This window comes from Streptomyces rubrogriseus (assembly GCF_027947575.1).
Lineage (GTDB): Bacteria > Actinomycetota > Actinomycetes > Streptomycetales > Streptomycetaceae > Streptomyces > Streptomyces rubrogriseus.
In genome coordinates, this window is the sequence record NZ_CP116256.1 from 7226542 (window position 1) to 7283355 (window position 56814).

Here is a 56814-nt window from a genome sequence, read left to right on the forward strand (position 1 = left end):
CGGCTCGCCCCACCAGCGGGGATTGCCGGTGAGGACCACCTGGTCGCCCTTGGTGTCGACCTTCTTGACGGCGAAGGGCCCGGCGCTGACCTTGAGGGCCCGCCGCGCGCCGTCGTTGAAGGCGTCCGGGGTGCCCGTGACGTCCTTCGGGTACAGGGGCGTGAACAGGGCCTTCCAGTCGGCGTAGGGCCGGCTGAAGGTGACCTTGACCTCCAGGTCGTTCGCACCGCGCTCGACCTTCTCGATGCGGTCGTACCCGGCGTTGCGGGCGGTCCAGTAGGCGCTGTCCTTGCCGGACAGGGCGCGCCACTGGGCGGCGAAGTCCGGGGCGCCGATCTCCCGGCCGTCGCTCCAGACGGCCTGCTGGTTCAGCTTGTAGACGACGACCTGCTTGGGCTCGGTGTCGACGACCTCGGCCGACTCCAGGTAGTCGGGGTTGCGCACCGGGCTGCCGGTCTCGTCCATCCGGTACATCGAGGGCAGCACGGCCTGCGCGACGCGGGTCGTCGTGGCGTCGGCGTCCGACTGGAAGGCGTTCAGCGTGTCCGGTACGGAGTCCACGGCCCAGCGCAGGGTGCCGCCGTCGGATACGGAGGCGCGGGCCGCGGCGGCGACGTCCTGTCCGGCGAGCGGCTTGCCCGCCGGGTCCTCGGAGGTGCAGCCGGCCAGCGCGGGGACCGCGAGGACGCCCGCGGTGAGGAAGGCGACCGAACGCATGACCGCGCGCGGTCCGACGCCGACGTGGGACATCTCTGCTACCTCCGGAAGGCCGCGTTCGCTACGTTGTGCCGCATTTGCCGTATGTGCGGTATTCAAGTTGATCATTTGTATCCGGACGGGGATGCGGCCACTGAAGGGGAAACGGTTCCGCCACGCTCGGAGACACGGCGACGACGGTGCGTAAGGTCACCCGTGCGGCGCAATGCCGCCCGCGGTGCACCGACGCGCCCCGGCCAATCGCTGCACATCCCTTCCCAGCGACTGGTGTGACGCGCGACACTCTCAGGCGCATGAACGTAGCCCCCCAAGGCCGGCGGCCCACTGCCGTGTCCGACGGAAGCGAGGTCACGTCTTGTCCGTGCACGACGATCTGTCATCGGTGCAGCGCAGCCTGGACGAACTGTCCCGGACGGTGACCCGCCTGGAACAGCAGCTGGGCAGCGGCGACCTGGAAGTCCGCCGGGTCCGCACCGACGCCGACCACCTGCGCGAGAGCGTCGCGCTGCTGCGGGCGGCGGCCGCCGCGCCGGAGGCGCCCAGGCGTCCGGACCTCGTCCCGATCCCCGACACGCCGTACGACGGCTCCCTGTGGACGGACTCGGACGACGAGGGTCTCGGCGCCCGCGACCGGCGCGCCCCCTAGGGCCTGTTCCGGGGACTCGAGAAAGGTCCGCAACCCGACCCGACCGACCGGAGCCGCCCAGTGGCCACTGGTACCGAACCGCCAGCCACCGAAGACCGCCCCCCGGGCGGTGGCGTCCACACCCCGACGCGCGCCGCCATCCGCGCCCCGCACCTGCGCACCGACCGCTGGTGGCTGGCACCGGCCGCCACCGCCGCGGGACTGCTGGCCTTCGTCGTCTACTCGACCTGGCGGGCCTTCGCGAACGCCGACTACTACGCGGCCCCGTACGTCTCGCCCTTCTACTCCCCCTGTCTGGCGGAGAACTGCGAGCCGATGCGCTCGGGGCCCAACTGGGAACTCTTCGGCACCTGGTGGGGCATCTCCCCCGCGATCATCATCCTGATCTTCCCGCTCGGCTTCCGCCTGACCTGCTACTACTACCGCAAGGCCTACTACCGGGGCTTCTGGGCCTCCCCGCCGGCCTGCGCGGTGGCCGAGCCGCACCGGAAGTACACCGGCGAGACCCGCTTCCCGCTGATCCTGCAGAACGTCCACCGGTACTTCTTCTACGCGGCGCTCCTGGTCGCGGGCATCCTGAGCTACGACACCGTGCTCGCCTTCCGCGACGAGCACTACGCCTGGGGCCACATGGGGCTCGGCACCCTGGTCTTCCTCGCCAACATCGCGCTGATCTGGGCGTACACCCTGTCCTGTCACTCCTGCCGGCACATCGTCGGGGGCAAGCTCAAGCACTTCTCGCGGCATCCCGTGCGCTACCGGATGTGGCAGCTGGTCGGCCGGCTCAACGCCCGGCACATGCAGCTGGCCTGGGCGTCGCTGGTGAGCGTGGCGCTCGCCGACTTCTACGTGTACCTGGTCGCGTCCGGTGTCTTCGACGATCCGCGCTTCTTCTGATGAGTGAGGCTTTCTGATGTCCGTGGTCGACCGGCAGGAATGGGACGTCGTCGTGGTGGGCGCGGGCGGTGCCGGGCTGCGCGCCGCCATCGAGGCCCGCGAGCGGGGCGCCCGTACGGCCGTGATCTGCAAGTCGCTGTTCGGCAAGGCGCACACCGTGATGGCCGAGGGCGGCATCGCCGCCTCCATGGGCAACGTCAACTCCGGGGACAACTGGCAGGTCCACTTCCGCGACACCATGCGCGGCGGCAAGTTCCTCAACCAGTGGCGGATGGCCGAGCTGCACGCCCAGGAGGCCCCGCAGCGGGTGTGGGAGCTGGAGACCTGGGGCGCGCTGTTCGACCGGACGAAGGACGGCCGGATCTCGCAGCGCAACTTCGGCGGCCACGAGTACCCGCGCCTCGCCCACGTCGGCGACCGCACGGGCCTGGAGCTGATCCGCACCCTCCAGCAGAAGATCCTCTCGCTCCAGCAGGAGGACTTCCGCGAGACCGGGGACCACGAGTCCCGGCTGAAGGTCTTCCAGGAGTGCACGGTCACCCGCGTGCTCCAGGAGGACCGGAAGGTCTCCGGGGTCTTCGGCTACGAGCGCGAGAGCGGCCGCTTCTTCGTCCTCCAGGCGCCCTCGGTGGTGATCGCGACGGGCGGCATCGGCAAGTCGTTCAAGGTGACGTCGAACTCGTGGGAGTACACCGGCGACGGCCACGCCCTGGCGCTGCTGGCCGGGGCGCCGCTGCTCAACATGGAGTTCGTGCAGTTCCACCCGACGGGCATGGTCTGGCCGCCCTCGGTGAAGGGCATCCTGGTCACCGAGTCGGTGCGCGGCGACGGCGGGGTGCTGCGGAACTCCGAGGGCCGGCGGTTCATGTTCGACTACGTCCCGGACGTCTTCAAGGAGAAGTACGCCGAGTCGGAGGCGGAGGGCGACCGCTGGTACGACGACCCGGACCACAACCGGCGCCCGCCCGAACTCCTCCCCCGCGACGAGGTCGCCCGCGCGATCAACGCCGAGGTGAAGGAGGGCCGGGGCTCACCGCACGGCGGCGTCTTCCTCGACGTGTCGACCCGGATGCCCGCCGAGGTGATCAGGCGCCGGCTGCCCTCGATGTACCACCAGTTCAAGGAGCTGGCGGACGTGGACATCACGGCGGAGGCGATGGAGGTCGGGCCGACCTGCCACTACGTGATGGGCGGCATCGCCGTGGACTCCGACACCGCCGCCGCCCGCGGGGTGCCGGGACTGTTCGCGGCCGGTGAGGTGGCGGGCGGCATGCACGGCTCCAACCGGCTGGGCGGCAACTCGCTGTCCGACCTGCTGGTGTTCGGGCGCCGGGCGGGCCGGTACGCGGCCGAGTACGCGGCGGGGCGGACGGAGGAGGGCACCCGCGCCCGGGTCGACGACGCCCAGGTCGACGCGGCCGCCGCGGAGGCCCTGCGGCCCTTCTCCGCCGAGGCGCAGGAGCCCGGCGCGGGGCCGCCGGAGAACCCGTACACCCTCCATCAGGAACTCCAGCAGACCATGAACGACCTGGTGGGGATCATCCGCCGGGAGGCGGAGATGAAACAGGCCCTGGAGAAGCTGGCGGAGCTGCGGGTGCGCGCCCGCCGGGCCGGGGTGGAGGGGCACCGGCAGTTCAACCCGGGCTGGCACCTCGCCCTGGATCTGCGCAACATGCTGCTGGTCAGCGAGTGCGTGGCGCGGGCCGCGCTGGAGCGCACCGAGTCGCGCGGCGGGCACACCCGCGAGGACCATCCGTCGATGGACCGGCGCTGGCGCCCGGCCAACCTGCTCTGCTCGCTGGCCGACCCGGCGGGCGGGGCGGCGGGCGATCCCGCGGCGACGGACCCGGAGCGCGGCCGGATCGCCCTGGAGCGGCAGACCACCGAGCCCATCCGGCCCGACCTGCTCGCCCTCTTCGACAAGGAGGAACTGGTGAAGTACCTCGCCGACGAGGAACTGGAGGGCCGGTCCGAATGAGCGGTTACGAGGCCCGCTTCAAGGTGTGGCGCGGTGACGTGGAGGGCGGTGGCCTCGAGGACTTCACGGTCGAGGTGAACGACGGCGAGGTGGTCCTCGACATCATCCACCGCCTCCAGGCCACCCAGGCCCCCGACCTCGCGGTGCGCTGGAACTGCAAGGCGGGCAAGTGCGGTTCGTGCTCGGCCGAGATCAACGGGCGGCCGCGGCTGCTGTGCATGACCCGCATGTCCGTGTTCAGCCGCGAGGAGACGATCACCGTCACGCCGCTGCGCGCCTTCCCGGTGATCCGGGACCTGGTGACGGACGTCGGCTTCAACTACACCAAGGCCCGCGAGGTCCCGGCCTTCGTGCCGCCCGCCGACCTCGGTCCCGGCGAGTACCGGATGATGCAGGAGGACGTGGACCGCTCGCAGGAGTTCCGCAAGTGCATCGAGTGCTTCCTGTGCCAGGACACCTGCCACGTCGTGCGGGACCACGAGGAGAACAAGCCCGCCTTCGCGGGCCCGCGCTTCCTCATGCGCGTCGCCGAACTGGACATGCACCCGCTGGACGCCGCCGGTGACACCGGCCTGGACCGCTCCCGCACGGCCCAGGACGAGCACGGCCTCGGCTACTGCAACATCACCAAGTGCTGCACGGAGGTGTGCCCGGAGGGCATCAGGATCACGGACAACGCGCTGATCCCACTGAAGGAACGGGCCGTCGACCGCAAGTACGACCCGCTGGTCTGGCTGGGTTCGAAGATCGGCCGCCGGTCCCGGGACACGACCTAGCGCACCCAGCCGTCCCGGTACGACGCCCAGTCCTGCTCCGTCGCGGCGAAGTCGATGTACGCGGCGACGCCGAACCTCTCCCGGTCGGCGTCCGTGCGGGTCAGGCCGAGGCGGACGCCCCGGACGGCGGCGGCAACGGTCTCCGCGTGGTTCCAGTGCCCGAAGCGGTTCTCGTGGTAGAAGGGCAGGCCCATCAGGAGGTGGGTCGTCGGCGGGGTGACCTCCAGGGCCAGCGAGGTCTGCTGGGCGACGTAGCCGCCGTACAGGCTCTCCAGGGGCTGCATCGTGTCGTACGACATGACGGCGATCTGGTCGACGCGGCGGGCGACCCGGCCGAAGAACTCCTGCGACCACCACTTGGGGTGTCCGGCGACCGTGCCCCAGAAGGAGTGGAAGCCGGGCAGCGGGTCGATCTGGTGCGCGGCGACGGAGAGCTGCGCGTCGCGGGCGCGGGTGACGGCGCGGACGTCGTCCAGGAGCGAGAGGTAGTCGCCGTCGCCCGAGTGCAGCGGTTCCAGGTCGAGGTGGACCCCGTCGTAGCCCACGTCCAGGACCTGGCGGGCCGAGTCGACGACGGCGGCGCGGGTGGCGGGCTCCTCCAGGCGCATGCCGTCGGGGCTCTCGGTGGCGAGGACGTCGCCGAGGAAGGCCTGGACGCGCACGCCGGGCAGCTCGCGGTGCACGGCGTCCACCAGCCAGCGGGCCCTGGGGTAGCGGGACTTCGGCAGCGTGCCGTCGTGTTCCATCGGGCCGGTGTGGACGTACAGGTCGCGGATGCCGGTGGTTTTCAGGTCCCGGGCCAGCGTGGTGAGGTCCGCGTCCTTCTTGCGGCCGTCGACCCACGCGTGGCCGAGCCAGATCGCGTCGCGGTTCCTGGTGTAGGTGCCGTCGGCGGGGTCGCCCGTGTAGTTGATGCGGAGGGCGGTCTCGGCGGTGAGGAGGGGGACGAGCAGGACCAGGAGGACGGCGAGGGTGATGCGGCGGGTACGGCGGAGCCGCTTCCTCTTCTTCCCGGGTGCGGGTGGCCCCGGTGGCCCGGCCTCGCCGTCGGCGTCCTTCGGTTCGGCGTCTTTGGGTTCGGCGTCTTTCGGTTCGGCGTCTTTCGGTTCGGTGTCTTTCGGTTCGGTGTTTCTCGGTTCCGTGGCCGCCACGGTGTCCCCTCCCTGTGGTCCGTCCCCGGTCGCGGTGACCGGTCGCCGCGCTTACGCTCCGAGCGTGGTGCCAGCGGGGACGACTCGAACCGGTGTTCCGGTTGCGGTCAGGGGTGCGTGGCGGTGATCTCCGTCGATCTGGTGCCGCCCCTGGTCACGGCCGGGGCGGCCCTGCTGCTGGCCGGGTACGGGCATGTGCGCCGCACCCGGCGGATCCGGACGCGTACGACGCCGGGCCGGGTCAGAACAGGCTCAGCAAGGCCTCCGCGGGGTCCGTGAGCTGGGTGTCGGCGCCCGGCAGGGGCAGTTCGAACCAGACCGTCTTGCCGCGCGGCGTACGGCGTGAGCCCCAGGCCGCGCTGAGCAGGCCGACCAGTTGCAGGCCGCGGCCGCCCTCGTCGGTGTCCCGGGCGCGACGCCGGCGCGGCTGGACCAGGCCGGAGTCCCACACCTCGCACACCAGGGTGCGGTCGAGCAGGAGGCGGAGCCTGATCTCGCCCTCGCCGTACCTGAGCGCGTTGGTGACCAGCTCGCTGACGAGCAGCTCCGTGGTGTCGACCAGCGGCTCCATGTCCCAGGCGAGGAGCTGGGCGCGGGCGTACTCGCGGGCCCGGCCGACGCTGCGCGGCTCGCGCGGCAGGGTCCAGTCGCCGACGCTGTCGCTGGGCAGGCCCTGGACGCGGGCCATCAGCAGGGCGATGTCGTCCTCGCCGTGGTGGCTGTCGAGGGTGTTGAGGACCTGGTCGCAGACGTCCTCCAGGGGCTGGGTGGGGTCGGTGAGGGCGCCCACGAAGGCCTGGAGGCCCTCGTCGAGGGGGTGGTCGCGGCTCTCGACCAGGCCGTCGGTGTAGAGGGCGAGCAGGGCGCCCTCGGGCAGTTCGACCTCCACCTCCTCGAAGGGCTCCCCGCCGACGCCGAGCGGCAGACCGGGCGGCACGTCCAGCATCAGCGCGGACTCGCCGGGCTCGACCAGGACGGGCGGCAGGTGGCCCGCGTTGGCGAAGGTGCAGCGCCTGGTCACCGAGTCGTAGACGGCGTACACGCAGGTCGCCAGGTAGACCTCGGACAGGTCGGCCTCGCGGGGGCGGCGGGCGGCCCGGGTGGCCTGCTGGACGCCCCCGGGGGCGCCGAGGCCGCGCGCGATCTCGTCCAGCTGGGAGAGCACCTCGGCCGGTTCGATGTCGAGCTGGGCCAGGGTGCGTACGGCGGTGCGCAGTTCGCCCATCGCGACGGCGGCGCGCAGACCGCGGCCCATGACGTCGCCGACGACCAGCGCGGTGCGGTGCCCGGGGAGTTCGATCACGTCGAACCAGTCGCCGCCGACCTCGCTGGCCCGGCCGGTGGCCGCCTCGCCGGGCAGGTAGCGGCAGGCGATGTCGAGTCCGGAGGCCTCCGGGTCGCCGGGCGGGAGCAGGGAGCGTTGCAGTATCAGCGCGCGTTCGTGCTCGCGCCGGTAGAGCCGGGCGTTGTCGATGCAGACGGCGGCGCGCGCGGCCAGTTCCACGGCGAGGTCGCGGTCGCGGTCGCCGAACGGCTCGCTGCCCTTGGTACGGGCGAACTGGACGAGTCCGACGACCGTGTCGTGGGCGACCATCGGCACGGCGAGCGTGGACTGCACGAGGCCCCCGTCCTCGGCGGGGACGCTGCGCGGCCGGGCGGTGCGCAGGGCGTCGGCGCAGGGCGAGTTGAACGGGTAGTGGTGGACGGCGCCGAGCTTGACCCGCTCGCCGGTGCCCAGGAACGGGGCGTCGGAGACGGCGCTGGAGAAGGCGACGCGGCGCAGTTCCGCGCTGCCGTCGGCGAGTCCCGGCGGGGTCTCGTCGCCGACCAGCAGGCCCTGGTAGAGGTCGACGGTGGCCAGGTCGCAGAAGCCGGGGACGACGACGTCGAGGAGTTCGCGGGCGGTGGTCTCCAGGTCGAGGGAGTTGCCGATGCGGGCGCCGGCCTCGTTGAGGAGGGCGAGGTTGCGCCGGGCGTTGGCGGCCTCGCGGGCGGCCTGGCGGCGGGCGGTGATGTCGGTGCCGAGCCAGGCGACGCCGATCGGCCGGCCGGTACCGCTGTGCACGCGGTAGAGGTTGACCGACCAGTGGCGGCGCTCCTCCGAGCCCGGCACGAATCCCGTGACGTGCATGTCCGTGATGGAGTCGCCGGTCTCCAGGACCCGGCGCAGGGTCGCGGAGACCCGGTCGGCCTCGGCGCGCGGCAGGTAGTCGTGGACGGCCTTGCCCCGGTGGTCGTCGGGGGTGCCGCCGAAGATGGAGGCGAACCGCTGGTTGGCGCGGCGCACCGTCAGGTCGGGGTCGATGAGCAGGAACCCGAACGGAGACTGGCCGAATATGGCCTGCGACGCGGCGAGATCCGTCTCGATGCTGCGCAGGACGCGCACGTCGACGACGATGCAGACGGCGGCCTTCTCCCCGTCCTCCGTGCGCGTCGGCATGACGTACACCTCGGCGAGTCCGCGCTGTCCGCGCCGGCCGCCGGTGGACCGGCCGCCCGCGTGCCGTGCCGTCCCCCCGGTCTCGTCCGGTGCCCGGAAGGGGACCACTCCGGTCCATTCCCGGCCGTCGAGGATCTCGGTCATCTTGCGCTGGCCGCGCTCCCGCAGGTCGGGGTCGATGAAGGCCTCGATGGGGTCGGTGCCCACGGCGTCCTCGGCCCGGATGCCGAGCAGTTGCTCCGCACGCAGGCTCCACTGGTCGACGAGTCCGTCGGGGCCGATGGAGAAGGAGGCGACCTTGATGTAGTCGTAGATGGAGCCGGGCGGGCTGCTCTGCCACACCGCGTCACCGAGTGGCGCGTCTGCCGACGGGCCCTCGGACTCCGTGGACTCCGTGGGCTCCTTGGCCCTCGCTGGTATCTCGCTCACGCGAACCGTCCCCTCCAGCTCACCGCATCCGGCACCGGTCACCGGAGGCGGCTGCCCGCAGTATCCAGCACTACGGCGCCGCACGACACGGTGTTCACGATCACAGCACGGTCCCGATGGTTTTCGGTCCGGACCGCGACAACACTTCCAGTCTTCTAACCAGCGGACACGGCATCGAATCACGCAGTTCCACAACTGCCACTGGCCTGAACCGGTTGGCGACCCGGACCAGGGACGATACAGGGACATTTCGATCGTCGACCGACGGGCCGGCGACAGTGCGTCACGGGGCCGTCGCGCTAGCGCGGCAGGGCGAGTTCGAACCACACGGTCTTGCCCGCCTCCCCGGGACGGGTGCCCCAGCGCCGCGCGGCGGAGGCCACCAACTGCAGACCCCGGCCGTCCTCGTCGTCGGGGCGGGCGACGCGCTCGCGGGGCGGGTCCGGCAGCGGGTCGGAGACCTCCACCAGCAGGACCCCGTCGGCCCCGGGGGCTCCGGCGGCTCCGGCGGCTCCCGTGGCTCCGGCGGCTCCGGCGACCCCGGGGGCTCCGGCGGTCGGAGCGGGGCCGCGCACCAGGCGGACGCCGATGGGGCCGGTGGCGTGCCGCAGGGCGTTGGTGACCAGCTCGCTGACCAGCAGGGCGGCGATGTCCCCGACGCTGTCGAGCCGCCACTCGTCCAGGGTGCGGCGGACCAGGGAGCGGGCGGTGCGCACGGCGTCCGGCGCCGCGGGAAAGACCCACTCGGCACAGTCGCCCTCGCCGTCACTCACGCCGATCACTTCCCCGGCCGACGACCCCATCGATGCCCGTTTTCATGGGGTTAATGGGCACATACCCTTTATCCGGGCCCGGTACCGCTCCTCCCGGTGCCCGCCTCGAGTCCCAGGTGTGCGAGCACCCGCTCGACGGCCGGTACGTCCTGGTCGAGCCAGGGCACGTCCCAGATCTGGCCTGGGGTCAGCCAGCGCAGCTCGTCGTGGTCCTCCAGGGGCGCGGGGGCGGCGGAGCCGGGGCGCAGACGGGCGGTCCACACCTGGAGGACGAAGGGGGCCCGCAGGGGCCACTGCCCCGGGACCCGCCCACCGGCCTCGGCCGCCACCCCGAGTTCCTCGCGCAGTTCGCGTACGAGCGCCGCCTCGGGCGTCTCGCCCGGCTCGACCTTGCCGCCGGGCAGCTCCCACCGTCCGGCCAGTTCGGCGGGTGCGCTGCGGCGCGCGGCGAGCAGGCGCCCGCCGTCGAGCAGGGCGGCGCCCACCACGATCCGTTCCGTCATGCGCCGGAGCCTACGGCCTGCCCGGCCGGGCCGGTCCGCGGTGGGTCAGTCCGCCGCGCCCGCGCCGGGAGCGGCGAGTTTCTCGACCCAGTAGAGCTGCTTGTGGCCGCGACCGTCGAGGGTGTCCGCGATGTCCTGGGCCTCCGCCCGGGTGGCGTACCTGCCCACGCGATAGCGATTGCCGTTGTCGTCCTGCCGGAAGACCAGCCAGGGAAGAGTGACCGTGCTGTCCGTCATTGCGCCCCTCCACTTCCCGTTCCCGCCGCTCGCGGCACCCGCCGCGCCCCGCCCGCCAAGGAAACCGCAATCCGCATATGCCCGAGCCTACGCCCAACCTTCACGGAGCGAACACGGCTTTGCACAAAGAGGTACGCAACCAGCCAGAACGCAGGGGGCGCACGGTGCGGAACGCGCCGTCTCCGCACACCGATGCCTCCGGTCACAGGCGTGCCGGGCACGGGGAGACGACCTGGGGGAACGACCGGATTCCGGCGCCGGGCGGACGGCGCCGCGGGCCCCGGAGGATGCGTGAGCGGGGGAACGGGGCACGGGAGGCGCACGACTGGCGTGCGCCATCTCACACCGTCGTCCCACCCCGTCCTCTCACACCGCCGTCCCGCACCGCCGCCCCGCCCCGCGCCGGGTCCCCCGAACACTCCCTGCCGCGGCCCTGCTTGAGGGGGTGCCCGACGGGCTACCTGACGGGCAGGTGGTACGCCACCCGGTAGCGGTCGGCCGGGACGACCACGTCGGCGGTCTCCACGGCACGCCCCGAGGCGTAGAACGTGCGCTGGACGACCAGCACCACGTGTCCCGGGACGCCGCCCAGGGCGAGCAACTCCTCGGCGAGGCCGGGGCGGGCGCCGACCTCCTCGGTGACGTTGTCGACGACGACGTCGATGGCGGCCATCCGCTCCACGACACCCATGCCGCCGAGCGGCCCCTCCTCGGGCAGCATCACCGGGGTGCGGCCGGTCAGGTCCAGCGGCTCCCAGGAGGTGGAGAGCATCACGGCCTCACCGGCCTCCCGGAAGACGTACCGCGTGCACATCACCCGGTCACCGGGCTTGATCCCGAGCCGCTCGGCCACGGCACCGCTCGCCTCGGCCTGCTCGCTGCGCGACTCCCAGGTGCCGCGCGCGTCCCCGTCGGCCTGCTCCTGGCGGAAGGGCGTGGCCCCGCCGGCCGGCCGGTATCCGGAGCGGGCGACGCGCCGCGGGACGGGCCGCTCGCGCACGTAGGTGCCGGAGCCGGAGCGGCCCTCGACCAGGCCCTCGGCCATCAGCACCTTGCGGGCCTCCAGCGCGACGGTGTCCGAGACGCCGTACTCCTCGCGGATCCGCGCCTGGGACGGGAGGCGGGTATGGGGCGGCAGCAGGCCGTCGGCGATCTTCTTGCGGAGATCACCCGCGACACGCAGATACGCCGGCTGCTCACCGAATGTCACTGGCCGCTCCCATCAGGTTGTACAGACAGCAACAGCGTGGCAACCGTAGGTTGGCCCAGGCAAGCAAAGGCCAAAGAATCACTCGATGTGATGACTTGTGCCGCGCGAGGGCTTTACGCAGGCACTTTCTCCCCGCTATGGCCGTCCTCACACCTCCACGCCGGGGTCGTCTCCCCCGCCGTCGCCGCCCTCGTAGTCCGGCGGCGTGGTGGCCAGGCCCAGAGCCTTGCGGGCGGTGACCGTGCTGTCGGCGACGACGAGGTCGTAGCCCTTGCCGTAGTGCTCGTAGTACGCGTCGAGGTCGGCGGCCTTCGCCGCCAGGGCCCACTCCTCCTGCGCCGACCGCAGGTCGTCGGTCAGCGCGGCGACCGGGCGCTCGGCGCCGGCGGGCCACGCGTGCCCCTCCAGCATCGCGACCTCGCCCCTGAGCGCCTCCGAGACCTGCCCGGCCCAGATCCGGTAGCCCGCGAGGTCGTCCTCGACCGCCTCCGCCGCGGGCACCTCGTCCATGGCCCGGTTCAGGTAGCCCTCCGCGAGCAGGTAGGTGTGCTGGTCCGCGTCGAGCCGCGCGCCGTCGTTGCGCAGCGAACCGGTCAGCGTGCCCCGCTCGTCCGTGTTGCCGAACAGGCAGGTGATCTCGCGGTCGCCGGTCCGCCAGCTCGCGGCGGTCGGGGTCAGGTAGTACACGTCGACGTCGGTCGGCAGCGCCCAGCGGTCCATCGCGTAGGCGTCCTGGAGGGCGTAGCACCGGTCGTCGGCGGCCCGCGTGATCTCCCCGTCGCCCGGGTAGGAACCGTCCGGCAGGTCGAAGGAGGCGAAGACCTCGCCGTCGTGCTCCCGCGCGCAGGGCACCTCGTCGACGTCGTACGTCACCCCTTGGAGGGAGCCGCTGGGGGTGGTGAAGCACTGGCCCTTCTCCAGGGAGTAGGCGGTGCCCTCGCCGCGCGCGGCGTCCCGGAGGCTGTCCCAGAAGTCGCCCGCGGCGCCCGTCGACAGCGTCAGCGTCCACAGGGCCAGCCCCACGGAGGACAGCACGCAGCCGGCCACCGCGAACCCCTTGCCGCGTTCGCCCCGCTTCCGGATCCGGGCCAGCGCGATCAGGCCGAGCACCAGCCCGACCGCGGGCACGAAGCACAGCACACCGAGCACGAACGCGGCGATGGCGAGCCCGTTCACGGGAGCCTGCCGGGGGTACGGCGCGAGCGGGTGACCCCACTGCGGAGCGTACGGGCCCTGGGGGTACTGCCCTTGGGGCCCCGGCGGTGGCGGTATCGACACGAGTACCGTGCTCCTGTTCGAGAGGGTGGTGCGGCGACGGGTGCGGCCTCGCGCATCGTAAGCGCGGTCCGCGCGGGGGGCGGTGCGCGGGTCGCGGGCGCGCCGGGCGTCACTGCTTCCACAGCCGTCTGAGCGCCGCGTTGACCAGGCAGACCCCGGCGAAGGCGGCCGCCCACCACGGTCGCCCGGAGGCGGCCAGGGCGGCCGCACCGGCACCGAACCACAGCACCTCCAGGACGAACTGCCCGGCCCCGCGCGCCGGACGGCGGGCGCGCGGCGATCCGAACAGCGCCCACGCCGCCGTCATCACGACCGGCGCGCCCACCCCCAGGGCCACCTCGACCGGCCACGTGTCGCCGACGGCGACCCCCCAGAGCACGACCGCCGTGTACACCGCGAGTTCCAGCAGGAACATCACCAGCAGGTTGACGGCCTTCAGGGACGAGAGCATGGCGGACTCCTGGTTCGGGCCGGGCACGGGCACGGTCGGGTGCGGTCGGGCGCGGGAACCAAGGTGCCAGCAACGAACCCTCCGGCGCCCCTCAGTCGTCGAACGCCGTGGCCCTGGTCTGCTTCTCCCAGGTCTCGACCTCCTCGCGGACCCGGTCGAGGTGGCCGAGGACCGCGGTGACGCCGTCGTCGCCCAGCGGCAGGCGCAGCGGGGTGTGCTCGGCCGCGAGGGCCGCGCGGATGACCGCGGCCGCCCTGGCGGGGTCGCCGGGCTGGCTGCCGTCGCCCGCGGCGATCATCCCGCGGGTCTCGCCGACCTTGGCGTACACGCCGCTGTCCGCGCTGATCCCGGCGTTCCCGGCCTCGAACAGGCCGGTGCGGAAGGAGCCCGGCTCGACGATCAGCACCTTGATGCCGAAGTCCCGGACCTCGTCCGCGAGCCCCTCGGACATGCCCTCCAGGGCGAACTTCGTGCCGCTGTACGCGGAGAAGCCCGCGAAGGACATCTGCCCGCCCATGCTGCTCATCTGCACGATCGCGCCCGAACGCCGCTCCCGCATGGACGGCAGCACCGCGCGCGTCAGCGCGGCCGGGCCGAAGACGTGCACGTCGAACAGCGCGCGCAGTTCGTCCTCACCGGTCTCCTCGAGGGCACCGACGTGGGTGCGGCCCGCGTTGTTGACCAGTACGTCCACCCTGCCGTGCCGCGCCACCACGTCCCGTACGGCGTCCCCGGCGGCGGCCGTGTCAGCGACGTCCAGGCGCAGCGCCTCCATCTGGTCCGGGTGCGCGGCCACGAGGTCGTCCAGCGCCTCGGGGCGCCGAGCCGCGCCGACCACGACGTCGCCGTCGGCCAGGGCCGCCTCGGCGATCGCCCGCCCGAAGCCGCTGCTCGCCCCGGTGATCAGCCACACCTTGTTCATCCCGACTCCCTCGGTTTCCTCTGTCGCCTTGTTCCGACGTCAACCACCCTCGCCCACAAGCCGGTTGCCGGTCCAAGACCCGCGGTGATAACCAATGGGCATGACGACGGACGTACATGTGCGGGAGCTGCGCTACTTCGCGACGGTGGCCGAGGAGCTGCACTTCACGCGGGCGGCCGAACTCCTGTACGTGTCACAGCCCGCGCTGAGCAAGCAGATCCGGGCCCTGGAACGGCAGCTGGGCGCCGAGCTGTTCCACCGCGGCCCCCGGGGCGTGACGCTCACCGAGGCGGGCACGGCCCTGCTGCCGCACGCCCGGCGGGTGCTGGCCGACTGGACCGAGGGCGCGGCGGCGGTGGAGGCGTCCCGTGCGGCCCGGCGCGGCACCCTGGTCGTCGGCATGAGCACCAGCCCCGGCCGCGGCGGTCTGCTCCCGGCCATCCGCTCCCGCTTCACCGCGGCCCACCCGGAGGCGGTGCTGCGGCTGCGGCAGATGAGCTGGCAGGACCCGACCGCGGGCCTGGCCGACGGCACGGCCGACGTCGCGTACGTCTGGCTGCCGCTGCCCGACGCCGACCGCTACGCCTGGACGGTGGTCGCCGAGGAGCCCCGCCTGGTCGCCCTCCCCGACAGCCACCCCCTCGCCGCCCGCGAGGAGATCGACTTCGCCGACCTGGCCGGCGAGCCGTTCCTCGCCCTGCCCCCGGAGGCGGGCGTCCTGCGCGACTTCTGGCTGGCGCTGGACGAACGGCGCGCACTCGACGGCCCCGCCGCCCGCCCGCCGCGCGTCGGCGCCGAGATCTCCGGCACGGAGGAGACGTACGAGGCCCTGGTCGCCGGGCTCGGCATCTGCCTGGTGGCCACGGGCAACGCCCCGCTGATCACCCTGGGCGGGGTCGTCACCCGCCCGGTCCGCGGCCTGTCCCCCAGCCGCTACGCCCTGGCCCGGCGGCGCGAGGACGAGGGGCGGGCACTGGTGCGCGGGTACGTGGAGGCCTGCCGCCGGGTGACGGACCGGGCGTGACGCACCCTCAGGGCTGTCGCGGACCGTCCGCCGTCCGGGCCGGGCTTCCTGTCCGGCATCCGCGCCCCTGCGGGCCACGTCGAACGGCCCTCAGCCGCTGTGCACATGGGCCCGCACGCCCTGCAGCCCGAACAGGACGAGGAGTTCGACCGCGCCGCCGTCGGCGCTGCCCAGCCAGTGCGGCAGGGCCGTGTCGAACTCGGCCGCCTCACCGGGCGACAGCGTCAGGGCGCGCTCGCCGACCAGCAACCGCAGACGGCCGCTGAGCACGTACAGCCACTCCGACCCCTCGTGGGTCTGCGGGGTCGGTTCGAGCGGCGCCGGGCGGCTCGGGATGATCATCTTGAAGGCCTGGGTGCCGCCCGGTCGCCGGGACAGCGGCACGAAGACCATCCCGAAGCGCCTGACCGGCTTCAGGTGGATGCGGGGGTCGCCCGTGCGCGGGGCGCCGACGAGGTCGTCCAGGGGGACGTCGTAGATCCGGGCGAGCGGGAGCAGCAGCTCCAGGGTCGCGCGGCGCTGTCCGCTCTCCAGCCGGGACAGGGTGCTCTCCGACACTCCGGTCGCCGCCGAGAGGTGGGCGAGGGTGATGCCGCGCTCGCGGCGCAGCGTGCGCAGGCGTGGGCCCACGGCGTCGAGCACGTCGTCCGTTCCGGCGTCCATCGGGCCACCTTGCCACAACCGCAAGTTTTCGTGCCGGTTCGGGCGGAGGGTGTCGAGACTGGCCGCATCGACGGCTCGCGGCGCGTCGACCGCGACTCGCGTTGTCCGCCGCCGTCGGCCGAACCGACTGAAGGAGTTCCGATGAGCGCCACCGACGCGGTCACGTTCTGGGACGGCGTGTACGCCGCCCGCCCGGCGCCCGACGCGCCCCGCCCGAACGTCCGCCTGGTCGAGACGGTCACCGGCCTGCCGCCCGGCGACGCCCTGGACCTGGGATGCGGCAGCGGCGGCGACGCGCTGTGGCTCGCCCGGCGGGGCTGGCGGGTCACGGCCCTGGACATCTCCGGGGTCGCGGCCGAGCGGCTCGCGGGGCACGCCCGGGCCCACGGCCTCGGCGACCTGGTCGACGCCGTGCGGCACGACCTGCGCGCGTCCTTCCCCGGGGGCCGGTTCGACCTGGTCAGCGCGCACTACCTCCACACGCCCTTCGACCTGGACCGCGCGTCGGTCCTGCGCGCGGCCGCGCACGCGCTGCGTCCGGGCGGGCGGCTGCTGGTCGTCGACCACGGCTCGACGGCGCCGTGGTCGTGGGACCAGGACCCCGAGGCGCGCCACCCGGCCCCGGAGGAGATCGCGGCGGACCTCGCCCTGGACCCGGCGACGTGGCGGGTAGAACGGGCCGAGGCCCCGCGCCGCACCGCGACCGGCCCGGGCGGGCGCACCGCCGAGGTCGTCGACCACGTCCTGCTCGTCCGCCGCGCGGACTGACGGGCCCCGTGCCCGCGGCCCGCCCGCCCCACACCCTCCGGAGGCCGGTCACCATGCCCACCACCCCCCGCACCCACCGCCGGGACACCCCGCCGCCCCGAACCGGTGGCGGTGAGGCCGAGACCCTGCGCGGGTTCCTCGACTACCTGCGGACCTCGATCGCCGGCAAGGTCGAGGACGCCCCCGAACCGCAGGTCCGTACGGCGGCGGTACCGTCCGGCACCAACCTGCTCGGGCTGCTCAACCACCTGACCCACGTCGAGCGCGCGGTCTTCCTCGGGGAGGAGGTGCGCAGCTGGCCGGCGACGTTCCGGGCCGCGCCCCGGGACGGCGTCGCCGACGTCGTCGCCCGCTACCGGGAGGCCGTCGAACGGGCCAACCGCGTGCTCGACACCTGCACCGACCTCGGCGCACCGGTCCCCCGGCCGCGTCCGGGCCGCCCCGCGCCCAGTGTCCGCTGGGCCCTCACCCACATGGTGGAGGAGACCGGCCGCCACGCCGGCCACGCGGACATCCTCCGCGAGCTGATCGACGGTGCCACGGGCCGCTGACGACGCTCCCGGCCGGCCTCAGCCGGCATGCGCGGGCACGCCCCGGACCGGACCTCGCCGAACAGGATGCGCATCACTTGGTCTCCTCCTGGGGCTGCTCGGTCCGCTCCAGGGCGGCCGGTACGGCAAGGTGCCGGTGGTCGCGGTACCCGGACCGGTTCGGCGTAGGGCCGGTGCCCGTAGGCGGCTTCGGTCTGCGCGACCAGGGCCTCGACAGCCTGCGGGGTGAGGGCGGGCCGTCCGAGCCCACGCCGGCCCTGTTCGAGGCCGCTGCCGAGGTGCTCGAGCCTCTTGCCGCAGGCGTCCGGCGGCTCGATCACGGCGACCGGCTACTGCCTGGTGCTCACCGTCCGCGCCGACGTCAAGGCGCCCGGGTTCGGGCCGAGTTGCCTGGTGCACGACGTTCTGGTCCGGGGTGCGGACGGCGAGTTGCTGCTGCGCTCCCGCCACGTCACCCACGACCACGTCTTCCCGGCCTGACGCGCACCCTCGCCTTCGTGCCGGCCTCGCCGCCCCCGACCGCGCGGGCGGCACCGGCCGTTGACAGCGGTGATCCGGTGAGCGGACGCTGACAGCAGCACGACGCGCCTCGCACACCACAGGCACGACAGGCACGAGGGGCACGACAGGCCAGCCACATGCACGGCAGGCAGCCACGGGCACCCGCAGGCATCCACGGGCTCCGTCGGAAGGAGACGGCATGGCGGACCAGAGCGGCGACGGCGGAGCCTGACCGGACACGCCCGATGAACCGATACCCCACGGTCGCGGAGGTCACCGAGGCGGCGCGACGGCTGGTCTCCCGTTCCCCGGGGACCGGCCGCCTGCGCCGTGTCGGCACGTCCCGGGCGGGCCGGCCGATCCTGATGCTGTCGGTGGGCCACGGACCCCGGCACGTCCTGGTGGTGGCCCGGCCGCACCCGGACGAGCCGGTGGGCGGCGCGACGGCACTGGCGCTGGCGGAGCGGGTCGCAGACGGCGACCGGCGCTCCCCGGCGACCGACCCCGACGCCGTCACCTGGGACATCGTCCTGTGCCTCGACCCGGACGGCGCCGCGCTGAGCGAGGGCATCGAGACCGCGACGGCCGGCCCCGCCCCGACCCTGGCCCCGTACTACCGCGCCGCCTTCCGCCCGGTCGCCGCGGAGCAGCCGGAGTGGGCACCGATCGTCGGCCGGCCACTCCCGGAGAGCCGTGCCCTGTTCGACGTGATCGACGACCTGCGCCCCGTCCTCCAGTGCTCCCTGCACAACGTCGACGCGGGCGGCACCTGGGCCCAGCTGACCCGCGACCTCCCCGAACTCGCCGCCCCCTTCGCGGCGTCCGCCGCCGCCCTGGGGGTCCCGGTCCAGCACGGCACTTACGACGCCCTGTACTGGGAGAACCCGGCCCCCGGCATCCATGTCCTGCCGCCGCCGGGCAGCACCGCGCGGCCGGCGGCCGGGTCCGAGGACATCGGCCGGTCCACCTGGTGCGCACCCCAGCGGTACGGCGGCGCCACGGCGATCGTCGAGGTACCGCTGTGGGCCACCGCCCCGGCGGACGACCCGACCCCGCACGCGGCCCCCGCCCGGGCCCTGCGCGCGCTGTCCGGGCTGGTGCGGGAGGGCGGCCGGCAGGTGACCGCCGTGTTCGAGAAGGCCCGCGGCTTCCTGCCGGCACCCGAGGACAGCCCACCCGTACGCGTACTGGAGTGGATGGCCGACGACCTGTACGACCTGGTGGCCGACTCCTGGGGCCCGCTGGTCCGGCAGGCGGAGGCGGGACCGCGCACCGACGGCTCCCCCGCGTTGACGACAGCGGGGATCAGCGCCCTGGAGGTCGTCGCGCGCCGCCAGCCGCTGCGCGCGGCGGGACTCCTGCTGCGGCTGCTGCACGCGGCCGACGCCCCGGCCGCCGCCGGGCTCCACCACGAGCTGGACGCTCTCTTCACCGCTTGGTGCACGGACTTCGAGACGTCCCTGCGGCTGCGCTGGGTACCGGTGCCCGCCCAGGTGGAACTCCAGACCCGCACGGTCGTGGCGGCGGCGGAGTGCGCGCTGACGCGCTGACACCCCTGCCGGGCTGTCGGGCTGTCGGGCCGTCGGGCCGTCGGGCCGTCGGGCCGAACCAGGGGATCCGCAGGCGGTGAACTAGGGAAGCCGCAGGTCGACGACGTACTTGCCGCGGACGCCGCCGGCTTCGAGCCGTTGATGGACCGCCGCTATGTCCCGCATGGGGAAGACGGTGTCGATCACCGGCCGGATCGTGCCCGCCTCGACGGCCCGGGTGAGTTCGGCGATCCGGTCGGCCGAGGGGTTGTTGCTGAACATCTTGACGCGCCGGGGAGTGGCGGCCGCCCGCAGGGCGATGCCGAGCATGGAGGAGACGACGCGGTCGGAGTCGAAGGAGAGGGCGACCAGACGCCCGCCGCGGGCCAGCCGCTTCCGGTAGGCACCCAGGTCGGTGCCGACGACGTCGACGATCACGTCGAACCGGTCGAGGTCTTCGGGCCGGGTCGTGCGGTAGTCCAAGGCCTCGTCCGCCCCCAGCCGGGTGATCCAGTCGAGGTTGCGGGCGGCGGCGAGGGCGGTGACGTGCGCGCCCAGCGCCTTGCCCAGCTGCACGGCGACGCTGCCGACACCGCCGGTGGCGCCGCGGACCAGGAGCCGTTCCCCGGGCCGGAGTCGCGCCTTGCCGCTCAGGGCCGTCATCGCGGTGGTGCCCACCACCGGCAGGGCGGCGGCTTCGAGCAGGTCCAGGTTCTTCGGAGCCCGGGCCAGCCGCTGCTCGGGCACGGCGACGTAGTCGGCGATCGCCCCGAAGGTGAGGTGCGGCATCAGCCCCCACACCGCGTCCCCCACGCTCCAGGCGCGTACGCCGCTGCCGAGGGCCGAGACCCGGCCGGCGAAGTCGCTGCCCAGGCCGCGGGGGAAGCGGACGCGGGTCACCCGGCGCATCCTGCCCGCCCGGAAGGCGGTCTCACCGGCGTCCACGCTCGCGGCGTGCACCTCGACGAGGACTTCGCCCGGTCCGGGCCGGGGCGCGGGGACGTCGTTGACGCGCAGAACGTCGGGCGGGCCAAAACGGTCGAACTGTACGGCGCGCATGCCTTCGTCTCCTGTGTCGTGAGGGCAGAAACGGGGTGGCCCTCCGTTTTCTCGAATATGGGGCCACCCCCCACTTCCTGTCAAACGACGCAGCCCTGCGGCGGTGCAAGAATGGGGTGCCACCCCGTTTCGTCGGCGAGGAAGGAGAGCACGAGTGTGAGCCGGGAGAATCCGAGTGTGGGCCGGGAGGATCCGAGCCCGCCCAAGCGCGCGGACGCACGCCGCAACTACGACCGGATCATCGAGGCCGCCGCGGCCGAGGTCGCCCGGCACGGAGCCGACGCCTCCCTGGAGGAGATCGCTCGGCGGGCCGGCGTCGGCTCGGCCACCCTGCACCGCCACTTCCCGTCCCGGTGGGGCCTGCTCCAGGCCGTCTTCCAGGAGCGCGTGGCGCAGTTGTGCGGCGAGGCCCGGTCCCTGGCGGCCGAACACCCGCCGGCGGCCGCTCTGACGCGATGGCTGACGTCGCTGGCGGTCTTCGGCGCCGTCACGAGCGGCGCCGCCCGTTCCCTGCTTCAGGCGACCGGCACGAACGCGGCGTCCGCGCGGGATTCGCGCTGTGAGCAACTGCTGATGGAGGCCGGCGCCGACCTGCTGGCCCGCGCCCAGGACGACGGAACCGTCCGCGACGACGTGACCGCCCTCGAACTGCTCTCCCTCGCCAACGCGGTGTCCCTCGCGGCCGAGCACACCCCCGACGCCGCCCACCACGCCACCCGGCTCATGGGGATCGCCCTCGAGGGCCTGGGCGCGCCCGGCCCGCTCCCCCGGGAGTGACCCGCGGTCAGCTCCACACCTGTCGTTCATGGCCGCGGGGGTCGTCGACCTGGCTCCATTCGGCGTCGATGCGCATGGTGGCCCGACGGTCGGTGTCGTACGGGTCCCAGCCGGGGTCGCCGGTCCGGGCGAACCGGATCCAGGTCGCGTGGACGCGGGCGGCGAGGTCCGCGGGGGGCTGCTCCGGGCCGAGCAGGGCGGCGGGTCCGTTGAGTTCCGGCCGGTCCGCGAGGTCGAAGACGAAGGGCAGTTCGACCGCGTGGGTGGCGCCGAGTTCTCCGTCCAGGGCGCGGGAGCGCCAGGCGAACTCGTAGGCGTAGGTGGCGGCCCGCGGGTGGGCGGCATGGGCGCTCGCCAGCGCCCGGCTGCCGGCGCCGAACAGGGCGTCGCCCATGACGGCGGAGCGCAACTGCCCGAGGGATGCCCCGGGGCGCGACGCACGGTAGGCCGCGACCAGCCTCGCCGGATCGGGGTGCGAGCGGGCGGCGGCCTCGTCGACGTCGGCGGCGGTCGAGGTGGCGTACTTGCCCACCGGGACCAGGTAGAGGTTGCCCTCCTCGGTGTTGGTGCCGACGAGCAGATCGACGTCGGCGGCCCGGCCGGCGGCGACGGACGCGGCGGGCTGGGTGTCGAGGACCAGGCTGAAGGGGCTGAGGCCGATCAGCGGGTCGCGGTGGGTCCCGGTCCGCAGGTCGATGCCCGCGAGCCCGGACGCCGCCTCGACGAGCCGCTCGTCGGGGACGCCGGCGAACGCGTCGACGTGCGGTTCGATGCCCAGGGCCAGGGCCGCGGCCCCGGTGACGCGGGCGGCCTGCTCGGGTGTGAACGCGCCCAGACCGCTGCCGCTCTGCACGATGGCGCGGCGGAACAGCCCGTCGGCCCCGGGGGTGGCGAGGACGCCGCCGACGACGGTCGCCCCGGCCGACTGGCCGAAGAGGGTGACGTTGTCCGGGTCGCCGCCGAAGGCGGAGACGTTCTCCCGCACCCAGCGCAGCGCCGCGACGACGTCGAGCAGACCGCGGTTGGCGGGCGCCCCGGGGATGTCGAGGAACCCGGCGATGCCGAGCCGGTAGTTGAGGGTGACGAGGACGACGCCGTCACGGGCGAACGCGGAGCCGTCGTACAGGGTGGCCCGCGTCGATCCGGCGACGAAGCCGCCGCCGTGGACGAAGACCATGACCGGCAGTTCACCGGCCCCGGTGGCGGGCGTGAAGACGTTGACGGTGAGGTAGTCCTCGCCGCGGCTCCAGCCGGTGCCGAAGTAGGGGGTCATGTCGACGTCGCCGAGCCTGCGTTCGGACTGCGGGGCGTTGGGTCCCGGCACGGTGGCGTCCCGTACGCCGTCCCACGGCTCGTGCGGCCGCGGCGGGGCGAACCGGGCGGCGCCGCGGGGCGGAGCGGCGTACGGGATGTTCAGGAAGGTGAGGGTGTCGTCCCGGCGCAGGCCGCGGACGGCGCCCTGCGCGGTGGTCACGACGGGTTCGGGGTGGTGGTTCATCTCGCGTGTCCTTCCGCGGGCCTCAGACCGACTCGGTGTACCTGGTGAAGGGCGCCCAGCCCTTGACGGCGAACTTGCCGCCCTCGCGGACGACTTCGGCGGCGCCGTGGCCGCCGAGGTGCGCGGGGAAGACGAGGGCGTTGCTGTCCACCGCCGAGCCCAGGAGCCGGCGGCGGGTGGCACGGGCCTCGGCGGGGTCCTCGCAGAAGCAGCTGTTGGCGTCGGGCTCGTGGATCTGGATCGGGCTGTGCATCAGGTCGCCGACGAACAGGGCGCGGTCGGAGCCGGACTCCAGCCGCAGCACCGACGAGCCGGGGGTGTGGCCGGGTGCGAGCTCGAGGCGCAGGTTGGAGTCGATGCGGTGGCCGTCCTCCCACAGCCGGGTGAGGCCGGCCGCGTGCACGGGGGCGACGCTGTCCTCGAAGACGTTCTGGTTGCCGCGACCGAGCAGCGTCTTGATCTCGTTGGCCGGGTTCCAGTAGTCGAAGTCCGCCCTGGCCATGAGGTAGGTGGCGTTGGGGAACGTCGGCACCCAGGTCCGGCCGTCGAGGTAGGTGTTCCAGCCGACGTGGTCGACGTGCAGGTGGGTGTTGATCACGATGTCGACGTCCTCGGGCCGGACCCCGGCGCGGGCGAGATTGCCCAGGAAGTCGGTTTCCAGGCGGCTCCACACCGGCGCGTACGGCCGGTCCTTGTGGTTGCCGACGCCGGTGTCGACCAGGATGGTCCGGCCCTCGCTGCGCAGGACCCAGGTCTGGATCGCGGTGTTGACGATGCGGGTCTCGGCGTCCAGGAAGTCCGGAACCAGCCAGGAGCGGTGCGTGTCCCAGGCCTGGGCCGGGCTGTCCGGGACGAACGCCTCGGGCGTCATGCCGACGGGGCCGTAGTACTCCCGGACCCGGGTCACGGTGACATCGCCCAGGGTGATGGTGTCCAAGGGGTTGCTCCAGTTCGGAAGATCTCCAGAAGGTCGGGCGTGAACGCACGCCCCTGTTCCGCAAGGGTGCGTGGCGGGTGGCGGGCGGCGGTATGCGTCACGTGACTGCACCGTGTCCGCCCGGACCCGTGGTGAGCGGCCGCGACCGGCAGTGATCGGCCGTGAGCGGACGGGGGACGGCAGGAATACGGCCGCGACCCGGCCACGTTGCCGTCAGGGCAGTCTCAGTTCCTGGAGCATCCGTGAAGAATGGTGAACGCGCCCGAGCGGGCCACGACTCGCCCGCAGACCCCGGTCCGGCCGTGGTGGGCCGGGAAGCCGAGATCGCGGAGATCAGGAGTCGCGTCGCCGCCGACCGCTCCCACAGCTCGGTGCTGGTCGTCGAGGGCGACCCCGGTGTCGGCAAGAGCGTCCTGCTCGACCTCGCCGTACGGCTGACCCGCGACACCGGCCAACGGGTACTGAGGGCGGTGGGCAGCGAGTCCGAGACACCGCTCGCGTTCGCCGGCCTGCACCAGTTGCTCCGCCCGGTGCTGCGCAGCCTGGACGGCCTCCCGGCACGCCAGCGCTCCGCGCTCCGGACGGCCCTGGGACTGGCCGAGGACGCCGGAGACGCCGGAGACGCCGAACACACTGACCACGCCGATCATGCCGATCACGCCAGTACCCCTGACGCCCTGCTCGTCGGCCTGGCAGTGCTGACCCTGCTGTCGGACCTGTCCGAACCGGCACCGCTGCTCGTGGTGGTCGACGACGCCCAGTGGATCGACCGCGCGTCGCTGGACGTCCTCTCCTTCCTGGCCCGGCGCATGGCCGGCGAGCCCGTGACGCTGCTGATGGGCGTGCGTGCCGCGGCGGTACTGCCCGGGTTCGACAAGGGGTACGAGCGCCTGGAGATCGGACCGCTGAGTGGTGACGCGGCCAACCGGCTGCTCGACGAGCAGCCGAAGCGGCCCACCGGCCGCACCCGGGCCCGGATCCTGCGGGAGGCGGCGGGCAACCCGCTGGCCCTGGTCGAACTCGCCCGCGCCGCGGCGGACAGAGAGCCGGAGGGCAGCGGAGTGGAGGGCCCGCTGCCCGTCACCGACCGGCTGGAAGGGATCTTCGCGCGCCACCTGCGGCTCCTCCCGGAAGCCACCCGCCGCGCCCTGCTGCTGCTCGCCGCCGCCGACGCGGCGGACGCCCCGGCGGCCGCACGGGGCCTGCCCGAGGCGGCCGACACGGTGTGGGCGCCCGCCGAACGCGCCGGTCTCGTACGGCGGGACGGCACCGGGGTCTCCTTCCGCCACCCGCTCGTCCGCTCGGCGGTCTACCACGCCGCGCCCTTCGAGCAGCGCAGGCGGGCCCACCTCGCCCTCGCCCGACAGCTGGGCGAGGAGCCCGACCGCCGCGCCTGGCACCTCGCCGCCGCGGCCGTACGGCCCGACGAGCAGGTGTCGGCGGCCCTCCGGGAAACAGCGGGCCGGGCCAGGCGCCGGGGCGGTCACGCGGCCGCCGCCGCCGCTCTGGAGCGCGCCGCGGAACTCAGCCCGCACCGCGCGGACCAGGCGCGACTGCTGGCCGACGCCGCGGACACGGCCGTCTTCACCGGTCAGCTCGGCTGGGTGGAACACCTGGCCGCCGGGGTACGGGAGCGCAGTGACGACCCGGCGCTGACCGGCCGGGTTGCGCTGGCGACGGGGCGGCTCATGACCATGGGTCCGCACCACACGGCAGCCTTCGGACTGCTGTCGCGCGTCGCCGACGAGGCGGCGGCCACCCGGTCGCCCCGCCTGCTGGACGCGCTCGCCGCGGCGGCGGTGGTCCGCTACTACTCGGGCGAGGAGTCCCAGCGGCAGCGGATCGAGACCCTGCTCGCCGATGTGCCGGACTCCGCCGCGGGTGGTGCGCTGCGCGCCTGGGTACTGGCCGTCTCCGATCCCGCCGGCGCGGGTGCGTCCCTCGCCCCGGCGCTGCCCCGGCTGATCGCCGCGGCCAAGGACGAGGCCGGATCACTGACGGCGCTCGCCGTCGTGGCCTGGCTCCTCGACCGGACCCCGCTCGCGGCCAGGACCTTCGACGAGGCGTTCGGCCGTTGGCAGGCCCATGGCCCGCTGCCAGCCGGTCTGGCCTGCGCCGCCGGCTGGGCCTATCTGGAGCAGGGCCGCTGGGCCGACGCCCGCTCGGTGGCGGCCGAGATCGCGGAGGTGGCCTCGGCGGCCGGGCTGGATCACGCCGAGGCGTGCGCACGAACCCTCGACGCGACGGTCCTGGCGCTGCTCGGTGAACCGGCCGAGGCACGCGACAGCGCCGAGCGGGCGCTGGCCCTCGTCGACCCCCTGGAGAGCCGCTCCGTCGCGGTCTTCGCCCGTCGTGCCCTGGGGCTGGCGGCGGTGGCCGAGGGCGACTACGACAGCGCGTACGCGCAGTTCCGCGCCGCCTTCACCGAGGACGGAGACCCGGTCCACTACCACGTCTCCCCCACCGTCCTGGCCGAACTCGCCGCGGCGGCCGTCCGCCGAGGACACCGCGAAACCGCCGCGCGACTGCTGGAGCACTCGGCACGGCACCTGGCCCCCGGCATGTCGGCACGCCTGTCCCTGCTGGTCGAGCGAGGCCGCGCCCTGCTCGCCGAACCGGAGCATGCCGAACGCCACTTCCGGGCGGCGCTGGCGGGGGAAGCGGGCGAGCAGTGGCCCTTCGAGCGGGCGCAGACCCGGCTGGACTACGGGGAGTGGCTGCGCCGGCAGCGCCGTGTGGCGGAGGCCCGCCCGCTGCTCACCGGAGCCCTCGACACGTTCCGGCGACTCGGCGCCCGGCCGTGGATCGACCGCGCGAAGGCGGAACTGCGGGCCGCCGGCATCGAGGCGGACACCGCCGCACCCGGCGCCCTCACCGAACTCAGCCCCCAGCAGCAGCAGATCGTCCGGCTCGCGGCCCACGGCCTGACGAACCGCGAGATCGGGGAGAAGCTGTTCCTCTCCCCGCGCACGGTCGGCTCACACCTCTACCGGGTCTTCCCCAAACTGGGCATCACCGCCCGCACCCAACTACGCGACCTGCTCACCGGCGCTTTGCCCCGCTGAAGAGCAAACTCCGCACCGGGACACCCGGGCCGCACGCCGTGCTTGGCGATGGCCACGGACACTCACAGTGACCAAGCGGTCTGCAGGTCGCCAGGACCGTATGCGGCATCGAGCCCTCGGCAGTCGACTCCACTGCGCGAGGCCGCCACGACCGGAACAGGCGCGTCGGTGAGTGCGGCGCGGTGGCGGTGGAGAGCCGCCAGGTCGTGCCGGTCGAAGGGCGACTGCTCCAACCACTTGACGGAACCGACGAAGAGCACCTCCTTGGCCACGGGAGCGCGATCCGCTCCGACGACGTCGATCTCAACGTCGTTGGTGCGGGTCCAGTAGCCGCCCACCGCCGGGGCCGCGGGCAGCCGGTCGTCCGGCAGGATCCTTGCCAGGGCCTCGCGGACGAGTGGCTCGACGGCCCGGCCGCGCCAACTGGTCCAGTTCTCTCGGATCCGTGCCAGGGTCAGATCACCGCGCCTCCGCTCGATCTCCTCCATGGACGGGCCGAGCAGATGCAGCCAGAACCGCAAGTAGGGATCTGCCACCCGGTAGCGTCGGTCCGTCGAGGGGCGCGGTGACACGGGCAACTCCCCCACGACGACCCGCTTTTCTGCAAGCAGCTCAAGGGCTCGCTGCAATGGCGTGGCCCCGATGCCGCCGGCCGCACGACCGATGTTGGTGAAGGTCCGCTCGCCGCTGCCGATCGCCGCCAGGACCGGCGCGCCTGAGCCTGCGGTGGGAATTCAGCGGCCGGTGAGCGCTCGGCGGACACGAGCAGAGCCGAGACCGGGTCACTCAGCGCCTCGCCGGGGAAGTCCCACATTCCGGCGCCGTGCGGCCACTCGGCGCAGATCGGCGGCAGTCCGCCGGTGACCAGCGCCGCGTCGAAGGCTTCCGCCGGTTCGAGCGCGAGCATCTGCCCCACCTCGGCGGGGTTGAGCGGCCCCAGCACCATCTCCCGGCCACGCTGGTGGAAGGGCCGGCCGTAGCCGTTCAGCGCCTTCACCATGGACAGGCCGGAGCCGATCAGGACCAGTAGTACCGGCTTGGTCTCCGGCGCCCGGTCCCCGGCTCGTTGCAGCATCCCTTCGAACGCGCCCCCGGCATCCATCAGGTACGGCACTTCATCGACGACCAGCAGGCTCGCCCGGTCGGCGGGCAGCGGCGCGGCCAGCACGTCGAAGGCGGCGTACCAACTCTCCGGCCGAGCGGCGGCCACCAGCCCCGCCGGCGGCAGCGTCGATGCCTGGGCATCCCGGGCCAGCCGCGCCAGGTCGTCCCCTGGTGACGCACCGGTCGCCGCGTAGAACAGGAACGGGACTCCGGAGCGCTCCGCGAACCGCTCGACCAACCGAGACTTACCCACTCGTCGCCGCCCACGCAGCGTCACGCACCGAGCGGGCCGCTCGCCCGGCACCCCCGCTGCCACTTTCCGCAGCTCCCGCTCCAGCGTCGCAAGCAATCCTGCCCGCGCTCCAGGAAGCCCACCATGCCCGCCGACCTCCACAGCATCTCGCTAACGACGATGTTAGTAACAGAGTCGTTAGTAAGCGGCTCCCGCCGCGCCACTCATCACCCTGGCCCAGTCGAAGGCGACACGAAGAGGCAACAGGCAACCCCCGCCGAACCCGGATTCCGTGAGCGCCTCACGCGTCAAACTCGCTCTCGAGCACGAAGGGAAACGGCCCGACACGGTGAGTGTCCACCAATGACTCTCGTGGTCGCTGTCCAGGTGGGGGTTGGTAATGAGCACGGATCGACGTTTTGGCCCGGAGATTCGCCGATTCGGGCTGGAAGTACGGCTGTCCCTGACCGAGTCGTCCGCGCCGACACCGGCTCTCGGATGCCGCTGGGCCGCACCTCGCCGAAGCTCTGGAGCGTGGGACGCCGGGCCGTCCTCGCGGTGGAACCTGCACTGCAGAGCTCTAACCTGCGCAAACGAGGGTTTCGATGGAGTCATCCAAGCACCATCCCAGCACGGGTGTCCTATGCCAGCACCACGAACTGCTCAGATGTCAACCGACCATCCTCAACCCATCCATGCCTCTCGCCCCATCCGCTCATCGAAGTCCGTGCATTAACTTCTTGTCCAAGCTCCCCACTTCTGGACTACCGTTGCTGTGCACTGCGTGCCCTCCTCGGAGGGTGTACGCGACGTGATCCGAGGAGTTTGCGTTGCCCTTCGGTCCGGTGACTCAGCCCCTTGGTGCGCTCCCGGCGGGAGCCATCCGGCGCCGTCACCGATCAAATCGAAGGGGACGCATTCCCGTGGTTGCTGTCGAGTACACGCCCAAGCGTCGCACCTGGGTCCGTGATGTTCTTGTTGGCATCGTGGCGAGCATCGGCTCGAACCTGGCGTGGACCTTGGCACAGTTCGTAGTGCACCGCCTCGGCTGAGCCGGGCGATAGGGCGGGCCTCCAGGGGCCCGCCCTACTCTCTTCTCAGCCAGGTAATCTTCAGAACGTCATTGCGGCCCGACGGGCTTCCGCTCCGCTTCGGCGGAGTCACGAAGGACATGCCCCCACCCGCACGAGTCATCTCGTGCCTGGGGATCCTTCGTGCTCCTGCAACTGTCCGCAGCCGAGCTCGGCCGACTCATCGTGGCCCGAGCCGGATCGGCGCACCTTCCGCTCACCGAGCAACTGATCCGGGAGCATTCCCGGATCAAGGGAGGAGTGGCCGGCCAGGGCGACATCGCTTCCTGGAACAACAGCCTCCCCGTAGTAATCAAGGCTCTACTGGATTGCGGCCTCGACGAAGTTGAGGTACAGATCGAGGTCGATCTGCCGCACACCAACTCTGCGGTCGACCTGGTGCTCTGTGGCCAGTCTCCTGGTACGGAGACTGATTCATATCTTGCAGTTGAACTGAAGCAGGTACGGCACGCCACGGTAGACCCCCTGTGCCCCATCGCCGTCGACCTCGGGTTCGGCGATGGGAAGAACAAGCTGCATCCGGTCCGGCAGGTCCAGCGCTACTGCGAGTACATGCTGCGCTATCTGCCCCATCTTCGGGAGAATGAGGACCGATTGATGGGTGTGGCACTGCTCCACAACGCACGGGATGCGGATGTGGAGGCGCTCTTCGGCCTGTCCGAAATCAACCATGGATTCCTCTACACGCTCGATGATCTGGCTCGCTTCCGACGAGTCCTTACTTCGAGATTCACTCCCGCGTCCGGGAAGCGGGCCGCATCAGCACTGGAGCATGCCCGTCAGGACCCGTTGCTCAAAGTCACTGATGTGGCCCGTCAGCGCTCCGTCGTCGGTGGCGGCCTGACGCTCCTCGATGAGCAATACGTCGCCGTTGATCGGATCACTCGGCATCTGGAGAAGACCGCCCACTTCACCGGCTTCAACGTCGGATTGTTCTATGACGCCGAAGCCGCACACAGCCCTGCCCTCGATGCGGGTGCTAAGCGCGTCTACATCCTGCGGGGCGGCCCTGGTAGCGGGAAGAGTGCCGTGGCCCTTGAGTTGCAGCGCTCCCTCGGACTCAAAGGCCGCGAGGCGGTTCTGGCAAGTGGCTCTCACGCCTACACGGAGACTCTGCGCGAGATCATGCTCAGTACGGCCAGGAGAGGGCAGACAGCGGACAAGCGTCGTGCAGCTGTCAAGCTGTACCGCTACTTCAACAGCTTCAGCGAGAGCCCACCGAACGGCATCGATGTCCTCATCTGCGACGAGGCCCATCGCATGCGGCGCAGCTCGACATACCGCTGGACTCCGAAGGAGCTGCGGGACGATGATCGGCCCCAGGCTACCGAGGTGATCAGAGCCACCAAGGTGCCGATCTTTCTGCTCGACGACCATCAGTCGATTCGCCCGGACGAGGTGGGCACTGCCACATATCTCAAAGAGCTGGCCGAGGGCATGGGCTGCGATGTCGAAGTGGCCGATCTGGAGGGCACGTTCCGAGCAGGTGGCAGCAAGCGGTACCAGCGCTGGGTCCAGCAGTTGCTGGGCCTTGACGCGTCCGATCCGATCGCCTGGCGACCGGACGGAAGGATGACTCTGGCGGTCGCCGACTCACCTGAGCAGATGGAGCAGTTCATACGGGAACGCCACTTCGAAGGGGCCACGGCCCGCATCACCGCGGGCTTCTGCTGGCCGTGGAGCAACCCGGAGGGAGAGCAACTGGTCGATGACGTACACATCAAGGGCTGGCGCCGGCCTTGGAACGTGAAGCCAGAGCACAGCGTCCCAGACGCACCGCGGTCGGACCTGTGGTCGACCGATCGTCGAGGTATCGACCAGATCGGCTGCGTCTACACGGCACAGACCTTCGAGTACGACTGGAACGGCGTTATCATCGGACCCGATCTGCTTTTCCGTGACGGGAAGTTCAAGGTGGAACTGAACGCTTCGTGCGATCCCGCCTTCCGGGGGCCGATCGACGAGAAGGTCGTCACCCGGTGCATCCTCAACGCCTATCACGTGCTCCTCACGCGGGGCGTCGTCGGCACCGTGGTCTACGCGGTCGATCCCGCGACCCACAACGAACTGCGCAGGCTCATCCCCGGCGCCATCGGCATGCAGCACTACGACGGCGCCCAGCCGAAGCTTACCGCCGAAGGATCACAGCTACCACCGGCCCATCGCAGACGACACCGGTAACCTTGATCCCTACCTAGCTGCGGCCCGCCGGGCTTCCGCTCCGCCTCGCGGAGTCACGAAGGACATGCCCCCACCCGCACGAGTTTCTTCGTGCTGCCTGGGGGCTTGTCTTGCTGTTCCGTGACTCTGCCGCAGCGGTCGCTGCCGAGTGCCATTCCGGTGCCTTGTTCTTCCGCCTGACGGAGCAGTTCGTGCACGTGCACGGTCATAAGCCCGGTCTGTCCGAGGTGCGCTCGTGGGAGCGCAGCATCCCCGTGCTCGCGAGCGCGCTCAACGACGCCGGTCTCGGGCAGGTGGAGATGCTCCTGGAATACGGACTGCCGCTGAACAGCAAGCGGGCTGATGCGGTCCTGGCCGGCGTGCACCCCGACACCGGGCTCCCGTCGTACGTTGTCGTGGAACTGAAGCAGTGGAGCAGCGCGGAGCCCGATGACGACGATCCGTCGCTGTGCCGCATCGACTCCTACTCGCGGGCGGTACTCAATCCAGTCGACCAGGTCCGCGGCTATTGTGAGTACCTCGTCTCCTTCAACGGAGCACTCGCCGACCATCCGTACCGCGTCAACGGCGCTGCGTATCTGCACAACGCCACCGAGTTCGGTGTCAGCGGGCTCTTCGAAGCCGAGCAGGATCAGTACGGTCGGCTGTTCATCGGGGCGCGACGTGGCGAGTTCATCGACTATCTACGCACGAAGCTGGGTCCGGAATCCGGCGCCGCGGCAGCGGACGAACTGGTCAACGGCAAGATCGGCCCGTCCAAGCAGCTTATGGCGGTGGCTGCCCAAGAGGTTCGGGAACGTGAGCAGTTCGTGTTGCTGGGCGAGCAGAAGATCGCTTACCGAACTGTCCTGAACGCCGTGCGTCGCGCCAAGCAATCCGATCAGAAGGAGATCGTGATCGTCACCGGAGGACCCGGCACCGGCAAGAGCGTCATCGCCCTGTCCCTCCTCGGCGAGCTGTATCGACAGGGCGTCACAGCGCTGCACGCGACGGGATCCAGCTCTTTCACGACCACGATGAGGAAAGTGGCAGGCGCCCGGAAGCGTGAGGTGAAGGACCTCTTCAAATACTTCAACAGCTTCATGACCGCCGATCGCAACAGTCTCGACGTTCTGATCTGCGACGAAGCCCACCGCATCCGGGAGACGTCGGCCAACCGTTATACACGGGCGTCGAACCGTACCGGCAAGGCACAACTCGAGGAACTCATCGACGCAGCCCGCGTACCGGTCTTCCTGCTCGACGAGCATCAAGTGGTGCGACCCGGCGAAATGGGCACGGTTGCGGAAATCAAGGAAGTCGCTGCGACGAAGAGTCTCCCATGTCGGGTGGTACCGCTCGACAGCCAGTTCCGGTGCGGTGGCAGTGATGCGTACCTGCGCTGGGTGATACGCCTGTTGGGCCTAGAGCCGGGTGGCCCGGTGATCTGGGAGCCCGACGACAAGATGCAGCTCACGGTCGCGGACAGCCCGCAGGAAATGGAAGCGTTCCTCGACAGCCGACGCTCCCAGGACTACAGCGCACGCATGGCCGCCGGCTATTGCTGGAAGTGGACGAAGAAAGTTGCACCAGGGGAGGTGCTTCCCGCCGACGTCGTCATTGGAGAGTGGAAGCGGCCCTGGAACGTTTTCGGCGACAGATCGGTCGGCGGCGCACCTCCGGCCGCTTTGTGGGCAACCGATCCCGCCGGCTTCGGGCAGGTGGGCTGTGTGTACACGGCGCAGGGCTTCGAGTACGACTGGAGCGGCGTCATCATCGGACCCGACCTGGTGTGGCGCGGCGACCGCTGGGTCACCGACCGTTCAGCGTCCAAGGATCCGGTCTTCAAGAAGTCCACCCCGGACGCGGATGTGGACCGGTTGATCCGTAATACGTACAAGGTCCTGCTGACGCGAGGGATGATCGGCACGGTGGTGTACTCGACCGATCCCGAAACCCGCGAGAAGCTGCGCGGTCTGGCTAACGAGTCCTCGATTTTCACGTCCGTGTAATGCGCTGAGCCGGTCACATCTCAGCTGCGCGTAACCCTCTGCACGGCACACTGAGGTCCGCAGCTCCGCGGGCACGAATGATCGCTTCGTCACGCGGCCCTCTGTGTACCCAGCCGTCAGCAACGACACGCGCCGTGCCGCGACTGACAGGCAGGCGGTACGCAGACGAGGTTCGCCGCTGCCCTCCCCGCCAGACTGAACCGAAGCGGCACTTGCTGCGCGCACCATCGTCCCGGCGGGGCGGGGCGGGGCGCATCTAACACCCAATGTGCCGGTTGGTTTATGACATTGCCATCCCGAAGTTGACCCAGTGCCGAGCCGGGAAACCTATTTACGTCGTGACAAAGGTCAGCCGTCCAGCACGGGAACTTCGTCCCAGCACGCGAAGCTCAGACATCCCCTACGGTGAAGCGCACCTGCTCGGACAGCACAGCAGCCGCAGATTCGAGGTCTGCAAGTCTGGTCGACGGCATTGCCTCGGCCAGTCGTGAGGGGAGAGCATCTCCGAATTCAAGGTCCCTCACGACCTTTTCGTCGACCTTCGGCAAAGCCAGCCGCTCGGTCCCATCCTGTCGGGCGGGCCTCCAGTCTGTCGGCATGAGGTCATCCCGTAGACGTCCCCAGTGATCGTTGAGCCTCTGCCTCGGCATCCCGCACGATCAGCGTGCCCCCTGGGTGCACTTGCTCCATGAAGCGCTCCCGTGCTTCCTCCAGGCAGCCCCGAGCTCTCCGGCTCAGGTTCACCGGGTCGACTGGTTCTACGAAGCATCGTTTCCGAGCCGGTGATCTGTTCGGTGAGCAAGCCGTGGTCGGTACGGCCGATTTCGGTCCGGCCCTGCAGCACGGTGGACTGAGGCGGGGCGGTGAACACTGCTGTGATGTTCATTAGGAAGAGCAGTCCGTGGTCCTGGTCGAGGTACCCCTCTGCCACCAGGTACTTGACGACCGGTTTCGAGGGCGGTCCAAACCAGTACGGGAACGAGCCAAGGGCCCAGCTTGGAGGAGCTGGGCCAACTTGGCCTGCATGTTTAGAGATCGTGACGTGGTGGAAATGCGGCTAAACGTTGAAGCGGAACTCCACCACGTCCCCGTCCCGCATCACGTACTCCTTGCCCTCCATGCGGGCCTTGCCCTTCGCGCGGGCCTCGGTGACCGAGCCCGTCTCGACCAGGTCGTCGAAGGAGATGACCTCGGCCTTGATGAAGCCCTTCTGGAAGTCGGTGTGGATGACACCGGCGGCCTCGGGGGCGGTGGCGCCCTTCTTGATGGTCCAGGCGCGGGATTCCTTGGGGCCGGCCGTCAGGTAGGTCTGCAGGCCCAGGGTGCGGAAGCCGACGTGGGCGAGGGTGGCGAGGCCGGGCTCGTCCTGGCCGACGGACTGGAGGAGTTCGAGGGCCTCGTCCTCGTCCAGCTCGGCGAGGTCCGCCTCCAGCTTGGCGTTGAGGAAGATCGCCTCGGCGGGGGCGACCAGGTCGCGCTGCTCGCTCTTGAAGTCGTCGTCGGTCAGCTCGTCCTCGTCGACGTTGAAGACGTAGAGGAAGGGCTTCGTGGTGAGGAGGTGGAGGTCGTGGAGGAGCTCGGCGCGCTCGCTGCCCTGGAGGATGCCCTGGGAGAAGAGGGTGTCGCCCTTCTCCAGGATCTCCTTGGCCTCCTCGACCGCCTTGACCTTGGGAGCGACGTCCTTCTTGATGCGCGACTCCTTCTGGAGGCGCGGAAGGACCTTCTCGATGGTCTGGAGGTCGGCGAGGATCAGCTCGGTGTTGATCGTCTCGATGTCGTCCTTCGGCGAGACCTTGCCGTCGACGTGCACGACGTTCTCGTCCTTGAAGGCGCGGATGACCTGGCAGATCGCGTCGGACTCGCGGATGTTGGCCAGGAACTTGTTGCCCAGGCCCTCGCCCTCGCTCGCGCCGCGCACGATGCCCGCGATGTCGACGAAGTCGACCGTGGCCGGGAGGATCTTCTCGGAGGAGAAGATCTCGGCCAGCTTCGTCAGGCGGGGGTCGGGGACGCCCACCACGCCGACGTTGGGCTCGATCGTGGCGAACGGGTAGTTGGCCGCGAGCACGTCGTTCTTGGTCAGGGCGTTGAACAGGGTCGACTTGCCGACATTCGGCAGACCGACGATTCCGATCGTGAGCGACACGTTGCGACTTCCCGTACGTGAGATGCGGAGGGGCGGGGTGGGGTGGGGCGGGCCAGGCATGGGCCGATCCACCAGTCTACGGGGTGTGCCGTACCGGACCCGCGCGGAGTCGAACGCTTGGCCAAGACACGCCCGGCGGCGTGTCTGTCGGCCTATTCGGCACATAAACCGACCTAAGTTGGTCCAGTGGAGCAACACAGGACGCGACCTGCCCAGTACGGACCGCGACGAAGCGGGGCGCCGCTGCCCGCACAGGGGCGGGGCGGTGCCGCCGCCACGCGACCGCCGGTGGCCGGGCGGCCGGGCGGCCGGTGGGACGGCCGGTGCAACCGGCCCGCCCGCGCCCGGCTCCGGTGGCGGGTTCGCCGGTGGCGAGGGTGGTGCGTGCGCTGCGCGGGATGCCCAATCCGCGGCTGACCGGGCTCGGCAGCGGTCTGTTCTGCGCTGCCGTGATGACCCTGCTGGGCTTCCTCGACGAGCTGCTGTTCGGCGCGTCCCTCACCGCGTACGGGGTGCTGTTCGTGCCGGTGAGTCTGCTCACCGCGCTCTGGGTGCGCCGGGGCGACCTGCTGACCGCCCCCGTCGTCGTGCCGATCGCCTTCGCCGTGGGCCTGGTGCCCGTGGCGGAGAGCGGGGACGGCGGTCTCGGCGGACGGCTGATGGGGATCGTGACCGCGCTGGCCACCGAGGCCGGGTGGCTGTACGGCGGGACGCTGGTCGCCGGGTCGACCGTGATCGTCCGCCGGATCCGGCTGATGCGGCGCCGGGCCGCCGCCGCCCGCAACCGGCCCCCCGCGTGACCGCTCCCGCTCAGCCGGCCGCGTGCATCGCCGCGCCCACGATCCCCGCGTTGTTCTGCAGCTCGGCGGGGACGATCTCGGCCCGGACGCCCTTGATGTGGGGCAGGAACTTCTGGGACTTGCGGCTGACCCCGCCGCCGATGATGAAGAGCTCCGGCGAGAACAGCATCTCGACGTGCGCGAGGTACTTCTGGACCCGGTGGGCCCAGTGCTCCCACGACATGTCGTGGTCGTCCTTGACCTTGCTGGAGGCGCGCTTCTCCGCGTCGTGACCGTCCAGCTCCAGGTGGCCCAGCTCGGTGTTGGGGACCAGGAGGCCGTCGGTGAACACCGCGCTGCCGATGCCGGTGCCGAAGGTGAGCAGGATGACCGTGCCCTTGCGGCCGCGCCCGGCGCCGAAGTGCATCTCGGCCACGCCGGCCGCGTCCGCGTCGTTGACCACCGTCACGTCCAGCCCGCCCAGCCGCTCGCCGAACAGGGCGCGCGCGTCGGTGTCGACCCAGCTCTTGTCCACGTTGGCCGCGGTGCGCACCGTCGCGCCGCCCGTCACCACGCCCGGGAAGGTGAGGCCGACCGGGCCGGTCCAGCCGAAGTGCTCGACGACCTCCTTGACCCCGTCGGCCACACCGTCGGGGGTCGCCGGGTGCGGGGTCAGCACCTTGCAGCGCTCCTGGGCCAGGTCGCCCCTGTCGAGGTCCACAGGGGCGCCCTTGATCCCGGATCCGCCGATGTCCACGCCGAAGATCTGCATGGCCCTACGTTACGACGGACGACTGACAGTCACCCAGGCGGTGCCCCGGCCCGTCAGTCCCCGCCCGTCAGTCCCCGGCCCGTCAGTCCCGGCCGGTCAGTCCCCCGCGGTCCCCGAGCCGCCCCGCTCCGCCACCAGGGACGCCGCCTCCTCGCGCAGGTCGCGGCGCAGTTCCTTGGGCAGCGAGAAGATGATCGACTCCTCGGCGGCCTTGACGATCTCCACGTCCTCGAAGCCGCGCCGCGACAGCCATTCCAGGACCTGCTCGACCAGCACGTCCGGTACGGAGGCGCCGGAGGTGACGCCGACCGTGGTGACGCCGTCCAGCCAGGTCTCGTCGATCTCGTCGGCGAAGTCCACCAGGTACGCCGCGCGGGAGCCGGCCTGCTTGGCGACCTCGACCAGGCGCTTGGAGTTGGAGGAGTTGCGGGAGCCGACGACGATCACCAGCTCGGCCTCGGCACCCATCTGCTTCACCGCGAGCTGGCGGTTCTGCGTGGCGTAGCAGATGTCGTCGCTGGGCGGGGAGATGAGCTGCGGGAACTTGTCCTTGAGCGCGTCGACGGTCTCCATCGTCTCGTCGACCGAGAGGGTGGTCTGGGAGAGCCAGACCACCTTGGACGGGTCGCGGACCTCGACCTTCGCGACGTCCTCGGGTCCGTCGACGAGCTGGATGTGGTCGGGGGCCTCGCCGGAGGTGCCGATGACCTCCTCGTGGCCCTCGTGGCCGATGAGCAGGATGTCGTAGTCGTCGTTCGCGAAGCGGACGGCTTCCTTGTGGACCTTGGTGACGAGCGGGCAGGTGGCGTCGATGGTGGCGAGCCTGCCGCGCTCGGCCTCCTCGTGGACGACGGGGGCCACGCCGTGCGCGGAGAACATCACGATGTTCCCCTCGGGGACCTCCTCCGTCCGCTCGACGAAGATCGCGCCCTTCTTCTCCAGGGTCTGGACGACGTACTTGTTGTGGACGATCTCGTGCCGGACGTACACCGGAGCCCCGTACTGCTCCAGGGCTTTCTCGACGGCGATCACGGCGCGGTCCACACCCGCGCAGTAGCCACGGGGGGCGGCGAGCAGGACACGGCGGCCAGGCGAAGCAGTCATGGCACCCATCGTAAGGCCGCGTTCGGCGGGTCAGAGATCGCGTGGGTGCGGCGTTGCCGGGGAGACTGGCGGGAACGTTCCGAGGCGGAGCCCGAAGCGGAAACCGGGGCGAGGACCGAGGCACTGGCGGAGGCACCATGGCGCAGAGCGGTACGACGGCCCCGGAGGCCGGTGGGGAACAGCGGCTGAGGCGCAGTCTCGGCTTCAGGGACCTGGTCGTCTACGGGCTGCTGTTCATCGCGCCCATGGCGCCGGTCGGCGTGTTCGGCACGCTGGACGCCAAGTCGCACGGTGCGGTCGCCCTCGTCTACCTGGTCGCCACGGTCGCGATGGCGTTCACCGCGTTCAGCTACGCGCAGATGGTGCGGGTGGTCCCCCAGGCGGGGTCGGTGTTCGCCTACGCGCGCGCGGGTCTCGGCAACGGGGCCGGGTTCGTCGCCGGGTGGATGGCGATGCTGGACTACGTCCTCATCCCTGCGGTGGCCTACCTCTTCTCCGGCATCGCCATGGAGGCGCTGGTCCCCGAGGTGTCGCGGTGGGTGTGGACGGCGATCGCGGTGGTCGTCACGACGCTGCTGAACCTGTGGGGGGTGCGGACGGCGGCCCGGGTGGGCTTCCTGGTGCTCGCCATGGAGATCGTCGTACTGATCGTCTTCGTGGCGACGGCGATCGTGGTCCTGGCGCAGGACGGGGCCGAGCGCGACTGGCTGTCGCCGCTGTCGGGGGACGGCACGCAGGGGGCGTTCGCGCTGTCGGCGGTGGTCGGGGCGGTGTCGGTGGCGGTGCTGTCGTACCTGGGCTTCGACGCGATCGCCACGTTCGCCGAGGAGGTCACCGGCGGTTCGGCGAAGGTCGCGCGGGCGCTGCTGTTCTGCCTGGCGCTGGCGGGCGTGCTGTTCGTGGCGCAGACGTACCTGGTGGCGCTCCTCGAGCCGGTGTCGTCGGCGCAGCTCGCGGCGGAGCCGGAGCGGCAGGGGTCGGCGTTCTACGACGCCGTGGACGCGTCGGTGGGCACGTGGCTGCACGATCTGGTGGCGGTGAGCAAGGCGATCGGCGCGGCGTTCGCGGCGCTGGCCGGGCAGGCGGCGGCCGGGCGGCTGCTGTTCGCGATGGGCCGGGACCGGCGGCTGCCGGGGGTGCTGGCGCGGACGGACGCCGGGGTGCCGCGCGTGGCGCTGCTGGTGTCGGCGGTGATCACCATGGCGGCGGCGGTGTGGGCGGCGCGCCGGGACGACGGTCTCGACCACCTGGTCTCGGTGGTCGACGTGGGCGCGCTGACCGCGTTCACGCTGCTGCACGCGAGCGTGGTGGGCTGGTTCGTGGTGCGGCGCGGCGCGGGCCGGGTGAGCTGGTGGCGGCATCTGCTGGTGCCGGTGCTCGGCGCGGCGATCACGATCGCGGTGATCGTGGAGGCGTCCGGGACCGCCCAGGTGGTCGGCGCGATCTGGCTGGCGGTGGGTCTGGCGGTGCTGGCGGCGCAGTGGAGGGGGCGGCGCGACGCGGAGACGACGGGGGCGTGAGGCGTGGGCCGCGCGTGCACACCGGCTCGACGCGGCTGATGGGTGACCGGGCCGCAGGGACACGGGCTCGACCCGGTTCAAGGGCCGGGTCCGAAGGACCGACAGACGCGGGGGCCACGGACTCGGCGCGAGCCGGAGAGCCAGGACCGCGGGGGCGACGGGCGCGGCGGAGAGGCGGCGGGAGGGGGAGGTCGGCGCGGACTGGGGCGGTGGTGCGGTCGGCGGGTGGGGGGAACGGGCTCGCCGGGGCCTGATTGTCGGACCCGGCCGTTACGCTCGGGCGCATGGCTGCCAACTCGACCCCCGAAAGTCCGCTGCCCGTGGGCGAGGTGTCCCGGCTGATCGGGGGCTGGATCGACCGGCTCGGCGCGGTCTGGGTCGAGGGGCAGATCACGCAGTTGTCGCGGCGGCCGGGCGCCGGTGTGGTGTTCCTGACACTGCGCGACCCGTCGTACGACATCTCCGTGAGCGTGACCTGCTACCGGCAGGTGTTCGACGCCGTGGCGGACGTGGTCGGCGAGGGCGCGCGGGTGGTCGTGCACGCGAAGCCGGAGTGGTACGCGCCGCGGGGGCAGCTGTCGCTGCGGGCCGCCGAGATCAAGCCGGTGGGCGTCGGTGAGCTGCTGGCGCGGCTGGAGCAGCTGAAGAAGGCGCTCGCGCGCGAGGGGCTGTTCGCGGCGGAGCGGAAGCAGCCGCTGCCGTTCCTGCCGCAGCTGATCGGGCTGGTCTGCGGGCGGGCCTCGGCCGCCGAGCGGGACGTCCTGGAGAACGCCCGGCACCGCTGGCCCGCCGTCCGCTTCGAGGTGCGCAACGTCCCGGTGCAGGGCGTGCACGCGGTGCCGCAGGTGGTGCAGGCGGTGAAGGAGCTGGACGCGCGGGACGACGTGGACGTGATCGTCGTCGCGCGCGGCGGCGGCAGCGTGGAGGACCTGCTGCCGTTCTCCGACGAGCAGCTGGTGCGGGCGGTCGCCGCCTGCCGTACGCCGGTCGTCTCGGCGATCGGCCACGAGCCGGACAGCCCGCTGCTCGACCTGGTGGCCGACCTGCGCGCTTCCACGCCGACCGACGCCGCGAAGAAGGTCGTGCCGGACGTCGGCGAGGAGTACGAGCGGGTACGGCTGCTGCGGGACCGCGCCCGGCGGTGCGTGGCGGCGTTCGTCGACCGCGAGGAGCGCGGGCTGGCCCACGCGCTGGCCCGGCCGTCGATACAGGACCCGCACCGGATGATCGAGGAGCGGGCCGAGCAGGTGACGGCGCTCCTGGACCGGGGACGCCGTTCGCTGCGGCACCACCTCGACCGGGCCGACTCCGAGCTGACGCACACGCACGCGCGCGTGGTGGCCCTCTCCCCCGCCGCCACCCTCAAGCGCGGGTACGCGGTGCTCCAGCGGGCCGACGGCCACGCGGTCCGCGACCCCGGCGAGGTGGAGCCCGGCGAGACCCTGCGGGCGCGGGTGTCCGAGGGCGATTTCTCCGTACGAGTCGACGCATAGGGTGGGTGGATGACCAGCGAGGTGGAGCAGCCGACGGCGATGTCCGAGGCGCTCAGGTACGAGCAGGCGCGGGACGAGCTGATCGAGGTCGTCCGGCGGCTGGAGGCCGGCGGCACGACGCTGGAGGAGTCCCTCGCCCTGTGGGAGCGGGGCGAGGAGCTGGCGCAGGTGTGCCGCCGCCGGCTGGACGGCGCGCGGGCCCGCCTGGACGCGGCGCTGGCCGAGGAGGCGGACCCGGAGGACGGAGCCTCCGGCGCGGACGGCGGCGGGGCCGACTAGGCCTCCCGGGCCGGGCCCTTCGCAGGGCCCTCGGCCAGGGTGTGTGCGACGAGGGCGTTGGCGTGTCCGTGGCCCATGCCGTGCTCGGCCTTGAGCCAGGCGACGAGTTCCATGTGCTTGGTGAGCGGCGAGGACCGGATGAGGTCCTTCCACTCCGCGACCGGGCGGCCGTACTTCTTCTCGATGGACGGGAAGTACGAGGCCGGGCCCTTCACGGTGGCGGTCATGTCGATGCGCTCCCTGGGGACGAGGTGCGGGGTACGGGTCACGAGTGGTGTTGTGCCCTTGAGACCGCGGCCGGCGCGGGAAGTGATCGGCGGCCGCGTGTGATGCGCGTCACCCGACCGTCAGCGAGGTGAAGCGGGGCCACTGCCGCTCCGGCCCGTCGTTGCGCACACTGAGCGAGAAGCCCCCGGCGCCCTCCGGGGCCCGCCACCGGCCCGCGCGGACCGTCGCGCAGCTCTCGCCGTCGACGCTCACCCGCACGTGCCGCGGGGTCACGGAGACGGTGATCCGGTGGGTGGCGGAGGGTTTCAGCCGGCAGCTCCGTCGGTCGCCGGTTCCCTCCGGGTCCTGCGTGGTGAGGCTCGCCGTGTGGTGGCCGACGGAGAGCGACACGGGGTGTTCGCTGCCCGCCCGCAAGGTGATGCCGACGCTGTTGGAGGTGCCGTGCAGGCCTCCGACGGCGGCGCGCAGGCGGTAGTCGGTCCAGTCGGCGGTGGCGAACGGGCGGTAGTCGGCCGAGGCGTACGCCGTGCCGGCCGGGGGACGGCTGTCGCCGGTGAGCATCCCGGGCCCGGTCTGCCCGGTGGCACCGGTCGTCTGCCAGTGCGCCGGGTGGGACAGCGGCCGGTCGGCGTCCTGCGGCGTCACGGTGGCCCGGCGGGCCAGTTCGCGCAGCAGACCGGCCGCGGTGGTGTCCCGGGTGACCTCGAGGCGCTGCACCTGTCCGGCGGCGGCCGCACGCGGCCCGGCCGGCAGCGGACGCGCCGCGCTGTTGGTGAGCGTGGCCGTGAAACGCTCCCGCAGCATGGACCGCAGGGCGTCGGCGTCGCTGGCGTCCAGGTTGGACTCGTCCAGCCGTTCCGAGAAGGGGTAGGCGAAGAGCCGGGGGCGGGGCAGGTCGTGCCGCACGAGGTCGCGGACCGACCGGTCGAGGTCCTCCGCGACCCGGCGCCGGTACTCGTCGGAGGTCTCCACGCGCCCTTCGTCCGCGAGCCACAGCCGGTTGGTGAACACCGACCGCTCGTGTCCGGCGGCGTCCACCGCCGCCCGTTCGTGGCTGAGGTGGGTGTGGGCCTGGAAGTCCCAGCGCCCCGACCGCGCCATCCGTTCCACCTCGGGCCAGGAGAGGTAGTACGGCCGGTGGGTGCCCACCTGTCCGGTGATCAGGTAGGCGGCCGCCTTCATTCCGTACCTGGCCAGGACCGGGTCGGCGTGCGTCCACAGTCCGTGCGTGCCGTCGTCGAAGGTGAGGTGGACGGTGCGCGGTCCCGGGGCGCGGCCGGTGCGCAGGAAGTCGGTGAACTCCCGGGTGGTCAGCGTGCGGTAGCCGGCGTCGCGCAGGGCGCGCAGCTGGGCGTCGAGGTGCTCCGGGGTGACGGTGTAGCGGCTGCGGTCGTCGGGGCCGACGTCGTGGTAGGCGAGGACCACGGGCGCGTTCCCGGCGGGCGCCGCCTTGGCGTCCGCGCCGGGGCCGGGGCCGGGGCCGCCGTCGCCGGAGACGGGAGGCGCGGCCTGTTCGGCCACCGCGTGCCGGAGGGCGTCGTACTGCCAGGCGGCGGTGAAGGGCAGGGCCACGACGGCCGCCGTGAGCAGTCCGAGGGCGACGCGCAGCAGTGGGCGCCCGTCCGGCGTCCGCCGGGGCCGGTCAACACGGGAGCCGTCGCTTCTCACAGCCACCGTCCCCGGGTGACGACGAACACGTAGACCAGGGCGACGGCGGCGCATGTGAGGCCGACGGCGAGCGAGCGGCCCAGCCCGCTCAGCAGGACTCTCATGCGGCACTCCTCGACCAGACGCCGCGGCGCAGCGTGAGCAGGGCGTACGGCAGCAGCCAGGCCAGTACGCAGCAGGACAGCAGGCTCATCAGGGGGCGGCAGCGCCAGGCGCGGTCCCCGGGGTGGTCGAGCCGGTAGGCGAGGCCCCAGACGCAGCCCTTGAGGACGACCCCGCCCAGGTACAGCAGGGTCAGCAGGCCGGCCAGGTGCAGCGGGGCCCACAGCAGGTGCCGTACGACCAGGGCCGGTGCCGCGATCACCCACAGGGCGTGCCCGTAGTACAGGGCGGCGGCGGCCGGGCCCCGGCGCCACATGAAGCGGCCGGTGAAGAAGAGGTTCCTGATGAAGCTCTTCTTCCAGCGGATCTGCTGGCGCAGGAAGGAGCCGGGGCGGGACGGCACCCGGGTCCACACGCGGGCCGCACGGGTGTAGCCGACCTCCCAGCGCAGCTCGGGGTAGTCGTGGTCGCGGACGAAGGGGGAGTCGGCGTGCCGGTCCTTGAGGGCGCGGCCGTGCCAGGCCTGGCCCAGGACGTAGCCGGTGAGCTGGCGGTCGGTGGCGAAGCGGAAGGGGGCGCCGAGGAAGCGGTCCTCGGCCCAGGCGGGCAGGTAGTTCCAGACAGCTTCCCGGCGGAAGGCGGCGAGCGGTCCGGAGACGCAGGTCACCGAGCCGAAGGCGGCCTCGGCGGCCTTGCTGATCCGGAACTGCCCCTCGTACCAGATGTCCTGGATCCGGGCCAGCAGACCGGCGTCGGTGTTGAGTGCCCGGCAGTGTCCACTGACCGCCCCCAGTTCGGGGTGCCGGACCAGGGCGGTCACGCAGTGCCGTACGGCGTCCGGGGCGACGACGCAGTCGGAGTCGGTGAACAGCAGCACGTCCCCGTCGGCGACGGCGCAGGCGCGGACCAGCGCGCCCTTCTTGCCGAGGTTCTGCTCCAGCCGGATCAGGGTGAGCGGCAGCTCCGCGGCGAGGCGTTCCAGCACGTCCGGTGTGCCGTCGTCGGAGGCGTCGTCGACCACGACGAGCTGCAGGTCGGGGTAGTCCACGGCGGCCATGGAGCGCACGCAGGCCTCGATGTGCGCGCGTTCGTTGCGTACGGCCAGCAGGAAGCTCACCCGGGGCCGCGCGGGCAGGGCCGGGAAGGCCTCGGCGTGGCGCGGGCGGCTGCGCACCGGGCGTACGGCCGGGTCGTCGTAGCGGCTGTAGGCGAGGTGGAGGAGGCAGACGGTGCCGGCCAGGACCGCCAGGCCGTAGAGCGCGAGCGGGTCGAAGGCGTGCGGCAGGCGGACGGCGCCGCGGGCCAGCAGCAGCAGGAGGGGCAGCAGGGCGAGCAGGGTGAGCAGCCGCACGACGTCGCGGCGGACGCGGGGGTCCAGGGCGTCGAGGCGGGTGCCGAGCCGGTGGCGGGCGGCGGAGCGGACCGGGGTGGCCGGGCCGTGCCCGGGGCGCAGGACGGTCATGCGGTGGCCTCCGCGGCGGGAGGGACGCCGGTGGCGGCCCGCGCCGCCGCCTTGGTGAGCGGGCCGCGCTGGCGGGTGTCCAGGACGGGCGGGGCGTCGTCGGCGCACAGCCAGGTCAGGTCGTGCACGGGATGGACGGTGTTCAGGACGACCAGGTCCCAGGGCCGGGTGTGCGGGTCGGGCAGGTGGTGCAGCGCGTCCCCGCCGACGCGGAGCGAGGGCACCAGGGGGTCGCAGTACGCGACGTGCGCGCCGGCCTCGGCGAGCCCGGCGAGGATCTCCAGGGCGGGGCTCTCCCGGACGTCGGCCACGCCCTCCTTGTAGGCGACGCCGATCAGCAGGACGCGGGCGCCGCGCGCGGGGACGGCGGCGTCCGCGAGCAGGTCGAGGGCGCGTTCGGTGATCCGTGCGGGCCGGCGGCTGTTGGCGGCGAGGGCGGTGGCGACCAGCGGCGCCTGCTGCCGGACCTTGCCCAACTGCCAGAGCAGGTAGTGCGGGTCGCACGGGATGCAGTGACCGCCGACGCCGGGCCCCGGGTAGAAGGGCATGAAGCCGTACGGCTTGGTCGCGGCGGCCTCGATCACCGGGGCCGGTGCCAGGCCGAGGGAGTGGCACGCGTCGGCGAGTTCGTTGGCCAGGGCGATGTTGACGGCGCGGTAGGTGTTCTCCCAGAGCTTGGCCATCTCGGCGGTCTCGGGGTCGGGGACCGTCCGGACGGCGGAGGCCGTCGGGGCCAGCAGGTCCGCGGCGGCGCGGCTGCTGCGCGGTCCGGCGCCGCCGACCAGGCGCGGGGTGCGTTCGGGGGTGTGGCGTTCGTTGCCGGGGTCGATCCGCTCGGGGGCGAAGGCGACGTACACGTCCTCGTCGACGGTGAGCCCGCGGGCCCGCAGCGGTTCGACCAGCAGGTCGCGGGTGGTGCCGACGTAGCTGGTGGAGGTGAGCACGACCAACTGGCCGGGCACGGCGTGCTCCACCACCGAGGCGCAGGCGGCGGACAGCGCGGCGAGATCGGGCCGGCGCCGGGCGTCGACGGGGGTGGGCACACAGATGACCACGGCGTCGGCGTCGCGCACCGCCGTGGCGTCCGGGGTGAGCCGGAAGCGGTCGCCTGCCGAGGCGCAGGCCAGTTGCGCGTGGTGCAGCGGGAGCAGGTCCACGGCTCCGCGTGCGATGTCCCGCAGCCGCTCCGGACTGCTGTCGACGCCGATGACGGTGGCGCCCGCGTCGCAGAGGGCGAGTGCGGTGGGGAGGCCCACATAGCCGAGCCCCACGACCGCGACGGTTGGTCCGGATACATCAAGGTGCGTACTGTCCGACTTGAATTTCACCTTTCGTCATATAGGCGCACCGCGCAGAGGCCGGTTCCCCCGACACACGCGCCGCCGTACACGCCAGGGCCCCTTCACTCGGGCGGGCGTGTGAAGCGGATCACCGCAATCCCCTTTTGGTTGAAGCTTGAACTTCTTTGGCGTAGTGTCGTCGGCGTCAACGGCCCCCGGTCCCCACACCGCGCGGAGCCGACGCATCCCCGGAGAAAGATCACGCATGTCTCTCGTTCTTGACCCCGCCGCCCAGGACCTGCTGTTCCGCGAGGCCCGCACGGCGAACACCTTCACCGACGAGCCGGTGACCGACGAGCAGGTGCAGGCGATCTACGACCTGGTCAAGTACGGCCCGACCGCCTTCAACCAGTCGCCGCTGCGCATCACGCTGGTCCGCTCCCCCGAGGCCCGCGAGCGCCTGGTCGCCCACATGGCCGAGGGCAACCGGCCGAAGACCGCCGCCGCCCCGCTGGTCGCGATCCTGTCCGCGGACAACGAGTTCCACGAGGAGCTGCCGGAGCTCTTCCCGCACTTCCCCGCCGCGAAGGACGCCTTCTTCAGCGAGCGTCCGGTCCGCGAGGGCGCGGCCACCCTGAACGCCGCCCTCCAGGCCGCGTACTTCATCGTCGGCGTCCGCGCCGCGGGCCTGGCCGCCGGGCCGATGACCGGCCTCGACTTCGAGGGCGTGCGCAAGGAGTTCCTGGACGACGACCACACCCCGCTGATGGTCGTGAGCATCGGCCGTCCGGGCCCGGACGCCTGGTTCCCGCGCTCCCCGCGGCTGGCCTACGACCAGGTCGTCACCACGGTCTGAGTCACGCGGCACCGCACACCACGACGAAGCCCCCGGCGAGCTGCCGGGGGCTTCGTCGTGCTGTGCGGTGTGCGATCCGGGCCGTGCACCCGGGGGCCGGGGGCTGGTAGCCGGGGGCCGGTAGAGGGTGGCCGGTGGCCGGTCAGGCCAGCTTCAGGGCCGCCGCCATCTTGCCGAGCTGCTCGAACGACCCGGTGCCGGCCACGACCGTCGTCGCGCCCTTCATGTAGAGGGTGGCCGGTGGCCGGTCAGGCCAGCTTCAGGGCCGCCGCCATCTTGCCGAGCTGCTCGAACGACCCGGTGCCGGCCACGACCGTCGTCGCGCCCTTCATGTCGCCGGTGCCGTCCAGCACCAGCGCGTCGTACCGGCCGCCCGTGTACCGCGTCCAGGTCCGGCCGCCGATCTCCTCGGTCCGCTCGGTCGCCTCCCCGCCCTGGCTGGCGTCGCGGATGAACGTGGACGGCTTCTTCGTGGACTGCTCGACCGCCACGTACTCGCCGTCCGGGGCCCGGAACCCCAGGTGCCAGGCGTCGGAGTCGTCACCGCGGAAGCGGACGGAGGTCGGCTTCCAGTCCTCGGACAGCCCTTCGGGCGCCGCCACCGGATACGACGCGGCGCGCTGCGCGGTCAGCAGTTCGACCCGGTAGTCGACCCGCTTGACGTCCGGTTCGCCGTCGTCGTGCGGGATGAAGATCCAGATCACGCCCGCCGCGAGGACGATGACCCCGAGGGACAGAATCATGTCCCGGGCCGACTTCTGCTTGCCTTTCATACCTGCCACGCCCCCTATCGTCGCAGGTGCCCGCTCCGCTCATACGTGGGGTCCCCTGCTCATTTTGTCGGACTGACGATAGAGTCGTGGCCATACCCTCATCCGGCCGTCGTCGTATCAGAAAGGTGCGTTCCGATGACCGAGCATCATCTCCCGTCCGAGCTGGACGTCCCCTCGGAGGCCCCCGACCGCAACCTCGCCATGGAGCTAGTGCGGGTCACCGAGGCCGCGGCGATGGCCGCGGGCCGCTGGGTCGGGCGCGGTGACAAGAACGGCGCCGACGGTGCCGCGGTACGCGCCATGCGGACCCTCGTCCACACCGTCTCGATGAACGGCGTCGTCGTCATCGGCGAGGGCGAGAAGGACGAGGCCCCGATGCTCTTCAACGGAGAGCGGGTCGGCGACGGCACCGGGGCCGAGGTCGACATCGCCGTCGACCCGATCGACGGCACCACGCTGACCGCCAACGGCATGACCAACGCGATCGCGGTGCTGGCCGCGGCCGAGCGCGGCTCCATGTTCGACCCGTCCGCGGTCTTCTACATGGACAAGCTGGTCACGGGCCCCGAGGCCGCCGACTTCGTCGACATCAACGCGCCCGTCGCCGTGAACATCCGCCGGATCGCCAAGGCCAAGCGGCGCACGCCCGAGGACGTCACCGTCGTCATCCTCGACCGGCCGCGGCACCAGGGCCTCATCAAGGAGGTCCGGGAGACCGGCGCCCGGATCAAGCTGATCTCCGACGGCGACGTGGCCGGCTCCATCCTGGCCCTGCGCGAGGGCACCGGCATCGACCTGCTGCTCGGCATCGGCGGCACGCCGGAGGGCATCATCTCGGCCTGCGCCGTGAAGTGCCTGGGCGGCACCATCCAGGGCAAGCTGTGGCCCAAGGACGACGGGGAGCGGCAGCGCGCGGTCGACGCCGGGCACGACCTGGACCGGGTGCTGACCACCGACGACCTGGTCTCCGGGGACAACGTCTTCTTCGTCGCGACCGGCATCACCGACGGCGAGCTGCTGCGCGGGGTGCGGTACCGCTCGGAGACGGCGACGACCGACTCGATCGTGATGCGGTCCAAGTCGGGGACGGTGCGGCGGATCGACTCCGAGCACCGGCTGAGCAAGCTGCGGGCGTACAGCGCGGTGGATTTCGACCGGGCGAAGTGACTCCGTCGGTGTCGCGGGGCGCCTGTTGAGCTGGGGGTGCCTGTCGCGTGGCGGGTGCGGGTGCGTCGTGGCTGGTCGCGCCCACGCGGCGGAGCCGCAGATCGGACACAGCCCCGCGCCCCTTGGTTGACTGCGCTCCCCGGCGTCGAAAGGGCACCCTCTGTGCGGAGAGGGTGCCCTTTCGGGTGTCTGGGTTCTAGCCGGCCGCCGCTATGCGGCCCGTCGTGCGGGCGGCGTTCTTGAGTTCCACGTCGCGGCGGCGGCGTCGGGCCAGGACCACGCGGCGTTCGGCGGCGGTGAGGCCGCCCCAGACGCCGTAGGGCTCGGGCTGCAGGAGGGCGTGTTCGCGGCACTCGACCATGACCGGACAGCGCGCGCAGACGCGCTTGGCGGCCTCTTCGCGGGAGAGCCGGGCGGCGGTCGGTTCCTTGGAGGGGGCGAAGAACAGTCCGGCCTCGTCGCGCCGGCACACCGCCTCGGTGTGCCAGGGAGCGTCTTGGTCCCTGTCCCGCACGGGCCCCCGCTGGGCCGGAACGGCAGCTACCTGCAGGGACGAATGCGGCGGTTGCAGCACGGGTCTACTCCTGACGACGGCTTCGCTAGCGAGAGACGATGCGTCAAGGCTTACCCGTTGTACGCGCGCCTATGCACTGGGTTCCCGACCGCTGCCGGTGCCGTCCTACACGTGCTTGCGCAAACCCTTCTCGACGCGTCGGTGCACCCGGTCGAGGATGTCGGCGACGACCTTGCCGCGCTTGGGGCGGGCCTCCACGCTGCCCAGTACGGCCCAGCCGTCCATGTAGATGACGGGGGCCTCGGCCTCGTCGGAGTCGAGGGTGTGGACCTCGAAGCTGCCGAGCACGCTGCCGCCGGCACCGCGCACCGACACGTTCTCCGGGACGCGCACCTCGACGCTGCCGAAGACGGAGAACGCCTTGATGACGACCTGCTGGTACTCGAAGACCGCCTCGCTGAGGTCGATCTCGACGCTGCCGAAGACCGCGTAGGCGTGGATGCGGCGGTTCGCCCGCCAGCGGCCCTTGCGGACGGCGCTGCTGAAGACCGCCACCACGTTCTCGTCGGGCTCCGCCGGGATGGCGTCGGCGGTGGGGCGGTGGGGAGCCGGGGCGGTGGTCTCCCGGCCGCGGTGGGCGGCGGGCAGGTCGCGCACGAAGACGTCCAGCTCGCCCACGGTCTTGGCGGCCAGCACGCCCTCGACGCGCTCGGCGTGCTCGTCGGCGGTGAGCCGTCCCTCGGCGAGGGCCTCGCGCAGCATGTCGGCGACGCGGTCGCGGTCGGCGTCCGAGGCGCGCAGCTCGGAGGTGCGCGGGGCGGCGGCTGGGGCGTGCTTCTGAAGGTCCACGGCAGTAGCGTACCGAAACGCGATAGATCGCGACTAGCCCTGTGGACAACCTTGTCGCGGACCGGGCCGGACCGGAACCCGGCCGGGCCGGAACCGGGGCCGGGCCGGGCCGGAACCGGGGCCGGCTCCACTGAGCCTTACCTCACAAGCTCGGCGTCGTCGGCAGGTTTTACGCTGGTTGACGCTGCCAATGGAGGCCAGCCGTCGTTGCTGAGGAATCCAGCCGCGCGTGATGTCGAGTGAGGAATGGGCGAGATGCCTGAGTTCGCGTACACCGATCTGCTCCCCCAGGGCGAGGACACCACTCCGTACCGGCTGGTGACCGCCGAGGGTGTTTCCACCTTCGAGGCCGACGGGCGGACCTTCCTCAAGGTGGAGCCGGAGGCCCTGCGCAAGCTGGCCGAGAAGGCCGTCCACGACATCCAGCACTACCTGCGCCCGGCGCACCTGGCACAGCTGCGCCGCATCATCGACGACCCGGAGGCGTCCGGCAACGACAAGTTCGTCGCCCTGGACCTGCTGAAGAACGCGAACATCGCGGCGGCGGGCGTGCTGCCGATGTGCCAGGACACCGGCACGGCGATCGTCATGGGCAAGCGCGGCCAGAACGTGCTCACCGAGGGCGGCGACGAGGAGGCCCTGAGCCGGGGCATCTACGACGCGTACAAGAACCTGAACCTGCGCTACTCGCAGATGGCCCCGCTGACCATGTGGGAGGAGAAGAACACCGGCTCCAACCTCCCGGCCCAGATCGAGCTGTACGCGACCGACGGCGGCGCCTACAAGTTCCTGTTCATGGCGAAGGGCGGCGGCTCGGCCAACAAGTCCTTCCTCTACCAGGAGACGAAGGCCGTCCTGAACGAGTCCTCCATGATGAAGTTCCTGGAGGAGAAGATCCGCTCGCTGGGCACGGCCGCCTGCCCGCCGTACCACCTGGCGATCGTGGTCGGCGGCACGTCGGCCGAGTACGCGCTGAAGACCGCGAAGTACGCCTCCGCGCACTACCTGGACGAGATCCCGGCCGAGGGCTCGGAGCTCGGGCACGGCTTCCGGGACAAGGAGCTGGAGGAGAAGGTCTTCGAGCTGACCCAGAGGATCGGCATCGGCGCGCAGTTCGGCGGCAAGTACTTCTGCCACGACGTGCGCGTGGTGCGGCTGCCCCGGCACGGGGCGTCCTGCCCGGTCGCCATCGCGGTGTCCTGCTCGGCGGACCGGCAGGCGGTCGCGAAGATCACCGCCGAGGGCGTCTTCCTGGAGCAGCTGGAGACCGACCCGGCGCGGTTCCTGCCGGAGACCACGGACGAGCAGCTGGCGGAGGAGGGTGACGTCGTCAAGGTCGACCTCAACCAGCCGATGGACGACATCCTCGCCGAGCTGACCAGGCACCCGGTCAAGACCCGGCTGTCGCTGACCGGTCCGCTGGTGGTGGCCCGCGACATCGCGCACGCCAAGATCAAGGAGCGGCTGGACGCGGGCGAGGAGATGCCGCAGTACCTCAAGGACCACCCGGTGTACTACGCGGGCCCGGCCAAGACGCCCGAGGGTTACGCCTCCGGGTCCTTCGGTCCGACCACCGCCGGGCGCATGGACTCCTACGTCGAGCAGTTCCAGGCGGCGGGCGGCTCCAAGGTGATGCTGGCCAAGGGCAACCGGAGCAAGCAGGTCACCGACGCGTGCGACGCGCACGGCGGCTTCTACCTGGGCTCGATCGGCGGGCCCGCGGCGCGGCTCGCGCAGGACTGCATCAAGAAGGTCGAGGTCGTCGAGTACGAGGAGCTGGGCATGGAGGCGGTCTGGAAGATCGAGGTCGAGGACTTCCCGGCGTTCATCGTGGTGGACGACAAGGGCAACGACTTCTTCCAGGACCCGGCGCCCGCACCGACGTTCACGACGATTCCGGTACGGGGGCCGGGCCTGGCGTAACGCTCACTCCTAGGCAGCAGGCCGGTCCGGCTCCGTCCGGACCGGCCTTTCGCCGCTCCCCGCCGTCCGGATATCGAACAGACGGTTCTTCTTTCGGACAACCTGCCCTCCCGGGCGTCCGTTCCATTGACTGCCCCGGCTCCCCCTGTGAGTCTTTCGCCGCTCCGACATGTACACGCCATGCGTACATGCCATGCGTGGCCACCCCTCAGCCACTTCTGGAGGACCAAGGTGAAACGAAGATTCGCCGTGGCGAGCCTGTCCCTCGCCGTCGTGCTCGGCCTCGGCACACTCCCCGCCGTCGCCGCCGGCACCACGCCCGCCGCCCAGTCGCCCGACGTCGACGTGACGAAGGTGACGGCGCACCTGACCGAGCTGCACTCCATAGCCGGGCGCAACGGCGGCACCCGCCGCTCGACCGGCCAGGGGTACCGCGACTCCGTCGCCTACGTGAAGGGCAAGCTGCAGGCGGCCGGTTACACCGTCACCGAGCAGCCGTGCACCTCCGGTTGCAGCAGCGGCGCCGGCCCCAACCTGATCGCCGAGTGGCCGCACGGCGACGCGAACGACGTGTACATGTTCGGCGCCCACCTGGACAGCGTCTCGGCGGGCCCCGGCATGAACGACAACGGCTCGGGCTCGGCCGCCCTCCTGGAGAACGCCCTGACCCTGGCGCGGCAGAACCCGACGATGCAGGGCCGGGTCCGCTTCGCCTGGTGGACCGACGAGGAACAGGGCCTCAACGGCTCCGACTTCTACGTCCGCTCGCTCTCCTCGGCGCAGCGGTCCGCGATCACGGCGTACTACAACTTCGACATGATCGCCTCCACCAACGGCGGCTACTTCGTCAACCACGTCACCTCGTCCGCCGCCGCGCCGATGAAGGCGTACTGGGACTCGCTGGGCCTGCAGCCCGAGGAGAACACCGAGGGCGCCGGGCGCAGCGACGACTACTCCTTCGAGCAGTACGGCATCCCGACCTCGGGCTACGCGATGGGCGCCAGTGCCCGCAAGACCTCCGCGCAGGCCGCCAAGTGGGGCGGTACCGCCGGGTCCTCGTACGACCCGTGCTACCACCGGTCGTGCGACAACCTGGACAACATCAACACCACCGGCCTGGACCGCGCGTCGGACGGCATCGCGTACACCATCTGGCAGCGCGCCGTGGGCACCGGCGACGACGGCGGCGACGGCTGCGACACCACCCCCGTCGTCAACGGCGGCTTCGAGAGCGGCAGCTCGCCGTGGACCGGGGACACCGGCACCATCGGCGCCCACTCGGGCCAGTCGGCGCACACCGGGACCCGCTTCGCGTGGCTCGCCGGTTACGGCTCCACGCACACCGAGTCGGTCGGCCAGACGGTGACCGTGCCGGCCGGATGCACCCGGCTGACGTACTGGCTGCACATCGACACCGACGAGACGGGCACGACGGCGTACGACACCTTCAAGGTGAAGGCCGACGGCACCACGCTCGCCACCCTGTCCAACGTGGACGCCCGCGACGGCTACGTGCAGCGCACGGTCGACCTCGGCGCCCACGCCGGCCGGCAGGTGGCCCTGAGCTTCACCGGCAGCGAGGACGGCAGCCTGCAGACCGGCTTCGTCCTGGACGACGTGAGCCTGCTGGAGGGCTGACCCGCCGGGCGGGTGCCGACCACGGCGTGACCCGGCACCCGTTCGGCCCGGCCCCGGAACATCCGCGTCGCCCCGCACGCTGTACCCGGTATGAGCGAATACCGCATCGAGCACGACTCCATGGGCGAGGTCCGCGTCCCCGCGGACGCCAAGTGGCGCGCCCAGACGCAGCGCGCCGTCGAGAACTTCCCCGTCTCCGGGCAGCGCATCGAGCGCGCGCACATCGAGGCGCTCGCGCGGATCAAGGGCGCGGCGGCGAAGGTCAACGCCGAGCTGGGAGTGCTCGACGAGGACCTCGCCGGCGCGATCCAGGAGGCGGCGGGTGAGGTGGCCGAGGGGAAGTGGGACGAGCACTTCCCCGTCGACGTGTTCCAGACCGGGTCCGGGACCTCGTCCAACATGAACACCAACGAGGTCGTCGCCACCCTGGCCAGTGAACGGCTCGGCCGCGACGTGCATCCCAACGACCACGTCAACGCCTCCCAGTCGTCCAACGACGTCTTCCCGTCCTCGATCCACATCGCCGCCACCGCCGCCGTCACCCGCGACCTGGTGCCGGCCCTGGACCATCTCGCCGGCGCTTTGGAGCGCAAGGCCGAGGAGTTCGCCGACGTGGTGAAGTCCGGGCGTACGCACCTCATGGACGCCACGCCCGTGACCCTGGGCCAGGAGTTCGGCGGCTACGCGGCCCAGGTGCGGTACGGCATCGAGCGGCTCCAGGCGTCGCTCCCCCGGCTCGCCGAGCTGCCGCTGGGCGGCACCGCGGTCGGCACCGGCATCAACACCCCGCCCGGCTTCTCCGCCGCCGTCATCGAGGAGGTGGCCCGCGCGACGGGGCTGCCGCTGACCGAGGCGCGCGACCACTTCGAGGCGCAGGGCGCCAGGGACGGCATCGTCGAGACCAGCGGGCAGCTGCGGACCATCGGCGTCGGACTCACGAAGATCGCCAACGACCTGCGCTGGATGGCGTCCGGGCCGCGCACCGGGCTCGCCGAGATCTCGCTGCCCGACCTCCAGCCCGGGTCGTCCATCATGCCCGGCAAGGTCAACCCGGTGATCCCCGAGGCGGTCCTCATGGTCGCCGCCCAGGTCACCGGCAACGACGCGACGGTCGCCGCGGCGGGCGCGGCCGGCAACTTCGAGCTGAACGTGATGCTGCCGGTCATCGCCAAGAACGTGCTGGAGTCGGTGCGGCTGCTCGCCAACGTCTCCCGGCTGCTGGCCGACCGGACCGTGGACGGGATCGTCGCGCACCCCGAGCGGGCCCGCGAGTACGCCGAGTCGTCCCCCTCCGTCGTCACGCCGCTCAACAAGTACATCGGGTACGAGGAGGCCGCCAAGGTCGCCAAGAGGGCGCTGGCCGAGCGGAAGACGATCCGGCAGACCGTGCTGGAGGGCGGATACGTGGAACGCGGCGACCTCACGAAGGAGCAGCTGGACGAGGCCCTGGACGTGCTGCGGATGACCCGCCCGTGAGAGGGGCGGGCGATCACGGGAGCGTACGCCGGCGCACGCTCTCGCGATCTTCGGCGCGTCGATTGGCCATGGCACCTAATATCTCTCCATGACAGACGGAGAAGCGGTGAGCGCGGCGGCGGGGCCGGGGGCGGCGGGCCCGCCGGGCCCGGTGGAGCACTGGGCGCCCGGCAGCCACATCCTGTGGCGGTACCGGGAGAACGGCGGCCCGCACATCCACATCGCGCGCCCCGTCACCGTCGTACGGGACGACGCCGACCTGCTCGCCGTGTGGCTGGCGCCCGGCACCGAGTGTGTGAAGCCGGTCCTGGCCGACGGCACGCCCGTGCACCTGGAACCGCTGGCCACGCGCTACACCAAGCCGCGCGCCGTGCAGCGCGACCGGTGGTTCGGCACGGGGGTGCTGAAGCTGGCCCGGCCCGGCGAGGCCTGGTCGGTGTGGCTGTTCTGGGACCCGGGCTGGCGCTTCAAGAACTGGTACGTGAACCTGGAGCGGCCGCTGACCCGTTGGGAGGGCGGGGTCGACTCCGAGGACCATTTCCTGGACATCTCCGTCCACCCGGACCGCACCTGGCACTGGCGGGACGAGGACGAGTTCGCGCAGGCCCTGCGGGACGGCCTGATGGACCCCGGGTCGGCCGGGCGGGTGCGCCGGGCGGGGCGGTCGGCGGTGGCGGAGATCCGTGCCTGGGGGTCACCGTTCGCCGACGGGTGGGAGCACTGGCGGCCCGATCCGGCGTGGCCGGTACCGTCGCTGCCGGGGGACTGGGATCGCACGCCCGCGCACGTCTCCTCATGAGACCCTTGATGTGCCCCCCGGCAAGAAACGTAGGATCGTCCTCCGCAATGAGCGCGGCAGCGGCAACCGGCGGAGCGTGCGCTGTGCTTGACCGATCGTCACCGAGGGGCGGCAGGACGTGAGCGAGGGGTACGAGGGCAACACGCAGACGGGCCGCGGACGGCCCGCCGGTGACACAGGAACAGCCTCTGACCACGCGGGAACCCCGTTCCTTGGGCACGGATTGCGGGTATCGGGATTTCTGCGGGACGAACTGCACGCGCCGCGCGCAGTCCCGGACGGATGGATTCGACACGCGTGACGGAGCACCCGACCTCCTTCGACCGCCCCTCGACGGGCGCCGACCCCACGGATCCCCGCGGGGCGCTCCTGCCTGCCCCGGTGCCGCCGCGCGCCTCCGGGTCCGCGTTACCGGCCCAGGGGCGCACCGGGGAGACGCCGCCCACCGCGGGCGCGGACTCCGCGGGGGCCTTCGAGCACTCCCAGCCGGGCGCCGGGCAGGCGGCGGAGCCCGACACGCACCGCCCGCGGCCCGGGTCCGAGGGCGTTCCCGTACAGCCGGACGGCGGGCAGCCGGGCGGTGTGCCGGACGGCTCGGCCCTGGACG

The 56814-nt window shown here is 72.0% G+C and carries 49 protein-coding genes and 1 pseudogene (2 of these 50 cut by a window edge); 25 read left to right on the plus strand and 25 right to left on the minus strand.

What is annotated here, in order from left to right:
* Positions 1 to 750, minus strand: the 5' end (the start) of a protein-coding gene (locus tag Sru02f_RS32370) for an ABC transporter family substrate-binding protein (protein WP_109033257.1). Its footprint begins 1557 nt before the window's first position; only the first 750 of its 2307 coding nucleotides appear in the window; its start codon is at positions 748 to 750; its stop codon lies beyond the left edge, outside the window.
* A 322-nt stretch (positions 751 to 1072) separates the two neighbouring features.
* On the opposite strand from Sru02f_RS32370, the gene Sru02f_RS32375 reads away from it, so the two are divergent.
* From Sru02f_RS32375 to Sru02f_RS32390, 4 genes are read left to right on the plus strand one after another with little or no spacing between them, the layout of a single operon-like run.
* A complete protein-coding gene (locus Sru02f_RS32375) occupies positions 1073 to 1363 on the plus strand; it encodes a hypothetical protein (protein ID WP_162833293.1) in 291 nt (96 codons plus the stop codon).
* A gap of 60 nt (positions 1364 to 1423) precedes the next feature.
* Positions 1424 to 2260: a hypothetical protein gene (locus Sru02f_RS32380; protein ID WP_109033254.1), complete on the plus strand. Its 837-nt coding sequence runs from the start codon at positions 1424 to 1426 to the stop codon at positions 2258 to 2260.
* Positions 2261 to 2276: 16 nt separating this feature from the next.
* Positions 2277 to 4238 (plus strand): fumarate reductase/succinate dehydrogenase flavoprotein subunit, encoded by a 1962-nt coding sequence (locus Sru02f_RS32385; protein WP_109033253.1) that lies wholly within the window; start codon positions 2277 to 2279, stop codon positions 4236 to 4238.
* Positions 4235 to 5014 (plus strand): succinate dehydrogenase/fumarate reductase iron-sulfur subunit, encoded by a 780-nt coding sequence (locus tag Sru02f_RS32390; RefSeq protein WP_109033252.1) that lies wholly within the window; start codon positions 4235 to 4237, stop codon positions 5012 to 5014. Before Sru02f_RS32385 ends, Sru02f_RS32390 begins: the two co-directional genes overlap by 4 nt.
* Here the strand turns inward: Sru02f_RS32390 and Sru02f_RS32395 are convergent.
* The 9 genes from Sru02f_RS32395 to Sru02f_RS32435 form a co-directional block, all read right to left on the minus strand.
* On the minus strand, positions 5011 to 6165 hold the full coding sequence (locus Sru02f_RS32395) for a glycoside hydrolase family 18 protein (protein WP_109033251.1): 1155 nt from the start codon (positions 6163 to 6165) through the stop codon (positions 5011 to 5013). The genes Sru02f_RS32390 and Sru02f_RS32395 overlap by 4 nt on opposite strands.
* A 241-nt stretch (positions 6166 to 6406) precedes the next feature.
* Complete coding sequence (locus tag Sru02f_RS32400) at positions 6407 to 9034, minus strand: SpoIIE family protein phosphatase (RefSeq protein WP_109033250.1); 2628 nt, start codon at positions 9032 to 9034, stop codon at positions 6407 to 6409.
* Positions 9035 to 9333: 299 nt separating this feature from the next.
* Positions 9334 to 9837 (minus strand): ATP-binding protein, encoded by a 504-nt coding sequence (locus Sru02f_RS32405; protein ID WP_109033249.1) that lies wholly within the window; start codon positions 9835 to 9837, stop codon positions 9334 to 9336.
* Positions 9838 to 9875: 38 nt separating this feature from the next.
* Entirely contained in the window at positions 9876 to 10310 is a 435-nt protein-coding gene (locus tag Sru02f_RS32410) for a (deoxy)nucleoside triphosphate pyrophosphohydrolase (protein WP_109033248.1), read from the minus strand.
* 45 nt (positions 10311 to 10355) lie between these two features.
* Positions 10356 to 10547: a hypothetical protein gene (locus Sru02f_RS32415; protein WP_109033247.1), complete on the minus strand. Its 192-nt coding sequence runs from the start codon at positions 10545 to 10547 to the stop codon at positions 10356 to 10358.
* 457 nt (positions 10548 to 11004) lie between these two features.
* Positions 11005 to 11757 carry a GntR family transcriptional regulator gene (locus tag Sru02f_RS32420; protein ID WP_003973878.1) on the minus strand — a complete coding sequence of 251 codons (753 nt, stop codon included), beginning with the start codon at positions 11755 to 11757 and terminating at the stop codon, positions 11005 to 11007.
* Positions 11758 to 11904: 147 nt separating this feature from the next.
* On the minus strand, positions 11905 to 13035 hold the full coding sequence (locus Sru02f_RS32425; RefSeq protein WP_109033246.1) for a DUF4190 domain-containing protein: 1131 nt from the start codon (positions 13033 to 13035) through the stop codon (positions 11905 to 11907).
* A gap of 109 nt (positions 13036 to 13144) precedes the next feature.
* Entirely contained in the window at positions 13145 to 13486 is a 342-nt protein-coding gene (locus tag Sru02f_RS32430) for a YrdB family protein (RefSeq protein WP_109033245.1), read from the minus strand.
* A gap of 91 nt (positions 13487 to 13577) precedes the next feature.
* Positions 13578 to 14408 (minus strand): oxidoreductase, encoded by an 831-nt coding sequence (locus Sru02f_RS32435; protein WP_011030055.1) that lies wholly within the window; start codon positions 14406 to 14408, stop codon positions 13578 to 13580.
* A gap of 94 nt (positions 14409 to 14502) precedes the next feature.
* Between Sru02f_RS32435 and Sru02f_RS32440 the strand changes: the two genes are divergently transcribed.
* Complete coding sequence (locus Sru02f_RS32440; protein ID WP_109033244.1) at positions 14503 to 15432, plus strand: LysR family transcriptional regulator; 930 nt, start codon at positions 14503 to 14505, stop codon at positions 15430 to 15432.
* A 90-nt stretch (positions 15433 to 15522) separates the two neighbouring features.
* Here Sru02f_RS32440 and Sru02f_RS32445 read toward each other — a convergent pair whose 3' ends face one another.
* The gene (locus Sru02f_RS32445) at positions 15523 to 16095 is read right to left on the minus strand and encodes a helix-turn-helix domain-containing protein (RefSeq protein ID WP_109033243.1); all 573 of its coding nucleotides are present in this window, start codon (positions 16093 to 16095) and stop codon (positions 15523 to 15525) included.
* A 141-nt stretch (positions 16096 to 16236) separates the two neighbouring features.
* Between Sru02f_RS32445 and Sru02f_RS32450 the strand changes: the two genes are divergently transcribed.
* From Sru02f_RS32450 to Sru02f_RS32465, 4 genes are all read left to right on the plus strand, one after another.
* Positions 16237 to 16863, plus strand: coding sequence for a class I SAM-dependent methyltransferase (locus Sru02f_RS32450; protein ID WP_109033242.1), 627 nt, complete (start codon positions 16237 to 16239; stop codon positions 16861 to 16863).
* Positions 16864 to 16916: 53 nt separating this feature from the next.
* Positions 16917 to 17414 (plus strand): DinB family protein, encoded by a 498-nt coding sequence (locus tag Sru02f_RS32455; RefSeq protein ID WP_109033241.1) that lies wholly within the window; start codon positions 16917 to 16919, stop codon positions 17412 to 17414.
* A gap of 291 nt (positions 17415 to 17705) precedes the next feature.
* Positions 17706 to 17894 (plus strand): hypothetical protein, encoded by a 189-nt coding sequence (locus Sru02f_RS32460; protein ID WP_239106086.1) that lies wholly within the window; start codon positions 17706 to 17708, stop codon positions 17892 to 17894.
* Between the two features lie 266 nt (positions 17895 to 18160).
* Complete coding sequence (locus Sru02f_RS32465; protein ID WP_109033240.1) at positions 18161 to 19465, plus strand: M14 family zinc carboxypeptidase; 1305 nt, start codon at positions 18161 to 18163, stop codon at positions 19463 to 19465.
* Between the two features lie 81 nt (positions 19466 to 19546).
* Here the strand turns inward: Sru02f_RS32465 and Sru02f_RS32470 are convergent, their stop codons facing one another.
* Positions 19547 to 20503, minus strand: a complete 957-nt coding sequence (locus tag Sru02f_RS32470; protein WP_109033239.1) for an NAD(P)-dependent alcohol dehydrogenase — start codon at positions 20501 to 20503, stop codon at positions 19547 to 19549.
* A gap of 156 nt (positions 20504 to 20659) precedes the next feature.
* On the opposite strand from Sru02f_RS32470, the gene Sru02f_RS32475 reads away from it, so the two are divergent.
* Complete coding sequence (locus Sru02f_RS32475) at positions 20660 to 21280, plus strand: TetR/AcrR family transcriptional regulator (RefSeq protein ID WP_244941903.1); 621 nt, start codon at positions 20660 to 20662, stop codon at positions 21278 to 21280.
* 7 nt (positions 21281 to 21287) lie between these two features.
* Here Sru02f_RS32475 and Sru02f_RS32480 read toward each other — a convergent pair whose 3' ends face one another.
* Positions 21288 to 22778 (minus strand): carboxylesterase/lipase family protein, encoded by a 1491-nt coding sequence (locus Sru02f_RS32480; protein WP_109033237.1) that lies wholly within the window; start codon positions 22776 to 22778, stop codon positions 21288 to 21290.
* Positions 22779 to 22800: 22 nt separating this feature from the next.
* The gene (locus Sru02f_RS32485) at positions 22801 to 23715 is read right to left on the minus strand and encodes an MBL fold metallo-hydrolase (RefSeq protein ID WP_109033236.1); all 915 of its coding nucleotides are present in this window, start codon (positions 23713 to 23715) and stop codon (positions 22801 to 22803) included.
* A 242-nt stretch (positions 23716 to 23957) separates the two neighbouring features.
* Between Sru02f_RS32485 and Sru02f_RS32490 the strand changes: the two genes are divergently transcribed.
* Positions 23958 to 26780, plus strand: a complete 2823-nt coding sequence (locus tag Sru02f_RS32490) for a helix-turn-helix transcriptional regulator (protein ID WP_109033235.1) — start codon at positions 23958 to 23960, stop codon at positions 26778 to 26780.
* Positions 26781 to 26842: 62 nt separating this feature from the next.
* On the opposite strand, the pseudogene Sru02f_RS32495 reads toward Sru02f_RS32490, so the two are convergent.
* A pseudogene (locus tag Sru02f_RS32495) lies at positions 26843 to 28262 on the minus strand (ATP-binding protein).
* Positions 28263 to 29039: 777 nt separating this feature from the next.
* On the opposite strand from Sru02f_RS32495, the gene Sru02f_RS32500 reads away from it, so the two are divergent.
* From Sru02f_RS32500 to Sru02f_RS32510, 3 genes are all read left to right on the plus strand, one after another.
* On the plus strand, positions 29040 to 29168 hold the full coding sequence (locus Sru02f_RS32500) for a DUF6408 family protein (protein WP_280524905.1): 129 nt from the start codon (positions 29040 to 29042) through the stop codon (positions 29166 to 29168).
* Between the two features lie 162 nt (positions 29169 to 29330).
* Entirely contained in the window at positions 29331 to 31388 is a 2058-nt protein-coding gene (locus Sru02f_RS32505) for a DUF2075 domain-containing protein (protein WP_109033234.1), read from the plus strand.
* A gap of 110 nt (positions 31389 to 31498) precedes the next feature.
* A complete protein-coding gene (locus Sru02f_RS32510; RefSeq protein ID WP_109033233.1) occupies positions 31499 to 33379 on the plus strand; it encodes a DUF2075 domain-containing protein in 1881 nt (626 codons plus the stop codon).
* A gap of 1057 nt (positions 33380 to 34436) precedes the next feature.
* On the opposite strand, the gene ychF is transcribed toward Sru02f_RS32510, so the two are convergent.
* Positions 34437 to 35525 (minus strand): redox-regulated ATPase YchF, encoded by a 1089-nt coding sequence (ychF, locus tag Sru02f_RS32515; protein ID WP_109033232.1) that lies wholly within the window; start codon positions 35523 to 35525, stop codon positions 34437 to 34439.
* Positions 35526 to 35923: 398 nt separating this feature from the next.
* On the opposite strand from ychF, the gene Sru02f_RS32520 reads away from it, so the two are divergent.
* The gene (locus Sru02f_RS32520; RefSeq protein ID WP_373103632.1) at positions 35924 to 36325 is read left to right on the plus strand and encodes a DUF6542 domain-containing protein; all 402 of its coding nucleotides are present in this window, start codon (positions 35924 to 35926) and stop codon (positions 36323 to 36325) included.
* Positions 36326 to 36335: 10 nt separating this feature from the next.
* Here Sru02f_RS32520 and ppgK read toward each other — a convergent pair whose 3' ends face one another.
* Positions 36336 to 37076, minus strand: coding sequence for a polyphosphate--glucose phosphotransferase (gene ppgK / locus Sru02f_RS32525; protein ID WP_109033230.1), 741 nt, complete (start codon positions 37074 to 37076; stop codon positions 36336 to 36338).
* Positions 37077 to 37172: 96 nt separating this feature from the next.
* A complete protein-coding gene (locus Sru02f_RS32530) occupies positions 37173 to 38189 on the minus strand; it encodes a 4-hydroxy-3-methylbut-2-enyl diphosphate reductase (RefSeq protein ID WP_109033229.1) in 1017 nt (338 codons plus the stop codon).
* A 128-nt stretch (positions 38190 to 38317) separates the two neighbouring features.
* Here Sru02f_RS32530 and Sru02f_RS32535 point away from each other — a divergent pair, with 128 nt between their 5' ends.
* From Sru02f_RS32535 to Sru02f_RS32545, 3 genes are all read left to right on the plus strand, one after another.
* On the plus strand, positions 38318 to 39700 hold the full coding sequence (locus Sru02f_RS32535; protein WP_109033228.1) for an APC family permease: 1383 nt from the start codon (positions 38318 to 38320) through the stop codon (positions 39698 to 39700).
* A 284-nt stretch (positions 39701 to 39984) separates the two neighbouring features.
* The gene (gene xseA / locus Sru02f_RS32540) at positions 39985 to 41193 is read left to right on the plus strand and encodes an exodeoxyribonuclease VII large subunit (protein WP_003973922.1); all 1209 of its coding nucleotides are present in this window, start codon (positions 39985 to 39987) and stop codon (positions 41191 to 41193) included.
* Positions 41194 to 41202: 9 nt separating this feature from the next.
* Positions 41203 to 41472 carry an exodeoxyribonuclease VII small subunit gene (locus Sru02f_RS32545; RefSeq protein ID WP_109033227.1) on the plus strand — a complete coding sequence of 90 codons (270 nt, stop codon included), beginning with the start codon at positions 41203 to 41205 and terminating at the stop codon, positions 41470 to 41472.
* On the opposite strand, the gene Sru02f_RS32550 is transcribed toward Sru02f_RS32545, so the two are convergent.
* The 4 genes from Sru02f_RS32550 to Sru02f_RS32565 form a co-directional block, all read right to left on the minus strand.
* A complete protein-coding gene (locus Sru02f_RS32550) occupies positions 41469 to 41699 on the minus strand; it encodes a DUF4287 domain-containing protein (RefSeq protein ID WP_167469699.1) in 231 nt (76 codons plus the stop codon). The two genes, Sru02f_RS32545 and Sru02f_RS32550, sit on opposite strands and share 4 nt — an antisense overlap.
* A gap of 109 nt (positions 41700 to 41808) precedes the next feature.
* Positions 41809 to 43368 carry a polysaccharide deacetylase family protein gene (locus Sru02f_RS32555; RefSeq protein ID WP_109033225.1) on the minus strand — a complete coding sequence of 520 codons (1560 nt, stop codon included), beginning with the start codon at positions 43366 to 43368 and terminating at the stop codon, positions 41809 to 41811.
* Positions 43369 to 43468: 100 nt separating this feature from the next.
* Positions 43469 to 44932, minus strand: a complete 1464-nt coding sequence (locus Sru02f_RS32560) for a glycosyltransferase family 2 protein (protein ID WP_109033223.1) — start codon at positions 44930 to 44932, stop codon at positions 43469 to 43471.
* Positions 44929 to 46260 carry a nucleotide sugar dehydrogenase gene (locus tag Sru02f_RS32565; RefSeq protein WP_109033222.1) on the minus strand — a complete coding sequence of 444 codons (1332 nt, stop codon included), beginning with the start codon at positions 46258 to 46260 and terminating at the stop codon, positions 44929 to 44931. Before Sru02f_RS32565 ends, Sru02f_RS32560 begins: the two co-directional genes overlap by 4 nt.
* 217 nt (positions 46261 to 46477) lie before the next feature.
* Here Sru02f_RS32565 and Sru02f_RS32570 point away from each other — a divergent pair, with 217 nt between their 5' ends.
* On the plus strand, positions 46478 to 47068 hold the full coding sequence (locus Sru02f_RS32570; RefSeq protein WP_109033221.1) for a malonic semialdehyde reductase: 591 nt from the start codon (positions 46478 to 46480) through the stop codon (positions 47066 to 47068).
* Between the two features lie 248 nt (positions 47069 to 47316).
* On the opposite strand, the gene Sru02f_RS32575 is transcribed toward Sru02f_RS32570, so the two are convergent.
* A complete protein-coding gene (locus tag Sru02f_RS32575; protein WP_109033220.1) occupies positions 47317 to 47841 on the minus strand; it encodes a DUF4245 domain-containing protein in 525 nt (174 codons plus the stop codon).
* Positions 47842 to 47976: 135 nt separating this feature from the next.
* Here Sru02f_RS32575 and glpX point away from each other — a divergent pair, with 135 nt between their 5' ends.
* Positions 47977 to 49008 carry a class II fructose-bisphosphatase gene (gene glpX / locus Sru02f_RS32580; RefSeq protein ID WP_109033219.1) on the plus strand — a complete coding sequence of 344 codons (1032 nt, stop codon included), beginning with the start codon at positions 47977 to 47979 and terminating at the stop codon, positions 49006 to 49008.
* A 196-nt stretch (positions 49009 to 49204) separates the two neighbouring features.
* Here the strand turns inward: glpX and Sru02f_RS32585 are convergent, their stop codons facing one another.
* Both Sru02f_RS32585 and Sru02f_RS32590 read right to left on the minus strand, forming a co-directional pair.
* Positions 49205 to 49582 (minus strand): WhiB family transcriptional regulator, encoded by a 378-nt coding sequence (locus tag Sru02f_RS32585; RefSeq protein WP_109033218.1) that lies wholly within the window; start codon positions 49580 to 49582, stop codon positions 49205 to 49207.
* Between the two features lie 105 nt (positions 49583 to 49687).
* The gene (locus Sru02f_RS32590) at positions 49688 to 50371 is read right to left on the minus strand and encodes a DUF1707 SHOCT-like domain-containing protein (protein WP_109033217.1); all 684 of its coding nucleotides are present in this window, start codon (positions 50369 to 50371) and stop codon (positions 49688 to 49690) included.
* Between the two features lie 255 nt (positions 50372 to 50626).
* Here Sru02f_RS32590 and Sru02f_RS32595 point away from each other — a divergent pair, with 255 nt between their 5' ends.
* From Sru02f_RS32595 to Sru02f_RS32615, 5 genes are all read left to right on the plus strand, one after another.
* Entirely contained in the window at positions 50627 to 52294 is a 1668-nt protein-coding gene (locus Sru02f_RS32595; protein ID WP_174855147.1) for a fumarate hydratase, read from the plus strand.
* A gap of 180 nt (positions 52295 to 52474) precedes the next feature.
* Positions 52475 to 53932, plus strand: coding sequence for a M28 family peptidase (locus Sru02f_RS32600; protein ID WP_109033215.1), 1458 nt, complete (start codon positions 52475 to 52477; stop codon positions 53930 to 53932).
* A 90-nt stretch (positions 53933 to 54022) separates the two neighbouring features.
* Positions 54023 to 55408, plus strand: a complete 1386-nt coding sequence (locus Sru02f_RS32605; protein ID WP_109033214.1) for a class II fumarate hydratase — start codon at positions 54023 to 54025, stop codon at positions 55406 to 55408.
* A gap of 88 nt (positions 55409 to 55496) precedes the next feature.
* Positions 55497 to 56207 carry a cytidylyl-2-hydroxypropylphosphonate hydrolase gene (gene fomD, locus Sru02f_RS32610; RefSeq protein WP_109033213.1) on the plus strand — a complete coding sequence of 237 codons (711 nt, stop codon included), beginning with the start codon at positions 55497 to 55499 and terminating at the stop codon, positions 56205 to 56207.
* A gap of 282 nt (positions 56208 to 56489) precedes the next feature.
* Positions 56490 to 56814, plus strand: partial view of a SpoIIE family protein phosphatase gene (locus tag Sru02f_RS32615; RefSeq protein ID WP_167469670.1) — the beginning only. 1844 nt of this gene lie beyond the right edge of the window; the window shows 325 of its 2169 coding nt (coding positions 1-325); it begins with the start codon at positions 56490 to 56492; its stop codon lies beyond the right edge, outside the window.

What these genes read in the sequence shown, in the direction of transcription:
- Sru02f_RS32530 (WP_109033229.1), bottom strand. Translation starts at nt 38,189, where the DNA reads ATGGGTGCCATGACTGCTTCGCCTGGCCGCCGTGTCCTGCTCGCCGCC.
- Sru02f_RS32535 (WP_109033228.1), top strand. Translation starts at nt 38,318, where the DNA reads ATGGCGCAGAGCGGTACGACGGCCCCGGAGGCCGGTGGGGAACAGCGG.
- Sru02f_RS32595 (WP_174855147.1), top strand. Translation starts at nt 50,627, where the DNA reads ATGCCTGAGTTCGCGTACACCGATCTGCTCCCCCAGGGCGAGGACACC.
- Sru02f_RS32550 (WP_167469699.1), bottom strand. Translation starts at nt 41,699, where the DNA reads ATGACCGCCACCGTGAAGGGCCCGGCCTCGTACTTCCCGTCCATCGAG.
- Sru02f_RS32390 (WP_109033252.1), top strand. Translation starts at nt 4,235, where the DNA reads ATGAGCGGTTACGAGGCCCGCTTCAAGGTGTGGCGCGGTGACGTGGAG.
- Sru02f_RS32520 (WP_373103632.1), top strand. Translation starts at nt 35,924, where the DNA reads ATGCCCAATCCGCGGCTGACCGGGCTCGGCAGCGGTCTGTTCTGCGCT.
- Sru02f_RS32435 (WP_011030055.1), bottom strand. Translation starts at nt 14,408, where the DNA reads ATGAACAAGGTGTGGCTGATCACCGGGGCGAGCAGCGGCTTCGGGCGG.
- Sru02f_RS32405 (WP_109033249.1), bottom strand. Translation starts at nt 9,837, where the DNA reads ATGGGGTCGTCGGCCGGGGAAGTGATCGGCGTGAGTGACGGCGAGGGC.
- Sru02f_RS32560 (WP_109033223.1), bottom strand. Translation starts at nt 44,932, where the DNA reads ATGACCGTCCTGCGCCCCGGGCACGGCCCGGCCACCCCGGTCCGCTCC.
- Sru02f_RS32570 (WP_109033221.1), top strand. Translation starts at nt 46,478, where the DNA reads ATGTCTCTCGTTCTTGACCCCGCCGCCCAGGACCTGCTGTTCCGCGAG.
- glpX (WP_109033219.1), top strand. Translation starts at nt 47,977, where the DNA reads ATGACCGAGCATCATCTCCCGTCCGAGCTGGACGTCCCCTCGGAGGCC.
- Sru02f_RS32545 (WP_109033227.1), top strand. Translation starts at nt 41,203, where the DNA reads ATGACCAGCGAGGTGGAGCAGCCGACGGCGATGTCCGAGGCGCTCAGG.
- Sru02f_RS32385 (WP_109033253.1), top strand. Translation starts at nt 2,277, where the DNA reads ATGTCCGTGGTCGACCGGCAGGAATGGGACGTCGTCGTGGTGGGCGCG.
- Sru02f_RS32430 (WP_109033245.1), bottom strand. Translation starts at nt 13,486, where the DNA reads ATGCTCTCGTCCCTGAAGGCCGTCAACCTGCTGGTGATGTTCCTGCTG.
- Sru02f_RS32415 (WP_109033247.1), bottom strand. Translation starts at nt 10,547, where the DNA reads ATGACGGACAGCACGGTCACTCTTCCCTGGCTGGTCTTCCGGCAGGAC.
- Sru02f_RS32465 (WP_109033240.1), top strand. Translation starts at nt 18,161, where the DNA reads ATGAACCGATACCCCACGGTCGCGGAGGTCACCGAGGCGGCGCGACGG.
- Sru02f_RS32445 (WP_109033243.1), bottom strand. Translation starts at nt 16,095, where the DNA reads ATGGACGCCGGAACGGACGACGTGCTCGACGCCGTGGGCCCACGCCTG.
- Sru02f_RS32605 (WP_109033214.1), top strand. Translation starts at nt 54,023, where the DNA reads ATGAGCGAATACCGCATCGAGCACGACTCCATGGGCGAGGTCCGCGTC.
- Sru02f_RS32480 (WP_109033237.1), bottom strand. Translation starts at nt 22,778, where the DNA reads ATGAACCACCACCCCGAACCCGTCGTGACCACCGCGCAGGGCGCCGTC.
- ppgK (WP_109033230.1), bottom strand. Translation starts at nt 37,076, where the DNA reads ATGCAGATCTTCGGCGTGGACATCGGCGGATCCGGGATCAAGGGCGCC.
- Sru02f_RS32600 (WP_109033215.1), top strand. Translation starts at nt 52,475, where the DNA reads ATGCGTACATGCCATGCGTGGCCACCCCTCAGCCACTTCTGGAGGACC.
- Sru02f_RS32455 (WP_109033241.1), top strand. Translation starts at nt 16,917, where the DNA reads ATGCCCACCACCCCCCGCACCCACCGCCGGGACACCCCGCCGCCCCGA.
- Sru02f_RS32575 (WP_109033220.1), bottom strand. Translation starts at nt 47,841, where the DNA reads ATGAAAGGCAAGCAGAAGTCGGCCCGGGACATGATTCTGTCCCTCGGG.
- fomD (WP_109033213.1), top strand. Translation starts at nt 55,497, where the DNA reads ATGACAGACGGAGAAGCGGTGAGCGCGGCGGCGGGGCCGGGGGCGGCG.
- Sru02f_RS32450 (WP_109033242.1), top strand. Translation starts at nt 16,237, where the DNA reads ATGAGCGCCACCGACGCGGTCACGTTCTGGGACGGCGTGTACGCCGCC.
- Sru02f_RS32470 (WP_109033239.1), bottom strand. Translation starts at nt 20,503, where the DNA reads ATGCGCGCCGTACAGTTCGACCGTTTTGGCCCGCCCGACGTTCTGCGC.
- Sru02f_RS32440 (WP_109033244.1), top strand. Translation starts at nt 14,503, where the DNA reads ATGGGCATGACGACGGACGTACATGTGCGGGAGCTGCGCTACTTCGCG.
- xseA (WP_003973922.1), top strand. Translation starts at nt 39,985, where the DNA reads ATGGCTGCCAACTCGACCCCCGAAAGTCCGCTGCCCGTGGGCGAGGTG.
- Sru02f_RS32410 (WP_109033248.1), bottom strand. Translation starts at nt 10,310, where the DNA reads ATGACGGAACGGATCGTGGTGGGCGCCGCCCTGCTCGACGGCGGGCGC.